At 69.0% G+C, this 56,998-nt stretch carries 55 protein-coding genes (1 of these 55 only partly in view); 31 read left to right on the top strand and 24 right to left on the bottom strand.

The window, feature by feature from the left end; genetic code table 11:
- Positions 1-26 precede the first annotated feature (26 nt).
- Both ACTMO_RS0119630 and ACTMO_RS0119625 read right to left on the bottom strand, forming a co-directional pair.
- A complete protein-coding gene (locus ACTMO_RS0119630) occupies positions 27-803 on the bottom strand; it encodes a helix-turn-helix domain-containing protein (RefSeq protein ID WP_245556271.1) in 777 nt (258 codons plus the stop codon).
- Between the two features lie 235 nt (positions 804-1,038).
- The gene (locus tag ACTMO_RS0119625; RefSeq protein WP_019856387.1) at positions 1,039-1,470 is read right to left on the bottom strand and encodes a PRC-barrel domain-containing protein; all 432 of its coding nucleotides are present in this window, start codon (positions 1,468-1,470) and stop codon (positions 1,039-1,041) included.
- A gap of 246 nt (positions 1,471-1,716) precedes the next feature.
- Here ACTMO_RS0119625 and ACTMO_RS0119620 point away from each other — a divergent pair, with 246 nt between their 5' ends.
- The 4 genes from ACTMO_RS0119620 to ACTMO_RS0119605 all read left to right on the top strand — a co-directional run bounded on the left by ACTMO_RS0119620 (position 1,717) and on the right by ACTMO_RS0119605 (position 6,083).
- Complete coding sequence (locus tag ACTMO_RS0119620; RefSeq protein ID WP_019856386.1) at positions 1,717-2,289, top strand: type VII secretion system-associated protein; 573 nt, start codon at positions 1,717-1,719, stop codon at positions 2,287-2,289.
- A 52-nt stretch (positions 2,290-2,341) separates the two neighbouring features.
- Positions 2,342-4,222 carry a glycoside hydrolase family 15 protein gene (locus ACTMO_RS0119615; protein WP_019856385.1) on the top strand — a complete coding sequence of 627 codons (1,881 nt, stop codon included), beginning with the start codon at positions 2,342-2,344 and terminating at the stop codon, positions 4,220-4,222.
- Entirely contained in the window at positions 4,219-5,262 is a 1,044-nt protein-coding gene (locus ACTMO_RS0119610) for a glucose 1-dehydrogenase (RefSeq protein WP_026449424.1), read from the top strand. The genes ACTMO_RS0119615 and ACTMO_RS0119610 overlap by 4 nt, the downstream gene beginning before the upstream one ends.
- 137 nt (positions 5,263-5,399) lie before the next feature.
- Complete coding sequence (locus ACTMO_RS0119605) at positions 5,400-6,083, top strand: DUF3558 family protein (RefSeq protein WP_019856383.1); 684 nt, start codon at positions 5,400-5,402, stop codon at positions 6,081-6,083.
- A 64-nt stretch (positions 6,084-6,147) separates the two neighbouring features.
- On the opposite strand, the gene ACTMO_RS0119600 is transcribed toward ACTMO_RS0119605, so the two are convergent.
- Positions 6,148-6,711: a hypothetical protein gene (locus tag ACTMO_RS0119600; RefSeq protein ID WP_019856382.1), complete on the bottom strand. Its 564-nt coding sequence runs from the start codon at positions 6,709-6,711 to the stop codon at positions 6,148-6,150.
- Between the two features lie 108 nt (positions 6,712-6,819).
- Here ACTMO_RS0119600 and ACTMO_RS0119595 point away from each other — a divergent pair, with 108 nt between their 5' ends.
- Genes ACTMO_RS0119595 through ACTMO_RS0119585 form a run of 3 tightly spaced genes read left to right on the top strand, consistent with a single transcriptional unit; the run spans position 6,820 to position 8,251 of the window.
- Positions 6,820-7,122 carry a type VII secretion target gene (locus ACTMO_RS0119595; RefSeq protein ID WP_211212997.1) on the top strand — a complete coding sequence of 101 codons (303 nt, stop codon included), beginning with the start codon at positions 6,820-6,822 and terminating at the stop codon, positions 7,120-7,122.
- Positions 7,123-7,131: 9 nt separating this feature from the next.
- Positions 7,132-7,851 (top strand): hypothetical protein, encoded by a 720-nt coding sequence (locus ACTMO_RS0119590; RefSeq protein WP_033401585.1) that lies wholly within the window; start codon positions 7,132-7,134, stop codon positions 7,849-7,851.
- Between the two features lies 1 nt (position 7,852).
- Positions 7,853-8,251: a hypothetical protein gene (locus tag ACTMO_RS0119585; RefSeq protein WP_019856379.1), complete on the top strand. Its 399-nt coding sequence runs from the start codon at positions 7,853-7,855 to the stop codon at positions 8,249-8,251.
- A gap of 81 nt (positions 8,252-8,332) precedes the next feature.
- On the opposite strand, the gene ACTMO_RS0119580 is transcribed toward ACTMO_RS0119585, so the two are convergent.
- Positions 8,333-9,436, bottom strand: coding sequence for an inositol-3-phosphate synthase (locus ACTMO_RS0119580; RefSeq protein ID WP_026449423.1), 1,104 nt, complete (start codon positions 9,434-9,436; stop codon positions 8,333-8,335).
- A gap of 69 nt (positions 9,437-9,505) precedes the next feature.
- A complete protein-coding gene (locus tag ACTMO_RS0119575; protein WP_019856377.1) occupies positions 9,506-10,039 on the bottom strand; it encodes a PadR family transcriptional regulator in 534 nt (177 codons plus the stop codon).
- Between the two features lie 230 nt (positions 10,040-10,269).
- On the opposite strand from ACTMO_RS0119575, the gene ACTMO_RS0119570 reads away from it, so the two are divergent.
- From ACTMO_RS0119570 to ACTMO_RS0119535, 6 genes are all read left to right on the top strand, one after another.
- On the top strand, positions 10,270-10,680 hold the full coding sequence (locus ACTMO_RS0119570) for a DUF5318 family protein (protein ID WP_019856376.1): 411 nt from the start codon (positions 10,270-10,272) through the stop codon (positions 10,678-10,680).
- 816 nt (positions 10,681-11,496) lie between these two features.
- Positions 11,497-14,292 (top strand): transglycosylase domain-containing protein, encoded by a 2,796-nt coding sequence (locus tag ACTMO_RS21570; protein WP_019856373.1) that lies wholly within the window; start codon positions 11,497-11,499, stop codon positions 14,290-14,292.
- Positions 14,293-15,017: 725 nt separating this feature from the next.
- On the top strand, positions 15,018-17,354 hold the full coding sequence (locus ACTMO_RS0119550; RefSeq protein WP_026449422.1) for a glycoside hydrolase domain-containing protein: 2,337 nt from the start codon (positions 15,018-15,020) through the stop codon (positions 17,352-17,354).
- A 35-nt stretch (positions 17,355-17,389) separates the two neighbouring features.
- Entirely contained in the window at positions 17,390-17,839 is a 450-nt protein-coding gene (locus ACTMO_RS0119545) for a hypothetical protein (RefSeq protein WP_019856371.1), read from the top strand.
- Positions 17,826-18,464 (top strand): M15 family metallopeptidase domain-containing protein, encoded by a 639-nt coding sequence (locus ACTMO_RS0119540; protein ID WP_019856370.1) that lies wholly within the window; start codon positions 17,826-17,828, stop codon positions 18,462-18,464. The genes ACTMO_RS0119545 and ACTMO_RS0119540 overlap by 14 nt, the downstream gene beginning before the upstream one ends.
- Before the next feature lie 85 nt (positions 18,465-18,549).
- Complete coding sequence (locus ACTMO_RS0119535) at positions 18,550-20,265, top strand: glycosyltransferase family 87 protein (protein WP_019856369.1); 1,716 nt, start codon at positions 18,550-18,552, stop codon at positions 20,263-20,265.
- A 58-nt stretch (positions 20,266-20,323) separates the two neighbouring features.
- Here the strand turns inward: ACTMO_RS0119535 and ACTMO_RS0119530 are convergent, their stop codons facing one another.
- Positions 20,324-20,929 carry a TIGR03086 family metal-binding protein gene (locus ACTMO_RS0119530; RefSeq protein ID WP_019856368.1) on the bottom strand — a complete coding sequence of 202 codons (606 nt, stop codon included), beginning with the start codon at positions 20,927-20,929 and terminating at the stop codon, positions 20,324-20,326.
- A gap of 114 nt (positions 20,930-21,043) precedes the next feature.
- Here ACTMO_RS0119530 and ACTMO_RS0119525 point away from each other — a divergent pair, with 114 nt between their 5' ends.
- The 5 genes from ACTMO_RS0119525 to ACTMO_RS22675 all read left to right on the top strand — a co-directional run bounded on the left by ACTMO_RS0119525 (position 21,044) and on the right by ACTMO_RS22675 (position 23,713).
- Positions 21,044-22,003, top strand: a complete 960-nt coding sequence (locus ACTMO_RS0119525; protein WP_026449421.1) for a helix-turn-helix transcriptional regulator — start codon at positions 21,044-21,046, stop codon at positions 22,001-22,003.
- A gap of 75 nt (positions 22,004-22,078) precedes the next feature.
- Complete coding sequence (locus ACTMO_RS23185; RefSeq protein ID WP_157062965.1) at positions 22,079-22,234, top strand: hypothetical protein; 156 nt, start codon at positions 22,079-22,081, stop codon at positions 22,232-22,234.
- A gap of 87 nt (positions 22,235-22,321) precedes the next feature.
- A complete protein-coding gene (locus tag ACTMO_RS21565) occupies positions 22,322-22,618 on the top strand; it encodes a DddA-like double-stranded DNA deaminase toxin (protein ID WP_019856366.1) in 297 nt (98 codons plus the stop codon).
- On the top strand, positions 22,615-23,064 hold the full coding sequence (locus ACTMO_RS0119515; protein ID WP_019856365.1) for an Imm1 family immunity protein: 450 nt from the start codon (positions 22,615-22,617) through the stop codon (positions 23,062-23,064). Before ACTMO_RS21565 ends, ACTMO_RS0119515 begins: the two co-directional genes overlap by 4 nt.
- Before the next feature lie 220 nt (positions 23,065-23,284).
- Positions 23,285-23,713 carry a tyrosine-type recombinase/integrase gene (locus tag ACTMO_RS22675; protein WP_425394333.1) on the top strand — a complete coding sequence of 143 codons (429 nt, stop codon included), beginning with the start codon at positions 23,285-23,287 and terminating at the stop codon, positions 23,711-23,713.
- Positions 23,714-23,783: 70 nt separating this feature from the next.
- On the opposite strand, the gene ACTMO_RS0119505 is transcribed toward ACTMO_RS22675, so the two are convergent.
- Together ACTMO_RS0119505 and ACTMO_RS0119500 are read right to left on the bottom strand one after the other, a co-directional pair.
- On the bottom strand, positions 23,784-25,100 hold the full coding sequence (locus ACTMO_RS0119505; protein WP_051099399.1) for a hypothetical protein: 1,317 nt from the start codon (positions 25,098-25,100) through the stop codon (positions 23,784-23,786).
- Positions 25,101-25,289: 189 nt separating this feature from the next.
- Positions 25,290-26,048, bottom strand: a complete 759-nt coding sequence (locus ACTMO_RS0119500) for a deoxyribonuclease IV (protein WP_019856363.1) — start codon at positions 26,046-26,048, stop codon at positions 25,290-25,292.
- A 203-nt stretch (positions 26,049-26,251) separates the two neighbouring features.
- On the opposite strand from ACTMO_RS0119500, the gene ACTMO_RS0119495 reads away from it, so the two are divergent.
- The 6 genes from ACTMO_RS0119495 to dnaB all read left to right on the top strand — a co-directional run bounded on the left by ACTMO_RS0119495 (position 26,252) and on the right by dnaB (position 32,160).
- On the top strand, positions 26,252-27,235 hold the full coding sequence (locus tag ACTMO_RS0119495; RefSeq protein WP_019856362.1) for a hypothetical protein: 984 nt from the start codon (positions 26,252-26,254) through the stop codon (positions 27,233-27,235).
- A 159-nt stretch (positions 27,236-27,394) separates the two neighbouring features.
- Positions 27,395-27,772: a 30S ribosomal protein S6 gene (gene rpsF, locus ACTMO_RS0119490; RefSeq protein ID WP_051099397.1), complete on the top strand. Its 378-nt coding sequence runs from the start codon at positions 27,395-27,397 to the stop codon at positions 27,770-27,772.
- A 63-nt stretch (positions 27,773-27,835) separates the two neighbouring features.
- Positions 27,836-28,306, top strand: a complete 471-nt coding sequence (locus ACTMO_RS0119485) for a single-stranded DNA-binding protein (RefSeq protein ID WP_019856360.1) — start codon at positions 27,836-27,838, stop codon at positions 28,304-28,306.
- Positions 28,307-28,462: 156 nt separating this feature from the next.
- Complete coding sequence (gene rpsR, locus ACTMO_RS0119480) at positions 28,463-28,702, top strand: 30S ribosomal protein S18 (RefSeq protein WP_019856359.1); 240 nt, start codon at positions 28,463-28,465, stop codon at positions 28,700-28,702.
- Between the two features lie 200 nt (positions 28,703-28,902).
- A complete protein-coding gene (gene rplI, locus ACTMO_RS0119475; RefSeq protein ID WP_019856358.1) occupies positions 28,903-29,355 on the top strand; it encodes a 50S ribosomal protein L9 in 453 nt (150 codons plus the stop codon).
- A gap of 510 nt (positions 29,356-29,865) precedes the next feature.
- Positions 29,866-32,160, top strand: coding sequence for a replicative DNA helicase (gene dnaB / locus ACTMO_RS0119470; RefSeq protein WP_019856357.1), 2,295 nt, complete (start codon positions 29,866-29,868; stop codon positions 32,158-32,160).
- An 82-nt stretch (positions 32,161-32,242) separates the two neighbouring features.
- Here the strand turns inward: dnaB and ACTMO_RS0119465 are convergent, their stop codons facing one another.
- Together ACTMO_RS0119465 and ACTMO_RS0119460 are read right to left on the bottom strand one after the other, a co-directional pair.
- Positions 32,243-32,731, bottom strand: a complete 489-nt coding sequence (locus tag ACTMO_RS0119465; RefSeq protein ID WP_026449420.1) for a GNAT family N-acetyltransferase — start codon at positions 32,729-32,731, stop codon at positions 32,243-32,245.
- Positions 32,732-32,844: 113 nt separating this feature from the next.
- Entirely contained in the window at positions 32,845-33,510 is a 666-nt protein-coding gene (locus ACTMO_RS0119460) for an HAD family hydrolase (RefSeq protein WP_019856355.1), read from the bottom strand.
- A gap of 141 nt (positions 33,511-33,651) precedes the next feature.
- Between ACTMO_RS0119460 and ACTMO_RS0119455 the strand changes: the two genes are divergently transcribed.
- The 3 genes from ACTMO_RS0119455 to ACTMO_RS0119440 all read left to right on the top strand — a co-directional run bounded on the left by ACTMO_RS0119455 (position 33,652) and on the right by ACTMO_RS0119440 (position 38,015).
- A complete protein-coding gene (locus tag ACTMO_RS0119455) occupies positions 33,652-34,878 on the top strand; it encodes an MFS transporter (RefSeq protein WP_019856354.1) in 1,227 nt (408 codons plus the stop codon).
- A gap of 261 nt (positions 34,879-35,139) precedes the next feature.
- On the top strand, positions 35,140-37,215 hold the full coding sequence (locus ACTMO_RS0119445; RefSeq protein ID WP_019856352.1) for a PhoX family protein: 2,076 nt from the start codon (positions 35,140-35,142) through the stop codon (positions 37,213-37,215).
- A 113-nt stretch (positions 37,216-37,328) separates the two neighbouring features.
- On the top strand, positions 37,329-38,015 hold the full coding sequence (locus ACTMO_RS0119440) for an SDR family oxidoreductase (RefSeq protein ID WP_026449419.1): 687 nt from the start codon (positions 37,329-37,331) through the stop codon (positions 38,013-38,015).
- Between the two features lie 82 nt (positions 38,016-38,097).
- Here the strand turns inward: ACTMO_RS0119440 and ACTMO_RS0119435 are convergent, their stop codons facing one another.
- The 12 genes from ACTMO_RS0119435 to ACTMO_RS21555 form a co-directional block, all read right to left on the bottom strand.
- Positions 38,098-39,429, bottom strand: a complete 1,332-nt coding sequence (locus tag ACTMO_RS0119435; protein ID WP_019856350.1) for an amidohydrolase family protein — start codon at positions 39,427-39,429, stop codon at positions 38,098-38,100.
- Between the two features lie 14 nt (positions 39,430-39,443).
- Positions 39,444-39,668: a hypothetical protein gene (locus tag ACTMO_RS0119430; protein WP_019856349.1), complete on the bottom strand. Its 225-nt coding sequence runs from the start codon at positions 39,666-39,668 to the stop codon at positions 39,444-39,446.
- 132 nt (positions 39,669-39,800) lie between these two features.
- Entirely contained in the window at positions 39,801-40,460 is a 660-nt protein-coding gene (locus ACTMO_RS0119425; protein ID WP_019856348.1) for a response regulator, read from the bottom strand.
- A complete protein-coding gene (locus ACTMO_RS0119420; protein WP_033402100.1) occupies positions 40,457-42,229 on the bottom strand; it encodes a sensor histidine kinase in 1,773 nt (590 codons plus the stop codon). Before ACTMO_RS0119420 ends, ACTMO_RS0119425 begins: the two co-directional genes overlap by 4 nt.
- Before the next feature lie 491 nt (positions 42,230-42,720).
- Positions 42,721-43,434 carry a tRNA (guanosine(46)-N7)-methyltransferase TrmB gene (gene trmB / locus ACTMO_RS0119410; RefSeq protein ID WP_019856345.1) on the bottom strand — a complete coding sequence of 238 codons (714 nt, stop codon included), beginning with the start codon at positions 43,432-43,434 and terminating at the stop codon, positions 42,721-42,723.
- A 104-nt stretch (positions 43,435-43,538) separates the two neighbouring features.
- Positions 43,539-44,042, bottom strand: coding sequence for a hypothetical protein (locus tag ACTMO_RS0119405; protein ID WP_019856344.1), 504 nt, complete (start codon positions 44,040-44,042; stop codon positions 43,539-43,541).
- 804 nt (positions 44,043-44,846) lie between these two features.
- Positions 44,847-45,596 (bottom strand): ABC transporter permease, encoded by a 750-nt coding sequence (locus ACTMO_RS0119400; protein WP_019856343.1) that lies wholly within the window; start codon positions 45,594-45,596, stop codon positions 44,847-44,849.
- 131 nt (positions 45,597-45,727) lie between these two features.
- Positions 45,728-46,684 (bottom strand): ABC transporter ATP-binding protein, encoded by a 957-nt coding sequence (locus ACTMO_RS0119395; protein WP_019856342.1) that lies wholly within the window; start codon positions 46,682-46,684, stop codon positions 45,728-45,730.
- A 285-nt stretch (positions 46,685-46,969) separates the two neighbouring features.
- Positions 46,970-47,782, bottom strand: a complete 813-nt coding sequence (locus tag ACTMO_RS0119390) for an HAD family hydrolase (protein ID WP_019856341.1) — start codon at positions 47,780-47,782, stop codon at positions 46,970-46,972.
- Positions 47,783-47,834: 52 nt separating this feature from the next.
- A complete protein-coding gene (locus ACTMO_RS0119385) occupies positions 47,835-49,085 on the bottom strand; it encodes an NAD(P)/FAD-dependent oxidoreductase (protein ID WP_019856340.1) in 1,251 nt (416 codons plus the stop codon).
- A 132-nt stretch (positions 49,086-49,217) separates the two neighbouring features.
- Positions 49,218-49,871, bottom strand: a complete 654-nt coding sequence (locus ACTMO_RS0119380; protein WP_019856339.1) for a response regulator — start codon at positions 49,869-49,871, stop codon at positions 49,218-49,220.
- 66 nt (positions 49,872-49,937) lie between these two features.
- Complete coding sequence (locus ACTMO_RS21555) at positions 49,938-51,143, bottom strand: sensor histidine kinase (protein ID WP_245556264.1); 1,206 nt, start codon at positions 51,141-51,143, stop codon at positions 49,938-49,940.
- Positions 51,144-51,492: 349 nt separating this feature from the next.
- Here ACTMO_RS21555 and ACTMO_RS0119370 point away from each other — a divergent pair, with 349 nt between their 5' ends.
- Positions 51,493-52,575, top strand: coding sequence for an aldose 1-epimerase family protein (locus ACTMO_RS0119370; protein WP_019856337.1), 1,083 nt, complete (start codon positions 51,493-51,495; stop codon positions 52,573-52,575).
- A gap of 1,123 nt (positions 52,576-53,698) precedes the next feature.
- Here ACTMO_RS0119370 and ACTMO_RS0119365 read toward each other — a convergent pair.
- Together ACTMO_RS0119365 and ACTMO_RS0119360 are read right to left on the bottom strand one after the other, a co-directional pair.
- On the bottom strand, positions 53,699-53,878 hold the full coding sequence (locus ACTMO_RS0119365) for a DUF397 domain-containing protein (RefSeq protein WP_019856336.1): 180 nt from the start codon (positions 53,876-53,878) through the stop codon (positions 53,699-53,701).
- A gap of 457 nt (positions 53,879-54,335) precedes the next feature.
- Entirely contained in the window at positions 54,336-54,773 is a 438-nt protein-coding gene (locus ACTMO_RS0119360; protein ID WP_026449417.1) for an NUDIX domain-containing protein, read from the bottom strand.
- Positions 54,774-54,838: 65 nt separating this feature from the next.
- On the opposite strand from ACTMO_RS0119360, the gene ACTMO_RS0119355 reads away from it, so the two are divergent.
- From ACTMO_RS0119355 to ACTMO_RS23830, 3 genes are all read left to right on the top strand, one after another.
- Positions 54,839-55,615, top strand: a complete 777-nt coding sequence (locus ACTMO_RS0119355) for a GntR family transcriptional regulator (protein WP_019856334.1) — start codon at positions 54,839-54,841, stop codon at positions 55,613-55,615.
- Positions 55,616-56,050: 435 nt separating this feature from the next.
- On the top strand, positions 56,051-56,392 hold the full coding sequence (locus ACTMO_RS0119350) for a hypothetical protein (protein ID WP_245556262.1): 342 nt from the start codon (positions 56,051-56,053) through the stop codon (positions 56,390-56,392).
- On the top strand, positions 56,376-56,998 hold the 5' portion of the coding sequence (locus tag ACTMO_RS23830; protein WP_245556261.1) for a hypothetical protein. 214 nt of this gene lie beyond the right edge of the window; the window shows 623 of its 837 coding nt (coding positions 1-623); its start codon is at positions 56,376-56,378; the stop codon falls past the right edge of the window. The genes ACTMO_RS0119350 and ACTMO_RS23830 overlap by 17 nt, the downstream gene beginning before the upstream one ends.

Below are 56,998 nucleotides of genomic sequence, written 5' to 3'. Positions count from 1 at the left end.
CGGAAAACTTGTCCGACCGTCCCCGGTCACAGCCAGCCGAGCTTCACGGCCCGCACCCCCGCCTGGAAACGGGTCTGCACCCCCAGCCGCCAGATCAGCTCGCGGACCCGCCGGTGCGCGGTGCGGGAACTGAACCCCATGTGTCGCCCGATGGCCTCGTCGGTGGCTCCCGAGGCCAGCAACGAGAGGATCCAGCGCTCCTCCTCGGAGGGCTCCTCCCCGGGTTCCCGCCCCCCGTGCTCGGCGGTCTCGCAGCCCAGCGGGGCGGACAGCCGCCACAGTTCCTCGAACATCCCGACCATCGAGGTGAGCAGGGTGGAGCCGCGCAGCAGCACCGCGCTCTCCAGGGTGTCGCCGGAGGAGGTCAGCGGCAACAGGCCGATCTCCTCGTCCGCCAGCAGCAGCTTCATCGGGGCCAGATGCACCACACGTGCCTGACCGCCCGGTTCGGGCGGGGTCACGGGGCCGTCCTGCCGCTGTCGTCGGCACAGCGCGGACCGCTCGTAGACCACGCGGTACTCCACCCCCTCGGAGAGGCCGGGGCGCTCCGGGGTGTCGGGAGCCTCGGTGGCCGCGTAGGGCGGTTTGACCACCTCGCTGACGGTACGGGTCGCGTTGCGTCGCAGTCTGTGGGCGATGCTGCCGACGCGTTCGGCCCCGTGCACGACGCGGAGCACGCCGTCCGCGGTGCGCTGTGTCGTCCTGACCACGGACTCAGCCGCGCGCCGTGTCCTGGTGTGCGGTTCGCGCTCGTCCCGGGGCTGTCCGGCGGGTCGCAGCATGTCGGCTTGAGTGCTCGGCACGGTGGCCCCTCTCGGTGGATGCACGGCCCGATCGGGTGTCCGGGTGGTTACCCGTTCCCGAACAGCAACGTATCCGAACCGAACACGTTCAGGAACCCACTTTTGGCGGAGACCCCCCACCCCCAAGGCTGAGGCTCGCGGGGGAGCGAGTACCTCCCCTGCGGGACACCGCCGCGGAGGGGCCGAACCGGTGGGTCCGACCACACCGACGGCGGCACACACGCGGCACGTGGTTTCAGGTGACGACCACCAACCGACGCAGCCGCGAGCGAACGGCCCGTACGTAGCTCAACGCGGTCTCGGAGGAGTAGGGAGCCTGGCGACCGGAGAGTTCCTCCTCCGGCCACACCCCGTACTCCATGCCGTAGTGCAGGTAGAGTTCCATCTCCTGCTCCGGATCGAGATCGCCCTCCCGCAGCGGAACGCACGGGGCGGTCCGCACGGACTCCCTGTCCACGGCCACGGTCAACGTGTCCCCGTCGAACGCGGCCCCCTCCAGGGGAACGTAACTCTCGTTGGTCCCGAACAGCCCGGTCTGCACGGTGATCCACACCGGTTGTTCGGTGTCGACGTCCACGAACATCCGCCCGACGACGCCGAGACGGTGACCTTTCGGATCGAACGCGTCACACCCGGTCAGCCGTAGTGCCTCCCGTTGTCCGATCATGATCCAACCACCTCCCGCCCACCTGCTCGCCCCGACACGAGCATCGCCTGTCAGTCTGCCCGCTCGACCGCGTCGAGGCATCCCGCCGAAAGCGGAAGTCCCCTCTTCCGTTGTGACATCGAGACCGACGGCGGCAACCGACGGCACGTCTGACACCGTCTGGGTGGTCGGGACGAACCCCGGGTACTTCCGTGTGGAAGGCTCCGGGCGAGCACGACGAACACCCCCGGACGAAAGCGAGAACACATGAGTGAGGACTCCGTTCCCTCCTACGCCCCGCAGATCACCGACGAGATGCGGGAACAGGCGAAGCGGACCCCGGACAGCTGGCTCTACATCGTCGACCCGGCCTACGAGGCTGCGGGCGAGAACGTCCCCCCGGAAGGGGTGGTCGGCGCCTTCCGAATCGATGCGAACGGGGAGATCGACGAGGACTTTCACCCCAACGAGGAGTACGAGCCGAAGGCTCCGACGATCGACCCGGTGAACGAACTCGAACGGGTCCTCGAACGGATCTCCACGGGCAACGCCCCGGAGACGGAGCTGCCCACGGCAGTGCTGGCCGGCGAGGTGGTGCTCTACGCCGAGCACGACGGTGACGAGGACCTCTACGAAGCCGAGCTGGACGACGGCAGCAGGCTCGTGCCCGCCTGCACCTCGGAGCAACGGGTTCCCGAGGACTGGCCGAGCCACCGCACCGTCCCCGGCGACCAACTGCCCCGACTGCTGGGCGGTATCGACCTGGGACTCAACCTCGACGACCCGATACGCGCGGTGATCCCCTACGACATGCTGGTCGACGCGGCCACGGAGCAGTGAGCCCCGCCCGCACGAGGGCTCCGGCCCGCCAGGAACCCGTAGTCTCGGGCGTGTGACAGAGGATCTACGGGGAACCGGCCCAGGCCCGATAGAGCACTACGCGCTGCTCTCCGACCTCCGCACCTCCGCGCTCGTCGGCAGGGACGGCTCGATCGACTGGCTCTGTCTGCCCCGTTTCGACTCACCCTCGTGCTTCACGCGGCTGCTGGGTGACGAGCGACACGGACACTGGCGGATCACCCCGACCTGCCCGGTGCTGCGGGTGCAGCGACGTTACCGCGACCACTCGCTGGTGCTGGAGACCGACTTCCACACCGAGTACGGCACCGTGCGACTGGTCGACACCATGCCCCCGCACGACGGAAGCCAGCACGACCAGCCCTGCGTGGTCCGAACCGTCGAGGGCGTCACGGGAGAGGTCGAGATCCGGGTGCGCTGGGTGGTGCGTTTCGCCTACGGCCACTCGAAGCCGTGGGTGCGCACGGTCCGCGAGCGCGAACCGGTGCCGGACGAGTACCTGTTCGCGCTCGCGGGCCCGCACACCGTGGTGCTGCGCGGGGACCGGCTTCCCCGCCGCAAGGAGGACGAGCGGGCCCACGAGACCACGTTCACCGTGCGCGCCGGAGAGCGGTACTCCTGGGTGATGCAGTGGGCCCAGAACCCGGATGCTCTCCCGCCTCCCAAGGACCCGGTCCAGCAGGTGCGGCAGAGCGAGGCGTTCTGGCGGGACTGGTCGAGGCGGATCACCTACAACGGACCCCACCGGGAGGCCGTCCACCGCTCACTGGCCACCCTCAAGGCACTGACCTACTCCCCCACCGGGGGGATCATCGCGGCCCCGACCGCCTCACTGCCGGAGGCCCTCGAGGGCAACCGCAACTGGGACTACCGCTACTGCTGGTTGCGGGACGCCACACTGGTGCTGCTGGCCCTGGACAACTACGGCTGCTCCGCCGAGGCCGCCGCGTGGCGACGCTGGCTGCTGCGCAGCGTGGCCGGGGACCCGGCGGACCTGCAGATCATGTACGGGGTGGGTGGGGAACGCCATCTGCTGGAGTGGCAGCCCGACTGGCTGCCCGGCTACGAGGGCAACACCCCGGTGCGCATCGGCAACGCCGCCTACGGGCAACTACAGCTGGACGTGTTCGGCGAGGTGATGGACGCGCTGCACCTGGCCCGGGAACGCGGGGTCACCGAGACTCCGGACTCCTGGGCGTTGCAGCGGGGAATGCTCAAACACCTGGAGACGATCTGGGACCGCCCGGACAAGGGGCTGTGGGAGGTGCGCGGTCCGGAGCGGTACTTCACCCACTCCCGGGTGATGATCTGGGTGGCCTTCGACCGCGCCGTGCGTGCCGTGGAGGAGGACGGTCTTCCCGGTCCCGTCGAACGGTGGCGCGGGATCCGGGACACCGTGCGCGAGGAGGTGCTGCGGCACGGTTACGATCCGGAGCTGGGCGCGTTCACCCAGTACTACGGGGGTAAGACGCTGGACGCGGCCACCCTGCTGATTCCCGCGCTCGGGTTCCTGCCCGGCGACGACGAACGGGTCCGCGGCACGGTGTACGCGGTGGAGCAGCAGCTCCGCCACGGGGTGCTGGTCGACCGCTACAGCACCCACGAGGGAACCAGCTCGGTGGACGGACTCACCGGACGCGAGGGGTCCTTTTTGGCCTGTTCGTTCTGGCTGGTCGACGCGCTGGCGTTGTGCGGACGCCGCCCGGAGGCCGAGCGCATGTTCGAGGAACTGGTGGGCATGGCCAACGACGTTGGGTTGCTCTCCGAGGAGTACGACGTGCACTCGGGACGGTTCACCGGCAACTTCCCGCAGGCCTTCAGTCATCTGGCCCTGGTCAACTCGGCGGCCGTGCTCTACGGGGGGCACACTCGCAACGAGACCAGTCGGCGCGACGGACGAAGGAGCGAGCGTTGAAGGCTGCGACCGTGGTTCCGGGCAAAGCGGACTCCCCCGCTGTCGAGGAGCTCGCCGACCCGACTCCGGAACCAGGGGAACTGCTGGTCGAGGGACTGCTGGCCGGGGTGTGCGGCACCGACGAGGAGGTGGTCGGCTCCAGGCACGGATCCGCACCCCCCGGCAGCGACCGGTTGGTGCTGTTCCACGAGTCGCTCGGGCGGGTGCTCTACGCCCCGGCCATCAGCGGTTTCCGCGAGGGCGACCACCTGGTGGGGGTGGTGCGCAGACCCGATCCGCAGCCGTGCGCGGCGTGCGCGGCGGGTCAGTGGGACTTCTGCCGCAACAACGACTACACCGAGTGCGGTATCAAGGGACGTCACGGTTTCGGCGCCCAACGGTGGACGGTGGAACCGCGCTTCGCGGTTCCGGTGACGCACCGACTCGGAGAGCTGGGTGTGCTCACCGAGCCCGGCTCGGTGGTGGCCAAGGCCTGGGAACAGGCCGAGAACGTCGGCACACGCACGTACTTCTCGCCCCGCCGCGTGCTGGTCACCGGCGCGGGACCCGTGGGGCTGCTGGCCGCGCTGATGGGGGTGCAGCGGGGGCTGGAGGTGCACGTGCTCGACCGGGTGACCGAGGGGGTCAAACCCGGGCTGGTGCGGGACCTGGGGGCCACCTACCACACCTGCCTGGACGAGCTGGGCTTCGAGCCGGAGCTGGTGTTCGAGGCGACCGGTTCGGGGGAGGTCGTGTTCGACGTGCTGCGCCGCACCGCGCGCAACGCGATCACCGTGCTGCTCGGGCTTTCCGGCAGTGACCGGACCGTGCGGGTGCCCGCCGGAGCCGTCAACGACGAACTCGTGATGGACAACGACGTGGTGATCGGCAGCGTGAGCGCCAACCTGCGGCACTACCGCCACGCGGTGCAGGCACTGGAGCAGGCCGACCCACGGTGGCTGGGCAGGTTGATCTCGCGCCGGGTTCCGCTCGACAGCTGGCCGGAGGCGCTGCGCCCCGGTGACGACGACGTGAAGGTGGTCGTGGACCTGCGGCGGTGAGCCCGACGAACACACCCGGGTTCTTCCGTGCTCGCGGGGACTCCGGGACCGCCCGTGGGCCCCTTTCCCTCCACACGGGACCGTCGGGTGGCGGGAGAGTTCAGTCCCGGCCCTGTTGTGTATACAGTGACGGAACCATGACCCGACGTCGGTTACCCCTCCGCGCGGCCCGGCGGGCCGCCCCGCTCGTGGCCCTGGCACTGCTCACCCTCACCGCCTGCGGCGGTGGGGACGACTCCGCAAACCCGCCTCCCTCCCCGGAAGGCGTCTCCACGACCGACGGGACGAGCCCGCCCCGCCCACCCTCACCCTCCGTCTCCGCGACCGACTCCCCGACCTCCTCCACCGGGACAGAGCCGTCGAACAGCCGGCGTCCCCTTCCCCCCAGCGAGGAGTCGATCTCCGAGAGTGCTCCTCCGAACAGCCACTCCCTGGCCGATGTGGACCCCTGTCGACTGCTCACCGAGAGGCAGCGGACCGAGGTGGGGCTGCCGCGCGTCTCCCCCGACGACGGGAAGCAGCGCGGCTGCGAGTTCTCCCCTCCCGAGGGGGACGGCCCGAGCACCAACGCCTCGCTGACCGTGCACGAGAACAGCGGCCTGGACGAGTTCACCGGCATCACCGGCGGTCCCGAGGAGACCACCGTCGCCGGACATCCGGCCCGGATCCAGTGCGAGTACGGGAACTGCCTGATCGGCATCGCGGTGACCGAGAACTCCCGGGTGGATGTTCAGTCCACGGTGCTCGGTGACGACGCGGCCACCGAGGAACTGGGGCGCCGGATCGCGCGCATGGTGATCGGCAACCTCTCCGCCGTGTGACTGCCGAGCCTCACTCTCCCCGGAGTCGGGACTTCCGCCGGACCGAGCGGAGGCCGGGCCGCGGTCACCGTGGCTCCGTGCCTCCCTGCCGGCTCAGCCGTGTGGCGAACTCCGGGTGCGGGCGGTCGACGAGTACCCGCGTGCCGTCCCCCGCCGCGCGGGCCCGCACCACACGCGGAACACCGCCCAGGCTGAAGGGGACCGCGGCCAGCAGCATCGCGGCGAAACCGGCCAGCAGGGACACTCCGAACGCGGCGGCCGTCTGCCCGGTGACCACCCTGCCCAGCACACCCCCGAGCACCGCGAGCAGACCTCCCCAGAACAGCACCTGCGCCGCCCCGAACCACCGCAGGCGCATCGCGCGGCACCGGCGGCACAGCGGCCACCCGCGCACTCCGACGACGGCCACCCTGCGCGCCCGCTCACCGAACCGGCCGAACAGCCCGAGAACATTGCCCCCGCCGAGCACACGGCTTCCGGAAACCTCCACCCGGGACTGCAACGCGAAGTCGATCCTGCGGACGCACGGCGCGCCGTGCCGCACACAGACCCCGGGAAGACGCTGCGGGGTGCACGCCTCGGCGGGGAACTCCAACGTCGCCTCCGGAGTGCCGGACGCCTCGTCCACCGCCCCTCCCTCCCGTCCCGGAACGCACCGGGACGAATCGTATTGATGGCCGACAATACCGTAGGGTAGGGTTCCTCGGAAACGGGAATCACCACAGGGGGGACGGGAGTGTCTTTCAAGGCGAACCCAGATAGCATAGAATCCTTCGGAACGAAGCTGGGCGAGCTGGCGAACGATTCCAACAAAGCGGCCTCCTATGTCGAGGAATGGTTGGAAATCAGCGGTTCCGACTCTCGGATGTACGTCACCGCCGCCTCCGCCGCGGAAAACGCCAGAACGGCACTGGTCGACAACTACGAGAAACTGAAGAAACTGCAGAACGAGGCCGCCACCGAAATCGACAAGGCGGCTGCCCTGTATGAGCGCCTGGACCGGGAAGAAGCCAGCAGGCTGGACCGAAGCTACGAATGAGACACGACGATGAGTAACTCACCGGCTGCCCGGCTCGTGGAGCCGACCTCGACGGATCCCATTCCCGACCTGGCGGAGAACGTCATCGGGGTTTCCCAGTACATCAGTCTCTCCTATTGGGTCGGTTGGGCCGCCGAACAGGTGTGCGGAACAAACCCCTGGTTGTGGATCGGTGAACAGATCGGTGGCGACTGGGAGAAGGTCCAGAAAGCGGGAGTGGCGCTGGAGAATCTGAAGGATTTCAACGCCGACTTCGCCGGCGAACTGAGATCCGCTTTCGACGAGGTCTCCCACGACTGGTCGGGAGTCGCCGCCGACAACGCCGAGACGTACTTCACGTCACTGGCCGAGTCGATACGGCAGCAGCAGGACACCCTCGACGACCTGGCCAACCAGTTCAAGGACATGGCCGTCGGCATGTACGAGACGGCCAACGCCATCAAGGGCTTCCTGGAGATGCTGCTCGACCTGCTGATCGCCATCGCCCTGGAGGCCGCCGCGGCGGCGGCGAGCAGCTACACCGTGATCGGGCCCGTCCTCTCCGGAGCCGCCATGGTCGCCACCATCAGCAAGGCGATGGGCGTCTGGGGCCAGGCCCTCGAAGCGCACACGATCGCTTGGAACTCCGTGCAGGCCACCACCGGACTCGTGGCCGGTTACGCCTCGGCGTTGCAGGACATAGACAGGCACAGCCTTCCCGAAGGCGACTACGACCACCCCGGAGTCTGATGTGGCTGGTTCCGAGGAAGAACCCACCCTGGACGTGGCGCGCGGCGACCGGGCGCTCTCCGAACACCTGAAGAACTCGCTGCGGCTGCTGCGCGGCAAAACGGACGACACCGAGTTCAGGAACATGGTGGACGACATCCTCGCGGGGCGCTCCAGCCTGCGCGAGGCCGTCTCCGCCCCGGCCTTCGACAGGGTGCTGAGCCCGTTCGTCTCCCAGGCCGCCGAGAAGTTCGAGAACCTCTCCGAGCAGGAGTGGCAGCAGCTGGAGGAGACCGGCGAACGGCAGTTCGCCGAGTTCCGCGAGGAGCTCTCCCGGCGGGAGCGGCAGGCCCGCACCGCCGAGACCGAGACCGAGGAAGCCGAGGAGGAGGACTTCAGCCAACGGAGCTGGCTGGAGTGACCGGGCGCCCGCCCACGACACGGGTGTGCCCCGCTCGCCACGAGGCGGCGGGGCACAACACCCGGATCGACGGGGACGGGGTCAGACCTCCCCGGCGATGAACGCCTCCACGGCCTGGTAGGCCTCCGAGTCGGAGTACTGCTCCGGCGGGGACTTCATGAAGTAGGAGGACGCCGACAGCACCGGCCCGCCGATCCCCCGGTCCGCGGCGATCTTGGCCGCTCGGATCGCGTCGATGACGATGCCCGCCGAGTTCGGCGAGTCCCACACCTCCAGCTTGTACTCCAGGTTCACCGGAGCGTCCCCGAAGGCACGGCCCTCCAGTCGGATGTAGGCCCACTTGCGGTCGTCCAGCCACGGCACGTAGTCCGACGGGCCGATGTGCACGTTGCGCTCGCCCAGGTCACGCTGGACCTGCGAGGTGACCGAGTTGGTCTTCGAGGTCTTCTTGGACTCCAGCCGACCGAGCTCCTTCATGTTCAGGAAGTCCATGTTGCCGCCGACGTTGAGCTGCATCGTGCGGTCCACGTGCACCCCGCGGTCCTCGAACAGCTTCGTCAGCACCCGGTGGGTGATCGTCGCCCCCACCTGGGACTTGATGTCGTCGCCGACGATCGGCACGCCCGCCTCGGTGAACCTGCGCGCCCACTCCGGGTCGGAGGCGATGAACACCGGCAGCGCGTTGACGAAGGCGACCCCGGCCTCCAGGGCGCATCGGGCGTAGAACTTGTCCGCCTCCTCCGAACCGACGGGCAGGTAGGAAACCAGCACGTCGGCGCCGGACTCGGAGAGCGCCCGCACGACGTCGACCGGCCGCTCCTCCGACTCGGAGATGGTCTCGGAGTAGAACTGCCCCAGCCCGTCCAGCGTGTGGCCACGCTGGACCGTGACACCGAGCGGCGGGACGTCGGCGATCTTCATCGTGTTGTTCTCGCTGGCCACGATGGCTTCGGACAGGTCGCGTCCGACCTTCTTCGCGTCCACGTCGAACGCCGCGACGAACTCGAGATCACCGACGTGGTACCCGCCGAAGTCCACGTGCATCAGCCCCGGCACGCGCCCCGCCGGGTCCATCTCCGCGTAGTAATGCACGCCCTGCACCAGCGACGCGGCACAGTTGCCCGCACCGACGATCGCCACCCGGACCTTGTTCCCCGTTGCCTCGCCGTGACGATCTCCGCCCATGGTCGCCGGCCTCCTTCTCGGTCGTGTCCCGTTCGTCTCCTGTCCAAGCTTCCACCCGACGGGTCCCGATCACTTCGAGTCGGCCTGCTGCGCGGCCCGCTCGTGGGCGATCAGTTCGTCGAGCCAGCGAACCTCCAGCTCGCTGTGGTCCAGCCCCAGGCGGTGCAGCTGCGCCGTGTACCGGTCACACTGCTCGTCGGCTCTGGCCAGGATGGCGCGCTGGCCCTCCCGACGCTGTTCGAGGCGTCGGCGACGGTTCTCCAGAATCCGCATCCGGACCGGCGCGGGGGTGCGCGCGAAGAACGCCAGCCGCACGTCGAACGTCTCGTCCTGACACGCGCGCGGCCCGCAGTCCTCGACCAGCTCCACGAAACGGTCCCGCCCCGCCCCGGTCAACCGGTACACGCGTCGGGCCCGTCGCGACCACTGCTGTGCGCCCTGCTCGTCGGGCTCCTCCTCGATCAGCCCGGCACGCCGCATCCGGCGCAACGTCGGGTAGATCGTTCCGCAGGAAAACGCGCGGATCTCCTGGAGCCGCTTGCGCAGCTCGTACCCGTGCATCGGCGTCTCGTGCAGCAGACCGAGCACGGCGAACTCGAGCATCCTCACCCCTCCTGCGGATGAAGCCCCACGAGCAACACCCCGATCGGATTATATCGCCCCGATATATCGGCACGGAAACCCAGCACACCGTGCGGCCCGTCCGAGAACTCCGCGGACCGCTCCTGCCTCCCGAACGGAGGTCGAGCGGACACGTGGAGGTGTTCCACACCACTCCGTCGGTGGCTGTGCCCTGAACGGCCCATGGAGATCGAGCGCACGGCACGTACGCTGTGGGCGTGCGGACCCAACGGCAAGTGGTGGATTACGCGTTGCGGCGACGGTCGCTGCTCGCGCAGCTCCATGCTGGCCGCGTCGGGGTGACGGAGGTCTGTGACGCGGGCCCGTACCTGTTGCAGGCCGCCAGATTCCATGGTGAGTCCAGCGACGTGGTCTGCCCGGTCTGCCGCAAGGAACGGCTGACCTACGTATCGTGGGTCTTCGGCGAGGAGCTCAAGCACGCCGACAACTCGGCGCGCAGCAACGCCGAACTGGCCCGCATGGCCACCATGTTCGAAGAGTTCAACGTGTTCGTCGTCGAGGTTTGTCGTACATGTAACTGGAACCACCTGGTGCAGTCGTACGTCCTGGGGACCGGGGGCCGACACGGCCGTGGCCGGGGACGGAGAACTGCCGCAGAGTGAGCACGCATCCTCTCCCGGCAGCACCCCGACTGCCGGTCGACGTGAACGCATCGAACGGCGTCTGTCGACGCCTGTCCCGGAGGACGACTACTCGTGAGTGACGAGCGTGAGGACCGCCCCGAGGGCCGCCGTCCGGAACGGCCCTCCGAGGGGCGGGAGCCGGAACGCGGGCAGCATCCTGCCCGACCCCCGTATGCGCGGGATCCGAGGAACCCGAACGGGCAGGCGAACACGCCCCCCGGCGCCGTGGGCAACGATCAGCAACGGCCTCCGGAGCAGGGCGAACCCCAGGGCGCCCCGCCGCCACCGGCCCAGCCTCCGCAGGGCCAACACCCTCCTCGGCCCGGGCCTCCCACCACCCAGGGCCCCGGCCCGCACCCCGGCCACGGCTCGGCCGACAACCAGCCGTTACCCGGGCCACCACCCGCCGCAGGGCCACCGCAGCGGCCCCCGCAGCCTCCTCCGGGCGGTCAGCCCGGCCCGTCCGCGCCACCGCCCGGCGCGCCCCGTCCCGGACAGCCGAGCGGTGAGCCCGCCTGGCCGCAGGAGGACTCCCGTCCGCGGTGGCCCGGTGAGGCTCCACGAAACGGCGGAACCGGCCCCTCACCGGAGGACCCGGAGGCCACCGTCCGGCAGCCGGCCGTGCCACCGCACCCCGAACGGCCCGGCACCGCCGCCGGGCCGCAGCCGCCACGTCCCGAACACGGCCGTGCGGGCGCGGTGGGTCACGGCGCCCCGCCGCCCTCCCCGGACGAGACGCCCACCACGACGACGCCCGCCGTGCCGCCGGGTGCACAGCAACCTCCAACCACACGCGTGCCCCACCATCCCGGCCAGGGGGATCCCGGGGAGCGGCCGACCGAGCACATCGCCTCGGTCCCCCCAGCACCCGGGGCCGACGAGCACACCCGTCAACACCCCGCGATCGGTGGGGACCGGAACGTGGCCGCCGCGTTGAACGGCGAAGCCTCCGCGGACAACTCCGCGGAACGAACCAGGATCACCGGCCCACCGGCGGCAGGTGCTGCCGGTGCGGCCGGTGCTGGGGCCGCCGGAGCCGCCGCGGCGGGCTCCGGGAACGCGGCCGGGGGCAACCAGACGGACCCGCCCACCGAGGTGTCGCGGGAACCGACCGAGGCCGAGTCCACCCGGGTGGCCGCCTCCTCCCCCGAACAGGGGGAGGATCCCGGTCTGCTCACCCACCGTTCCGAACACGGCGGGTACAACTACTACGCGCGGGAACACGAACCCGACCCCTACGAGGACGAGTTCGAGGCGGGTCACCGCTCGTCCGGTGCCCGGGAAGGTGGTCTCGGCCGCGACGAGCACGACGACTTCGACCTCGACGACTTCTCCCCTCCAGAGGACCCGGATGACGAGATGAGCGCCGCCCGGAAGAAACACGGACGCAGAAAGGTCTGGCGCGGCATCCGCCGCACCTGCTACGTGGCCGCCGCGCTGATGATCGTGGCTCCGGCCGCGGCGTTCGCCTGGTGCTACTTCACCTTCGACATCGCCTCCCCCCAGGAGACCGCCGCGAACTACAACACCAGTCTGGTGGTCAACTACTCGAACGGGGAACTGCTGAACAAGTTCTCCCCCTCCGAGGGGGAGAGCCGGGTGCTGATCGACAGCCTCGACGAGGTCTCCCCCGACATGCTGCACGCCACCATGGCGGCCGAGGACGCGGACTTCTACAGCAACCCGGGCTTCTCGGTCAGCGGCATAGGCCGGGCGGTGTACAACCAGCTCACCGGCGGGCAGGGCGGTGGTTCGACCATCACCCAGCAGTACGTCAAGCTCAGCACCGGCAAGGACGACCACTCGCTGACCCGTAAGTTCACCGAGATCGTCCGGGCGTTCAAGCTGACCAACCAGTACGACAAGAACACGATCCTGAAGGCCTACCTCAACACCGCCTACTACGGCAGGGGCGCCTACGGGATCGTCAACGCCGCCGACGCCTACTTCGACAAGAAACCCAGCGAGCTCAACGCCTCCGAGTCGGCCGTGCTCGCCGGGATGGTGCAGCTGCCCCGGGACAACGACCCCAGGGTGAACCAGGAACGGGCCCAGCAGCGCTGGGACTACGTCACCGGCGAGATGGTCGACAACGGCTGGCTCGATCCACAGCGGCTGGAGGAGATGAGCCTGCCCGAGACCGAGCCCCGCATGGACTGGACCGGCTCCACCACGGCCGTGCAGCTGCACATCAAGCAACGCATCCTGGAGGAGCTGGAGGAGCACGGCTACACCCAGGGCGAGATGACCAGCCAGGGGTTGCAGGTGGTGACCACCCTGGACCAGCAGGCCCAGCAGGCGGCGGTGCGGGCCGTGAACCAGGTCATGCAGGGACAGCCGGACAAGCTGACCCCCGCCCTCTCGGCGGTCGACCCCGAGACCGGCGCGGTGCGGGCCTACTACGGTGGCGGCGCGGTCGGCAGGGACTGGGCGGACTATCCGCAGCCGCCGGGTTCCTCGTTCAAACCGTTCGTCACCCTGGCCGGGTTGGAGCAGGGCTACGGCATCGGCGAGGTCTACGACGGCTCCTCCCCGCAGACGATCCGGGGCACCGAGTACGCCAACGCCGCCGGGGTGCGGTGCGACAACCCCGAGCGCTGCGGTGTGCGCGAGGCCACCAAGAAGTCGGTGAACACGGTCTTCGTGAACATGGCCAAGGAGTTCGGGGCGGACAACGTGGCCGAGGCCGCCCACGAGGCCGGGATCCCGCACGAACGCACGGTGAACGGGGAGAAGACCAAGACGCTGGTCGACCCCGACAGCGGCGCGACCGGTCTCGGCATCGCCCTCGGGGCCTACGGGGTGTCCACCACGAACATGGCCAACGCCTACGGCAGCCTGGCCGACGGGCAGCGGGCCGAGCCGAACTTCGTGCAGAAGGTCGTCACCAGTGACGGGGAACTGGTGGAGGAGTTCGGCAACGATCCGGAGCCGGCCTTCTCCGCCAGCAAGTCCAAGAGCCGCAACCTCGCGGCCAACGTGACCGAGACCATGCGCGACGTGGCCGACTACTCGCACCTCTCGCTGGACGGCAACCGCCCGGTCGCCTCCAAGAGCGGGACACACCAGCTGGGCGACACCGGGCACAACGCACGTGCCTGGTACGTGGGCTACACCCCGCAGATCTCCACGGCGGTGTCCCTGAACGCCGAAACGAAAACCGGTCCTGATCCCCTGCTGGACAAGAACGGGTCCGACATCTACGGGGCCAACCTGCCGGGGGACATCTGGCAGACGTTCATGGACGCCTACCTGGAGGGCAAGCCGGTGGAGAAGCTGCCCGAACCGGACTCGAGGATCGGGCAGTACTCCGTGCCCCCGCCTCCCGCGCCGGAGACCTCGGAGGAGGAGGCCCCGGAGAGCAGCGAGCCCCCCACGTCGAGCAGCGAACCGCCCACCAGCTCGTCGACTCCCACGTCGAGCGACACACCGACGAGTTCCCCCACCGAACCGCCGGAGACCACCGAATGCAGCCCGTACTGGGATCCGGACTGCGAGCCCGATGGGGACAACGGCGAGGAACCGCCCCCGCCGGGCGAGCGGCCCCGCGCGCAGGGGGCGCCGGAAGGCCGCGAGCCGGACTACGGCTAGCCCGTGGACTTGAGCGGACACGGACGCGTCGTGCCTTCCGGAGTCCGCACACCCGAACAGAGTGTGGAACGAAGAGCGCGGCCGGTCGCGACCGGCCGCGCTCTTTCATACGTGAAGGCAGATTCCTCCCCGCGACTTCCTTCGAGACGGGCGCTCGTGCTACGGGGCGAGCCGTTCGGACAGTCCCTGTTTGGTCTACTCCATCCGGAAAACCAGCGTCCCCATACTCGTCACAACCAGAGCAGCAGTCGCCATAAAACAACTTGACCCTCAGTGCTCCCATCCATCGCTTGAACCACTCAAAACAAATCGATTTCACCGCAACCAAAAACACCCAAATGAGCCAATGACGACAAGTCGGACAAAGAATCCATTTACACACCACTAAAACCCGAAAGACAGTAAAACGATATCGAAATATAACGAATATCCAATATGCCCGCAACATCAGATTCACCGCGAGGCACTCAGAGCAAAAATCTAATCCATTCGCACCAGAAATAAATATGCCTCAATTCATACTGGCCAACTGATCCACATCCATGAGAGGCTGCATATCGCCGGACAGGACACAAAACGCAGCACAGGGCGGAGTCGATCTCATCACTGGAGGACCGAAAGGCGCCTCATCCCAAACTTTCCCTCCAAACATATTCGTAAAAATGATTCCAAAACAAAAATCCGCTCCAGAAGGCACTTTCAACGACTCAAGAAGGAGAAGACAATTGGACGAGAAGGTCCTCGCGGCTCAAAAGTGGGTCAATTCGACCTATGGAGATGTTCCCGGATACAAGAAATGCCCTGAAGACGGTAAGACCGGATGGAGTGTCATGTACTCGTTGACTCGTGCGTTGCAGCACGAGTTGGGGATCACGGCGCTATCCGACAACTTCGGCCCTTCCACGCTGAGTCATCTGAGACAACACGGCCCCATAGGTCCCGGCGAGTCGAACAAGAACATCGTGAAGATCGTCCAGCACGCCTGCTTCTGTAAAGGCTACTGGGGCGGACCTGTCAATGGGGAGTATCATGGTAACACGATCAGTGCGATCGTAAAGATGAAAGAGGACGCCGGATTAGAAGCACTGGATGGACAGGTCCATCCCAAACTGTTCAAGGCATTGCTGAGCATGGACGCCTACGTGTTGCTCAGCGGTGGTTCCGATAAGGTTCGTGAGATCCAGCAGTGGCTCAATGGGCGCTACATCGACCGGGAGAACTTTTTTGTCAGCCCCTGCGACGGTCACTATTCTCGGGGCGTGCAGAAAGCTCTGATGAAGGCACTCCAATACGAATTCGGCATCCCCGATTCGCAAGTTAACGGACATTTCGGACCTCAGACGAAAGAAGGGTTGCGTACTCACCCCCTTAAACAGGGGGACTCAGGGGTGTTCGTGCGATTGTTCAGCGCCGCCTGCGTGTTCAACGGTGCCGTTGACGACGGCGATGGGGAAACTTCCACCACGTTCAAGAAGACATTCGACGCGGCTCTGGCTGAGTACGTACGGGTATTCCAACGGTTCTCCGTGCTCGAGGATACCGGCAGGGGTGACTACAACACCTGGTGCCAGCTTCTGGTATCGACCGGGAACCCGGACCGCCCGGGCACAGCCGCCGACTGCGTCACCACCATCACCCCTGCCCGTGCCCAGGCACTGTACGAGGCGGGATACCGGGTGATCGGCCGGTACCTGGACGAACCCGAGGACGGGACGCATAACAAGGAGATCCAACCCGGCGAGCTGCAGAACATCTTCGACGGTGGGCTGCGGGTGTTCCCGATCTGGCAGTACCACGGCAGAGAGGTCACCTACTTCACCTACAGCCGCGGATACCAACACGGTCTCAAGGCCCATGAACGAGCCGAGCACTACGGGTTCAACAACGGCACGGTCATCTACTTCGCCGTGGACTACGACGCCACCGACGCCCAGATCGACCAGTACATCCGCCCGTACTTCTTCGGCGTACAAGCTGCGCTGTCTTCCAACGGCAAGAAGTACATCGCCGGGGTGTACGGCTCCCGCAACGTGTGCTCGCGCATCTCCGACGAGGCCTACGCGCGCTATTCCTTCGTATCCGGCATGTCCTATGGCTTCTCCGGCAACCTCGGTTTTCCGCTGCCCGCGAACTGGAGTTTCAACCAGATCCAGACTCTCACCGTCGGTTCCGGCAGCGGAGAAATCCAGATCGACAAGAACATCCACCGCCCCGGCACCGACCCGGGAGCAGGATCCGTCGGTGGGGAGAACTCCCCGGTTGACGCCTTCCTCCAATACATCCAGGATCTCTACGACACCGCAGTCGCCTACGGCAGCGACGACCCCGATCTCCGCGTCATGGAATATCTACGATATCCGAAGTATAATGGCCTCAAAAGCGGCTGGAAACTATTGATCGGAAATGTAGAAGACGCATGGATCGAGTACGCCGAAAAAAACGGACCACAGCGAGTGAAAAGATTCACTGACCCTTCATACGGCGTTACCATAAATGTCGACCACTTTGGTGCCACCGCAAACGCTACCTATCTCAAGGGACTAGGAGAAGGAAACGCTGCTAACCGAGGAGACTTCGGCGGATGGGGCGGCGACCTATGCACCTTCTACGGGGACTGGTACTCCAAAATCGAAGAATATGCTTCCGGGTATAAGTTCTGCATGGACCGTCTCGCTAAAATCAACACCACTTCCTCCTTCTCTTTTGGGGATCTCATCGAAGATGTCGACGGGTATCATATAGGAATCTCCACAAGAAACGGGAATAGCATTGTCAATGCCATCCAATACCAAATCGGCGGAAACGGGCATGTCAGCAGATTCAAACGATTCTATGAGGAACGCTACGGCGGAACCATAGAAAACACGATAGAAACTGCTACCAACATGCTCTTAGGGAATGTTGACATCACCCTGGAGCAGTTGAGGTTCGCAGCCTATCAAAAATCCGGAGGAGGGGAAGTGATGCTTCCAAGAGACATGCCACCATACAAACTAAATCCTTTTTTGGAGGGGTATGCCGACACTATTCAAAAAATAGTCGGAAAGGAGAATTCCCGGTAACACAACCGAATATCGGAGTAATGTAAACTGAAGGCATGATTCTCCTGGCGTTCCTACTGTTGCCGTTGCTCGTGTTCGGACTACTAGCGGCAACGGTAAAGCTGATTATTTCCATTGACCGGAGAAGTTCCGTCGGAGTCTGGCTGTACACCGCTACGTTTTTTCTTTTCCTCGCAGCTCTGGATTATGCATGGGGATATCTGCATAAATTCACTGTCCCTGACGTGGCGGAGACGTGCTTGTCCTCCCCCCGGGAAGGTCCCCGTGGGGGTGGCTTCGAGCGGATCGATTACGGAATCTTCCCGCCGAGCGCCGAATGCGTGTGGGCGAACGGCAACACCTCAGACCTGGTTCCGGGCTACGTAGCGCCGTTGCTCTACGTCTTCCTCGGTGGGGCACTGCTCTGCCTGGTCACAGCGGCCTGGTTCCGCCTACGAGACACACCGACCCCGATGCGAGAAACGAGGAACCATGAGGACGGATAATTCGGACTTCGACAATGCGCTGACCCGCAGAACCCTGCTGGCGGCGGGAGCGGGCTTGGCCGCGATGTGGACAGGCGGACTGGAGCCCGCGGCCAGGGCGGCTGAGGCCGACACCGGGGTGTGGAACGGTGGAAGAAGCGCCAACGGCTGGCCCGTACTCGATGACACGGTCCGGATGCGCTCGGCACCCACCCACCTCATCGAGGGCAGCGATGCCTCGGTAGCCCTGCTGGCCGGGGATGTGGCCGTGGTGCTGCTGCACGCGGCACGTCGTTTCCACTACGAGGTTGAGGAACTCGAGCCCGATGACGTCATTGGGCACACCGCATCCAGGAAAGTGACCGCACCGTACGAGAGCAACCACCTGTCCGGCACTGCCCTGGCCATCAAACCCGAGCGGTTCCCCACCGGATCCGGGAACGGCCTGTTCCCCGCACAGGTAGCCGTCGTACGTGACATCCTCGCCGACTGCGGCGACGTTCTCCGTTGGGGCGGGGACGAGAAAACACCCAAGCAGGGACATTTCCAGATCAACGTCGGTCCCGGTGACGAACGGCTGCGGAAACTCGCCGCCAGGATCCGCACCTGGAACGACACACCGGGTCGCGGAGCAGGCACCGGTTGAGGTCCTCGCGAACACGACCGAACGGAAGTCCGGCCCCGCCAGGCGAGTACGGCCGCGCCCACCGTCCCGACGGTGTCGCCGTACCATGCGGGCCGTGCCCGAGCAGGAGCGACCCGAGTCAGCCACGCACGATCAGTCCACCACGAGCCCGAAGACGCGGCGTCGGTGGGCGGAGCGGGAGGCGGACGACAGCACCGCCGCCTCGGCCCCGGTGGACGGTGTCTCGCTCGGCCCGGCCCAGCGCGTGTTCCCCACCTGGACGGAGCCGGTCGCGGCCTACCTCAGCACTCCGTTCGGCGGCAGACTCGGCAGACACGCCCAGGTGGGCCGCCAGTGGTTCTGGACACCGCTGCGGGTGATCCTGCTGTTGGCGGTGCTGACGCTGGCGGCGGGGTGGCTGTTCAAGGCCCCCTGCGCCCAGACCTACGACACCGCGCAGGGACCGTCGATCGACTGGCGCGACCACCGGCAGTACCGGGCACTGTGCTACACCGACATCATCCCCCGCTACGGATCCGGCGACCTCGCTCCGGAGGGGGCCTTCCCCTACAAGACGTTCTGGGTGGAGAACGCGGGCACCCCTCAGGAGCAGGTCCGCTACATGGAGTACCCGGTGTTGACCGGGCTGTTCCAGTGGGTCAACGCCGAGATCACCGACGGGTGGATGGCCCTGGCCGAGCACGGCCTGCTGCCCGCCTCGGTGCCGGGGGTCGTCTACTTCGAGATCAGCGCGTTCTGGCTGTCCGCGGCCTGGCTGGCCACCGTGTGGGCGCTGACCCGGCTGTGTCGCTTCCGGGTCTGGGACGCGGCCCTGGCCGCCACCTCACCGCTGGTGTTCGTGCACGCCTTCACCAATTTCGACGCCCTGGCCACCGTCCTGGCCACCACCGGACTGCTCGCCTGGGCCCGCCGCCGCCCCGGCACCGCCGGGGTGCTGCTCGGGCTCGGCGCGGCCACCAAGCTCTACCCGCTGCTGCTGCTCGGCCCGCTGCTGGTGCTGTGTCTGCGCACCGGGCGACTCTCGGAGGGAACACGCTGCCTGGTCTCGGCCCTCGGCGCCTGGCTGGCGGTGAACCTGCCGATCATGGTGCTGTTCCCCCGGGGCTGGTGGGAGTTCTTCCGGCTCAACAGCACCCGCCCGGCCGATCCGGACTCGCTGTACAACGCGTTGATGTACTACACCGGCTGGTCCGGCTTCGACGGTCCGCTCTCGCACGGCGAGGTGCCCTCGGTGCTGAACGCGGTCAGTTTCGCGCTGCTGATGACCGGCTGCCTGCTGATCGCGTGGCTGGCGCTGGCCGCGCCGGTGCGGCCCAGGCTGGCCCAGCTGTGTTTCCTGGTGGTGGCGGTGTTCCTGCTGACCAACAAGGTGTGGAGCCCACAGTACTCGCTGTGGCTGGTACCGCTGGCCGTGCTGGCCATCCCCCGGTGGCGGCTGCTGATCACCTGGATGCTCGTCGACGCGGCCGTGTGGGGCCCCCGGATGTACTACTTCCTGGGGACGGCGAACAAGGGGCTGCCCGAGGGGTGGTTCCTCGGCGCTGTGCTGGTGCGTGACGCGATGGTGGTGCTGATCTGCGCGCTCATCGTCCGCGAGATCCTGCGTCCCGGCGAGGACCGGGTGCGCCGCACCCTGACCGCCGACCCGCACGGCGGTTTCCTGGACGGGGCGCGGGACCGGTTCGTGCTGCCGGACCTGCTGCGCCCACGCGGGTTCCGCTCGACGGCCCCGTTTGTCGTGGGAGGTCGCGAACGCCTTCGTCCGCGGGGGGATCGGGTGAGACAGACCGCTCCCGGGTGACGGCCCCACTCCGAAGCGGGGCGGGGCCGCCCCGAGCGGAAACGAGCCCCCGCGGCTCTCAGCCGGTGCGATCCGGAGTCCACTCCGGATCGCGCCCCAGCCAGGCCGCCAGTCGCGTGGAGGCCGGTGCGTCCTCGGCGACCGGCCGCACCGGCGCGAAGGGCGTCGCCCCGCCCCTGCGTTCGGCGGGCATGATCCGTCTGGCCACTTCCAGCGTCGTGGCGGCCAGCTCCTCGTCCGGTCCCGCCGTGGTGTCCAGCGCCCGCGCCAGGTCCCAGGAGTGGGTGACGGTGTCCAGCAGACACCCGAGCAGGGCTCCACGCCCGTCCACCGCGCCCCAGGGCATGGACATGCTCCGGTCCAGCGTCGCCGAATCGGCCCAGGCCTTGTCCAGCCGTTCGGCCGCCTCGCGGTAGGCGGTGGGCCACTGCCGGTCGTCCACGCGCACGGGGCCGGGTTCGGCGTTGTCCGAGTCCGTCGCCCCCTCGCCCAGGTGCACATAGGACAGGGTCATGGTGAGCACGTGCTCCAGCAGGGCACGCACGTCGAACTCGGTGCAGGGGGTGGGGGCCTCAAGCAGCTCCGGCGTGACCCGCTCCACCAGTGCCGACATCCCGTCCGTGCCGCGCCGTAGCAGGGGGCGCGGGTCCTCGATACCGCTCATCGGGTTCCTCCTTCGTCCGTCGTCGGCGTCATACTCGCCCCGAAACCGGACAGGAAGTGTCGTGTTTCTGCGCCATTCTGGGGGAGAGCCCGGAAACCGTGGGAGGTGCGGACCGTGAAGGCGGACCGGATGTTGGCCGTTCTGCTGCTGTTGCGGGTGCGCGAGCGCGTGCGTATCGCCGAGCTGGCCGAACGGCTCGAAGTCTCGGAACGCACCGTCCAGCGCGACGTGGATGCCCTGTCCACGGCCGGGGTTCCGGTCTACACCGAACGCGGCCGAGCCGGCGGCGTCCGGATGTTGCCGGGATTTCGCACCGACGTCAGCGGCCTGACCGCCGACGAGGCGCGTGCCCTGTTCGTCCCCGTGGCGGGAAACGCGCACGGGGAACTGGGCCTGGACAAGGCCCTGGACTCGGCGCTGCGCAAGGTACTCAGCGCCCTTCCCGAAACCCACCGTCCCGCCGCCGAGCACACCGGCAGCCGGGTGCTGGTGGACCCGGACCGGTGGATGAGCGAGGCCGAGGACGTCCCGGAGCTGGAGAGGCTGCGCGCGGCCGTGTTCGCCGAGCGCAAGCTGCGAATCTCCTACCGGCACAGCGGACGCCCGTACCCGGAGGAGTACACGGTGGACCCGTACGGGCTGGTCTCCAAAGCCGGGGTCTGGTACCTGGTCGCCGACCACGAGGCCGCACCGGTGCTGCTGCGGGCCGAGCGGATCCGGGCCGTCGAGGTCACCGAACGTCCGGTGTGCCGCAGGAACGTCGAGCTGGGCGAGGTCTGGGAAACGCTGCGCCGCCGGGTGCAGCACCAACCGGAGCGACTCCGGGTGCGTGCCCGGATGCGGGCGGGCAGGCTGGACATGGCCCGCCGGATCGTGGGCTCGCGGCTGAGCGTGCCGCACCCTCCGCCCCCCGAGCGGGAGTGGGTGGAGGTGGAGCTGAGCTGCACCGCGCTCGGGGCGGTGCGCCAGCTCCTCCAGTTCGGCGGCGACGTGGAGGTGCTCGCCCCCGCCGAGGCCAGGGCCGAGATGGCCCGCGCGGCGCGCGAACTCACCGCGCTGTACGAGGTGGACTGAACGTATCCCGGCTCGGGTCACCTCCGCCCGAGCGGCTGCCGGGACGGGTCGTGGTCAGCACACGGAGATCCAGGCGTGAGCGCGCCGAGTGCGGCGGCCGGGTTGGGTCTGGCCGGGTTGTGCTGGCCCCGCCGGGTGTCCTGGTCGGTCACCCTGCCGTTGGCGGCCGTGGCCAGACGTCGACCGGGTGCTCGCCTGGCACCGGGAAAACGGGGCGAGCCCGTCGAGTGAGACACCAGACCCACCAGGAGACAGCCATGCTGGAGCAGCTGCGGACTGGTCTCCGACCGGGGCGGCACCGAACTCACCGACACCAGTGTGCGCGACGACGTCTCCGAACGCGCCCGACTCACCCTGCACAACTCCACCATGTTCCCGGCCGACGACCGTGGTGCTCCCGCCGTGTACACCCACGTGGAAACGAAATACGCCCAACGGATGAAGGAACGCGGACAGACCTACGGCGTCGTGGTACTCAACAAGGACATGTGCAGCGGACAGCGCGGGAACTGCTACCAAGCAGTGCGCGCCATCCTGCCCCACGGGTCCACACTGGTCGTCTGGGAACCCGGAAAACAGCAGCCCGTCACCATCCACGGAGGGGCCCGACCATGACCACGATCTCCACCGCAACAGTCGTCACCGCTGTGCTCGACAGGACGTTCCACTACGCCTACGACCCCACGGAGCTCGATCAGCTCATCACGCGAGTGATCGAGGCACCAACACACGAAGTCGGTCTGTGCTACTCCTGGGACCGCCCGTGCCGATCATGGCGCGCCCCCGAAGGAGAGGCCTTCCCCGAACACTCCCTTCGTGTCGCGACCGACCCCGACCGCGAGATCGGCGCGCTCAGCTATCACCACTACCAGCACGAGCTCCTCGACTCCCACAACCCCGCAGCCGGCGAGGAGACACCCCCGCTGCTGTTCGACCCCGAAGGTGACCTGTGGTTCCCCGCCTCAGCCTCGATCCCCCTGGAGCAAGCACGCCAAGCCATCACCGAATACTGCCGCACCGGAACCCGCCCCACCAGCGTCGAATGGCAACCCGGCCAGTAGTACTGACCACGCCCTGCCCCGAACCAACAGTGATTCCCACAGCGGGAAAGTATTGTTAAGATCGCAGGTCACCAAGAGTGCTCCCCGCAGGCGCGGGGATGGTCCCCGGCTCATAGCCGAACTGCGGGTCACCCTCCCGTGCTCCCCGCAGGCGCGGGGATGGTCCCAGGCGGGCTGCGCGCTCGTCTACGGAGCTACAGTGCTCCCCGCAGGCGCGGGGATGGTCCCACGAACCTCGCGGGCATTCGTCGAACACCCAAGTGCTCCCCGCAGGCGCGGGGATGGATCTCTCCGAAGGGACCGGTGGAACCCGGTGGTTCAGGAGGCCGGACTCGACGGCCTGACTCCGCATGACCTCCGCCACACCTACGCCTCGTGGCTGCTCCGGCGGGGTGTGACGGTCGAGCAGGTCTCGGAGCTGCTCGGGCACTCGACGATCACGATGACCCAGCGGTACGCCCACCTCGCCGACACCCAGTGGGAGGCCGTGCGGGCAGCGCTCGATGGCAACGAGGACAACGTGCGTGGCGAGGCTGCCACGCACGGACACCGATCCCGACCAAGCCTCGGTGATCGACCTGGCCTCCCGTCGCGGGTCAACGGGACGATGACGGTGGCTTCCCCGGCAGGACTCGAACCTGCGACCTAGAGATCAGAAGTCCACCATGCCGCCGATTGCTCCCGGCCGTTTCCTCCTGAACGACCGAGGACCCACCCGTTCAGGAGGTCCTCCGGGTGACCGGGGCGGCGAGCTGTTCACCGGCGACCTCGCGATGGCCACGCGGCGCCTCCGTCTGCCGGGGTGTCTCGGGGGCCCGGAGGAAGGCCACGAACAGCCCGACCAGCAGCGCCGCGCGCCCCCACACCCCGACGACCACGGCCTGGGCGGCCAGCGACTGGTAGATGGTGTAGGGCTGCTCGGCGTTGATCAGGTACATCCAACGGAAGAAACCGATCCCCATGGCGGCGTCGGCCAGCAGGTAGGCCACCACCCACCCGGCCGGCACCCGCAGCAGCACGAAGAACGGCAGCAGCCAGAGCACGAACTGCGGCGAGTGCACCTTGTGGAACAGCAGGAAACCGCACAGCATCGCCGCCGACACCGCGATCCAGGGGAAGGTTCCCGTCGCCGCCCGGCGGCGTGTCCCCAGCAGGCAGGCCACGGCGAAGGACAGCAGGACCAGCACCGGAGACAGCACGCTCACCAGGGACTCGAACCGCTCCTGCTCCACGAGCGGACGCAGTCCCCAGTACCAGATCGAGTTGGTGCTGATGTCGACCGCGCGGTCGAACTGGAACCGGAAGGAGGCCAGCCAGCCCCGGAAACCGGCCAGCGCGAAGGGCAGGTTGACCAGCACGGCGGTGCCGAGGGCCACGGCGAGCACCCGCAACGCGCCGCGCACGTCGTAGCGGCGCACCCGCGCGGGCAGCAGGACCCCGCCGGGGCCGCCGGTGAGCACGTACAGGGCCAGCGGCAGCACGAACATCCCCGGATACAGCTTGACCGAGGCGCCGATCCCGAGCAGCACCGCCGCGATCGTCGAACCCCTCCGCAGTGTTCCCGCGCGCCGGCGGTGCAGCGCGTAGACGGCGGCCACCGAGCACGCCACGGCGGCGAGGTCCCAGTTGTGGAAGGAGTACAGCACCAGCGGCGGGCCCAGCGCCCAGATCAGGGCGCGCCACCGGCTCAACCTGCCCAGCCACCAGGCGGTGAGCAGCCCGAAGGGAGCCAGCAGCAGGGCCGAGGCGGCGAGGAAGCCGGCGTCGGTGGACACGAACAGCGTGCCGAGCCAGATCAGCACCCCGATGAGCACCGGGTACTCGACGACCCCGCCGTAGAGCCGCCCGCTGTCGGTGATCCCGCCGTCCACATAGGGCAGGACGAGTTCGTCGAGGTCCCGGACCTCCCACAGGTGCTGGAGATCCGTGTAGCAGGCCACCCCGTAGGAGCGCTGCCACAACGGCGACTCCGGTGCCCCTGCCTCACCGAAGGGCAGCCCGGTGCACCGGGCCTTGTGGAGGTAGCCGAGCAGCATGACCAGCCCGGCCAGCAGGCACAGCACCGCCAGTCCCCAAGGGGGCAGTCCACGACGCGCCGTGGCGAACCGCCGTGGTGTCCTCGTGTTCTCGATACGCTCCACCCTCGTCCTCGTCGCCACGGCGGAGAGCGTGTCCCCGACGGTCGCGGCGGTCCTCGTCCGAAGCGCCCCGGATCCGGTCCGTTCCTATCCGCGCAGGTAGGCGATGTCCTCGGCCTGGCCCTCGGGCGGGGTCTCCAGGACCACGGGCGCGTTCGCCGTGGCGCACACCTCGCGCAGCACCTCGGGGTCGATACTGCCGGATCCGATGTTGGCGTGGCGGTCCCGGCGGGAGCCGAAACCGTCGCGGGAGTTGTTCAGGTGCACCAGGTCCAGCCGCCCGGTGATCGACCGCACCCGCTCCACGATCCCGACCAGGTCCTCGCCCGCGGAGTGCGCGTGGCAGGTGTCCAGGCAGAAGCCGGCCCCGAACTCGCCGACGGCGTCCCACAGCCGCGCCAGGTCGTCGAAACCGCGCGCCATGGCGTTGGCCCCGCCCGCGGTGTTCTCGATCAGCACCGGCACCTCGAATCCGCCCTCCTGCTGCTGGCGCTCGAAGAGTTTGCGCCAGTTGGCGACTCCCTCGGCCGGGTCGTCGTTCTTGGTGACGTGCCCGCCGTGCACCACCACTCCCTCGGCACCGACCTCGGCGGCGGCGGCGACCTGCTGGAGCACCGCCTTACGGGAGGGAATGCGGATACGGTTGTTCAGCGAGGCCACGTTGATCACGTACGGCGAGTGCACGAAGACCCGCACCTCGGAGTCCTTCAGCTCCGCCGCGCGCGGGTGTGGCTGCGGGGCCTTCCAACCCTGTGGGTCGGACAGGAAGAACTGCACCACCTCGGCGTCGAGTTCGGCCGCCGCCGCCAGTGGGTCGTCGTCACGCACATGGGCCCCGATCTGCATGGCTCCGAGTCTAGAGACCACGATGGGCTCCGCTCGCCCGGTCGTCCCCGCCCCAAGGAGTTACCGATTGGTATCGAAACGCCCGATTCGCGTCACCGCGACGACACCCACGCGTTGACCCGGACAACGAGTCCGTTTCCCGGATGACCGAGTGCGGCACACGCCCTCGCTCGGAGAACACACGCGACTGTAGGGGTACGTGTATGCGCAGGAAACCCGATTCCGGGCCCGTCACCGCACCGACGAACCGTTCCCTGCGCCGGGCGCTGGGGCGCGCGGCGGCCACGTCCACGGCCGGGGCGGTACTCGCGGTGGGCGGGCTCGTCGGCGGCGGTGTGGCCGCCGCCTCCGAGCCGGTGGTGATCGGGACCTGCACGGAGGACGTGAACAGCGACTCCTTCGGGCAGCGCATCGTGGCGGCCCCGAACGCGCTCGACGCGAAGGTGGAGCAGGCGGCGATGCTGGTGTTCCCCTTCCAGTCCGATCGCATCAAGCGGATCAGGCAGCAGTTCCTGGAGTCGGCCCCCGTGGAGCTGGGGACCGTGACCGAGCGGGACCAGAACTTCTCCGGTTCCCGGCTGGCCGAGGCCCTGGCCCCCAGGATCGCCGCGATCCCCGAGGTCGGGGACAAGGGCGATGCCATGAACTTCCACGTGGGCAACCTGGCCCTGCTGACCTGTTTCGGCGGGGTCACCGTGCCGGGCCAGCAGAAGCCGGAGCCCTCCGAAACCCCCACCTCCACCGAGCCGCCCCCGCCCGAGCCGGAACCCTCGGAGTCCCCGTCGCCCGAGCAACCCCCCTCCGAGACCCCCAACGACGAGAACGGGCCTCCCCCACCCGAGAACACCGAGGAACCGGGAGGGAACGACCCCACCGAGACCACCCCCGATCACGCCCCGGCCCCCGCCGAGCGGGTGGATCCCTCGGACTACGCTTACGTCCCGGGGTCGTTACCACCGTGGTCGGACACCCGGTTCGGAGCGGCGCCCGGTGACAGGGCCGAGACCGGTGACCTGCTGAGCGAACAGAGGCACGATCAGCAGAACCGGGTGCGCGAGGCGGGCAGCGCCGAGGCGTTGCCGTCCGAGACCGGCGACCGGGTGGCTCTGCCGGTACTGCTGGCCGCGATCTCTCTGGCCGGGGTGACCTCCGCGCTCATCCGAACCTGGGTGCTGCGGCGCGGCTGAGTTGTCTCCGGGCGTGGCCGGGGCCGGAAACGCCCGAAACAACACCCCAGGTCACCGGACCTGCCGACGGGTTGCTACTCTGGTCCGGCTCGCCCACGGGGCGACCCTCCTGCCACGGAGAGTCCGTGGCCGTGAGTCCACAGGAGGTGAGTGGTCTTCATGCGTCATTACGAGGTCATGGTCATTCTTGACCCGAGCCTGGACGAACGGAACGTGGCCTCCTCTCTGGAGAGCTACCTCAAGCCCATCCGCGAGGGGGGCGGTAGCGTCGAGAAGGTCGACGTCTGGGGCCGCCGCAGGCTCGCCTACGAGATCGACAAGCGCTCCGAGGGCATCTACGTGGTGCTGGAGCTGAACTGCGAGTCGGACGCCGTCAACGAGCTCGACCGCCAGCTCAACATCAACGAGAACGTGCTGCGCACCAAGGTGCTGCGCAAGATCGTCCAGCCGCGTAAGGAAGCCCGTATCGCCAGGGCCAGCGCCAAGGCGGCCAAGGCCGCCCAGCAGTCCCAGAGCGCGGTCGGCACCTCCGCCTGATCCCGCACTCCCGGCGAACGGCACCGATGCCCGACCGCAGCACAGAGACGGAGCCCACAGGCGATGGCCGGTGAAACGGTAACCACGGTGGTCGGCAATCTGACGGCCGACCCGGAACTGCGCTTCACACCCTCCGGTGCGGCGGTGGCCAACTTCACCGTCGCCTCCACGCCGCGCTACTACGACCGCCAGGCGGGCGAGTGGAAGGACGGCGAGGCGCTGTTCCTGCGCTGCAACATCTGGCGTCAGGCCGCGGAGAACGTGGCCGAGACGCTGGCCCGCGGCATGCGAGTGGTGGTGCAGGGGCGGCTGCGTCAGCGTTCCTTCGAGACGAAGGAAGGCGAGAAGCGCACCGTCATCGAGATGGAGGTCGACGAGGTCGGCCCCTCGCTGCGCTACGCCACGGCGAAGGTCAACAAGATCAGTCGCGGCGGCTCGGGAGGCGGTTCCGGGGGGTTCGGCGGGGACGACCCCTGGAGTTCCGCTCCGCCGGCCGGCTCGGGCGGCGGGTTCAGCGACGAACCGCCTTTCTAGCCAGGGTGGAACACCACGGTCCGGGGTCGGCCCCGGAGTGTGGCAGGCCGTTCCGCGAATGCCCGGTCGCGACCGGTGCCGACGACGGGCACCGGTTTCCGCGGTCCCACGAAAGTCCTCTACGGAGTTCTCGCTCTCTTCCGAAGGAGCAAGCACATGGCCAAGGCGCCCGTGCGCAAACCGAAGAAGAAGGTCTGCGTTTTCTGCGACGACCAGAACGTCCTCAACATCGACTACAAGGACACCACGCTGCTGCGCAAGTACATCTCCGACCGCGGTAAGATCCGCGCGCGCCGGGTGACGGGCAACTGCAGTCAGCACCAGCGTGATGTCGCCATCGCGGTCAAGAACGCCCGCGAGATGGCGTTGCTGCCGTACACCTCGACCGCCCGCTGAACCGACCGAGCCTTCGACCGCGGCCCCGTCCTCCCGCGCGACGACACAGCGCCGGGTTCCGGTGTCCGACCCGGACCCGCCCGGCCCGCCACCGCGTGACCGCCGCGCGGGCCGGTGTCGGCCGTCCGCGCGGCCAGGCCGTTTCGGTCGACCACGGGGCCGGGGGTTGACCTCGGTTCGGCTTTGAAAGGAGACACGCCGTGAAGATCATCCTGACCTCGGACGTGAGCGGTCTCGGCGCCTCGGGTGACATCGTCGAGGTACGTGACGGCTACGCCCGGAACTACCTGCTGCCCAAGGGCTTCGCCATCGTCGCCACCAAGGGTGCGCAGAAGCAGGTCGAGACGATTCGGCGCGCCCGGGAGAACCGGCGCGTCCGCGACCTGGAACACGCCAGGGAACTTCAGGAGCAGCTGCAGAACCTGGGCATGGTCCAGCTGTCCAAGAAGGTTTCCAAGAAGGGCAAGCTGTTCGGCTCCATCACCGAGTCCGATGTGGCTTCGGCCGTCCGCGAGGCCGGCGGACCGAACCTGGACAAGCGGCTGATCGAGCTGAAGGGCAACACCAAGTCGCTCGGCAAGATGGCCGTCGGGGTGCGGCTGCACCCGGACGTCTACGCCTCGATGCACGTCGAGGTCACGCCCGCGGGCTGACTCGCCGGGAGACGGGTTCCGCGCGGTTTTCCGTGAGCCGTGCGGGGCCCGTTCCGACGCCGTCCTCCGCCGGTCTCCTCTCCGGTGCGGCGGGACGGTTCCGCGGTTTCGTCGCCCGGTCCACGGATCGGGCGTCCGGTGGGCACAGTTGTCCCCAGAAGCTGTCCACAAGCTGTCCACAGGTGCTACCTGCGGATATGCCTCGTGGCAGGGGGATTGTCCCCAGTTTGTCCACAGCGCGCGTCCACGGGCGGGCCGACGGCTTCCACAGGGGACGGAAGTTGTCCACAGACGGGGTGCGGAGTGTCCTCCCACTGCCGAGGCGGTCCCGCACGAGCCGTGAGAACGGGTCGGCGGGCCCGTACCTCACCCGGACAGCCGAATCCGGTGACCTCGCCGGCCCGGATTGCCCGAACGAGTCCGATGTCGGTCGTTGCCTCGGCGGGCGCGGGTGGCGAGTATGACCCGACCACAGCTCGCAACTCTGCGCCCAGGAGGTGGCAGTAGCCCGTGTCGCTGCCCGACGAACGCGCGACGGGACCGTCCTCCAACGGCAAGGGCCACGCGGACGGCTTCCTCGACCACCAGCCCCCGCAGGACGTGGCCGCCGAACAGTCCGTGCTCGGGGGAATGCTGCTGAGCAAGGACGCCATCGCCAACGTCGTCGAGATCCTGCGTCCCCAGGACTTCTACCGTCCCGCGCACCACACGATCTACGACTGCATCATCGACCTCTACGGGCGGGGCGAACCCGCCGACCCCATCATGGTCTCCGCCGAGCTGGAACGACGCGGCGAGCTGAACCGGGTCGGCGGCGGCGCCTACATACACACGCTCATCGAAACGGTCCCCACCGCCGCCAACGCCAACTACTACGCCGAGATCGTCTCCGAGAAGGCGGTGCTGCGCAGGCTCGTCGAGGCGGGCACCCGGATCGTGCAGTACGGCTACAACGGCGCGGACGGCGCCGCGATCGAGGAGGTCGTCGACCGGGCCCAGGCCGCCGTCTACGACGTGACCGAACGGCGCACCTCCGAGGACTACGCGGCGCTGGAGGACCTGCTCCAGCCCACGATGGACGAGATCGACGCCATCGCCTCGCGGGGCGGGGAGTCCCAGGGGCTGCCGACCGGCTTCGTCGACCTGGACAACGTCACCAACGGGTTGCACCCGGGGCAGATGGTGATCGTGGCGGCCCGGCCCGGTGTCGGCAAGGCGCTCGCGCTGGACACCCCACTGCCCACTCCGGACGGTTGGACCACGATGGGGCGCGTCTCCGTCGGGGACCGGCTGCTGGGCGCCGACGGCACCCCGACGCGGGTCCTCGCCGCCACGGAGGTCATGCACCGGCGCACCTGCTACCAGGTCGAGTTCTCCGACGGCACTCTGGTCGTGGCCGACGCCCAGCACCAGTGGACGCTGCGGGACGGCACCGTGTGCACCACGGCCGAGCTGTACGACCGGCAACACGCGGAACTGCCGGAGCACGGCGCGCTGCGGCTGGAAGCCCGCGAGCTGCCGCTGTCCCCGTACACGCTCGGTGTGTGGCTGGCCGCCGGGGACCCGGACAGCGGCGAGATCCGGGGAGTCCCGGCGGAGGTGTTGGCCGAGCTCGGCCAACACGTCGTCGAAGGCGAGGACGGAGCGACCCGCCCGGACGAGACCACCGTCGAGAAACTCGTCGAGCTGGGAGCCTGGCACCGCCGCGAGGTTCCGGTCGAGTACCTGCGCGGCAGTGAACAGCAGCGTCGGGCCCTGCTGGCCGGGCTCGCCGACGCCGCCGGGAACGTGACCGAGGACGGCCGGGTGGCACTGTCCCTGCGGGACAGTCTGTCGGTGCGGGTGCGTGAGCTGGTGCTCACCCTGGGACACCCGTGCACCGCCACGGTGGGCGGGACCGCGCAGTCCCCCACCACCCCGCTCGTCTTCGACAGCGGCCAGGACCAGGTGTTCCGGGTCTCCGAGCTGGTCGAGGAGCACAAACGCCTCCGCGCCGACGGGCCGAGGAACCGACGTGTCGTCGCCGTGCGCGCCACCGACAGCGTTCCGGTGCGCTGCGTGGAGGTCGACTCCTCCGACCACACCTACCTGGCCACCCGCTCGCTGTTGCCCACCCACAACTCCACCCTCGGGCTGGACTTCGCCCGCGCGGCCTCCATCAAACACGGCACGGGCAGCGTCATCTTCTCCCTGGAGATGGGACGCACCGAGATCGTGATGCGGATGCTCTCGGCCGAGGCACGGATCAGGCTCGGTGACATGCGCGGTGGTCGGATGACCGACGAGGACTGGACCCGGCTGGCGCGTCGCATGAGCGAGATCAACGAGGCGCCGCTGTTCATCGACGACTCGCCGAACCTGACCATGATGGAGATCCGCGCCAAGGCGCGTCGTCTCAAGCAGCGCAACGACATCGGTCTGGTGGTCGTCGACTACATGCAGCTGATGACCTCGGGCAAGCGGGTCGAGTCGCGGCAGCAGGAGGTCTCCGAGTTCTCCAGGAGTCTCAAGCTGCTGGCCAAGGAACTCGAAATCCCCGTGGTGGCGATCTCCCAGCTCAACCGGGGTCCCGAGCAGCGCAACGACCGGAAGCCGCAGCTGTCGGACCTGCGTGAGTCGGGCAGCCTGGAGCAGGACGCCGACGTGGTGCTGCTGATCCACCGCCCGGACGCCTTCGAACGGGACGATCCCCGCATGGGCGAGGCCGACCTGATCCTGGCCAAGCACCGCGCGGGTCCCACCGAGACGGTCACCGTGGCCCACCAGCTGCACTACAGCCGGTTCGTGGACATGGCCCAGGAGTGAGCCGCGAGCGGGGTCCTGGCCTCCGACGGCGCGGTCGCGGGAGCCGGGGGCGCCTCGCGGCTCCCGCCGGAGTTCCCGGTACTCAGAGTCGGCGGTGCATGACGTGCAGCCCGACCAGCCCTTCCTTCGGGTGTTCGAAGGCCTCGGGAACGGTCGTCAGGATCTCGAAGCCGAGCGAGCGCCACAGCGCGACCGCGCCGGTGTTGGTCTCCACCACCGCGTTGAACTGCATGGCGCGGTAGCCGTCCGCCCGCGCCCACTCCAGCACGCGCTCGCCGAGCAGCCGCCCCACTCCCCGGCCCGCGTGCCGCGGGTCGACCATGAATCCGGCGTTGGCCACGTGCGCTCCCGGTCCGCCCTGGTTCGGGTGGATCTCGGCCGTGCCCAGCACCAGCCCGTTCTCGTCGACGGCCACGAGGGTCCGCCCCGGCGGTTGGTGCATCCAGGCCGCGCGGGCGGCCGCCTCCGTGACGTCCCGGGACCAGCAGAAGGTCTCACCGGCGGAGACGATGTCCCGCAGGAACGTCCAGATCGTCGGCCAGTCGTCGGCCACCGCTTCCCTGACACGCACCACCCCAGGATGCGACACCGGGGTGAGGTCTCCCTCCGACGGGGTGGTCGGTCTCCGTCACGGGAACAGGACGGACCACCCGGCCTCACCCCCGCGGACCGGGTTCCGGTGGCTCAGCCCGATCCGTCGAGCAGCTCGGGCAGTCGCGTGATGGCCTCCAGCCGGTGACTCGCCAGGGCCAGCGCCTCCGGCGCGGGTGGGAAGTGGGGGTTCGGCACGGCGACCACGGTCGTCCCGGCGGCAGCGGCGGCGCGCAGACCGTTGCCCGAGTCCTCCACGGCCAGGCAGCTTTCGGCGGGCACACCCAGCCCCTCGGCGGCCCTCAGGTACACGTCGGGGGCGGGTTTGCCCGCGCCGACCTCCTCGCTGGAGACGGTGTGGCCCACCACCTCGTCCAGCCCGGTGACCTCCAGGAAGGCCCGGATGATGCGGGGTGGCGCCGAACTGGCGATCGCCGTGGGGAACCGGCGCCCGACCCACCGGACGGTCTCCACCGCTCCCGGCAGCACCGGAGGGTCCGTCCGGTAGTACTCGGCCATCCGTTCGACGACCGTCTCGGCCGCCCGCTGCGCCGGCAGCCGCACCCCGAGTTCGGTGACCAGGTAGTTCGACCACTCGGGGGTGCTCATCCCCATCATCGCCTCGGTGGCCCCCTCGGCCCACCGTCCGCCGAACTCGGCGGTGACCTCCCGCCGAACGCGGTCCCAGAGGTGTTCGGAGTCCGCGAGCACTCCGTCCAGGTCGAACAGTACGGCTCGGGGGATCTCAGCGCCGCTCACGGAGCCGATGCTAGTGCGCGTCAGCCGGGGCGGGCCAGCCGAGTGCCCGGGGGGTGAGCTGGCTCAAACCGGCTGGCTCCACCCCCACAAAAAAGTTAGCATTGCAAACGAAATGTTTCGCCGAGCCGAGGAGCGGAGCCGATGAGCGCGTCGTCGGACGTGCGGTTGCTCGACGTGTTCAGGGGGCAGCCCAAAGCCGTGTGGATCACCGCGTTCGCCGCCGTGATCGCCTTCATGGGCATCGGACTGGTCGACCCCATACTGCGGTCCATCGCCGAGTCCCTCGACGCCGGGCCCGAACAGGTGACGCTGCTGTTCTCCTCCTACCTCGGCGTACAGGTGGTGGCCATGCTGGTCACCGGCGCCTTCAGCGCCCGCTTCGGAGCCAAGCGCACCGTGGTCACCGGACTGGCCCTGATCGTGCTCGCCACCCTGGCCTGTGCCCTGGCGAACTCCGTGGTCCAGCTCGTGGCCCTGCGCGCCGTCTGGGGCCTGGGCAACGCGCTGTTCATCGCCACGGCCCTGTCGGTGATCGTCGGAGCCGCCAGCGGCGGACAACAGGCCGCGATCCTGCTCTACGAGGCGGCGCTGGGCATCGGACTCTCCACCGGTCCCCTGCTCGGGGCGCTGCTGGGCCACCTCTCCTGGCGCGGTCCCTTCGCCGGGACCGCCGTGCTGATGGCCGCCGCCCTCGTGCTGGCCGTGGGCTTCCTGCCCGCCGACGAGGGCACCGGCAACCGCCACAAGGTCACCCTGCTGGATCCACTGCGCGCCCTGCGCCACGGGGCACTGCTGCGCACCTCCATCGGATCCGCGCTGTACACCGCCGCGTTCTTCACGGTGCTGGCCTGGTCCCCCTTCGTGCTGGAGTACGGGGCCATCGCGGTCGGGCTGGTGTTCTTCGGCTGGGGCCTCTGCGTGGCCGTGGCCGGGGTGACCCTGGCTCCCCGGCTGGCCAACCGGATGGGTGAACTCGGCGGAACCGTGCTGGCCGTGCTCCTGTACGCAGCCCTGCTGGCTGTCATGACCATCGACAACAAGACCGTGCTCATCGTGGCCATCGTGGTGAGCGGACTGGCCTCGGGGCTGCTCAACACCCTGTTCACCGGAAGCGCCATGAGCGTGAGCCCGGTACCGCGTCCGGTCGCCAGCGCGGGCTACAACTTCTGCCGCTGGCTCGGAGGGGCCCTGGCCGCCACCCTGGTCAGCCACGTCGCCACCTGGTTCGGCTCCCCGCAGGCCCCCTTCGCCGTGGGCGCGGTGGCCTGCCTGGTCTCGGCGGCCCTGCTGGCCGTCGGGCTGCGTTCCCGGGGCGAGGACCCCCACCGGGTTCCCGACGAGGCCGCCGTGGTGGGCGAGGAGTTCTGACCCCCACGCGCCGACGTGAAACCGCCCGAACGGCGGAGTCGGTCACGGCTCCGCCGGGGCGAACTTCCACAGCGACCACACTCGGTGAACACATCTGTCGCCGTTGTCCCTGGAAAGGATCACGGTCGACACCTCGGAAACCGCCATCCCCGAACCCCGCGTGACGAATTTGCCCGCCGTTCACGCGCTCGCAGCCACGACATCGCCTGACTCACATAGTGTTCGGCCACGTTCCCGACCGATGCTGTGGAAAGGCAGGAGATGTCCACCAACCCGGCCGAGGCGCACGTGGTCTCCTTACCGCTGCTGACCCACCACACGGCGAGCCGCTCCGCGGTCACCTGCGAGTACCGCTGCGGAAACGCCTGCGCCCACGAGGCACCGAACCCCTCCGCCAACACCTACTTCGGTGACGTCGTCCGACGCGTGCTGAACCGACGCGGACTCCTGCGCGCCGGAGCCGTACTCTCCCTGGCCACCGGCGTGACGGCCGCCGCGGGGACCACCGCCGCCGCACACCCCGGCCCCGGCGGGCACCACCCCGCCGCGCCGGGCACGGACTTCGACCCGGTGGCCCCGAACACACGGGACAGCGTCGTCATCCCCGAGGGCTACGAACAGCAGGTCGTCATCCGCTGGGGCGACCCGGTGCTGCCCGGCGCGCCCGAGTTCGACTTCGACAACCAGAGCGCGCGCGCCCAACAGCTCCAGTTCGGCTACAACAACGACTTCGCCGGACTGGTCCCCCTGGACGGCGCCGGTGTCCACAACCTGCTGGTGGTCAACCACGAGTACACCACCGAAAGCCACATGTTCCGCGACTACGACCCGGACAACCCCACGGCCGAACAGGTCCGCACGGCCTGGGCCGCCCACGGGCAGTCGATCCTGCTCGTGCGCCGGGACCCGGCACGCGGTCGGCTGGACGTGCTGCCCAGCCACTACAGCAGACGCATCACACTGGACACCGAGTTCGCCGTGCACGGCCCGGCCGCAGGCAGCGAACTGCTCCGCACCTCGGCCGACCCGCGCGGCGGGAGCGTGCGGGGGACACTGAACAACTGCGCGGGCGGGGTCACACCGTGGGGGACCATCCTCTCCGGCGAGGAGAACTTCCACCAGTACTTCGCCCACGCCGACAGGGTCGAGGACCCCACCACCCGGCGGCGGATGGAGCGCTACGGGATCAACAGCGGAGCCAGCACCCGCAAGTGGGAACGGTTCGACGACCGTTGGGACGCCTCCCGGGAACCCAACGAGACGAACCGCTTCGGCTGGATCGTCGAGATCGACCCGCACGACCCCCACTCCACCCCCGTCAAGCACACCGCCCTCGGACGGTTCAAGCACGAGGGCGCCACCGTCCGCACCACCGAGGACGGCCGGATCGCGGTCTACATGGGCGACGACGAGCGGTTCGAGTACGTCTACAAGTTCGTCTCCAGCGGCCGGATGAAACCCGGACGCAGCGCCCACGCCCGGCGCCACAACCAGGCGCTGCTGGACGAGGGCACGCTCTACGTCGCCCGGTTCACCGGGGACAGCCCCGCCTCCGAGATCGACGGCAGCGGCAGGCTGCCCTCCGACGGCGAGTTCGACGGTTCCGGGCAGTGGCTGCCGCTGGCCACCGGCGACACCTCGCACGTGCCCGGTTTCACCGCCGAGGAGGTCTACGTGTTCACCAGGCTCGCGGCCGACCGGGCCGGAGCCACCAAGATGGACCGCCCCGAGGACGTCGAACCCAACCCGGTCAACGGGCGGGTCTACTGCGCCCTGACCAACAACTCCAACCGGGGCGCCGCCGAACACGCCCCCGTCGACGAGGCCAACCCCCGCGTCGGCAACCGCCACGGCCACGTGCTCGAAATCACCGAACGGGACGGAGACCCCACCTCCACGGAGATGTCCTGGGGGCTGCTGCTGGTCTGCGGTGACCCCCAGCGGGCCGACACCTACTTCGGCGGTTTCGACAAGGACCGGGTCAGCCCCATCTCCTGCCCGGACAACGTGGCCTTCGACCGGCACGGCAACCTGTGGATCGCCACCGACGGCAACGAACTCGGCTCCAACGACGGACTGTTCGCTGTGCCCGTGGAAGGGCCCGAGCGCGGTCACGTCAAGCAGTTCCTCACCGTCCCCAAGGGAGCCGAGACCTGCGGGCCGGTGGTCACCGACGAGCTGGTCACCGTCTGCGTCCAGCACCCGGGGGAGAACGGCTCCGGCCCGGAGAACCCCGGCTCGCACTGGCCGGACGGCGGGGACTCCCAGCCCAGGCCCGCGCTGGTGGCGGTGTGGCGCGATCTCGGCCACCGTGTGGGCGAGATCGGCCGACGCTGAGCCCTCCCGGCCCGGTCCGCCCCGGCGGGCCGGGCCCGCCGGGGCGGCGACACGCCCGCACTCGCGTGACCGGGTGCCCTGCTCCGGTGAGGTGAAGCGCTACTGTATCGATGATGACTTCACGACCGATCGCACTGGTCACGGGCGCTTCACGCGGTATCGGCGCGGCCGTGGCACGTTCACTGTCCGAGACCCACGACGTACTGCTCGGCGGGCGGGACGAACAGGCCCTGCGGCAGACGGCGCAACAGCTTCCCGGAGCCCAGCCCTGGCCCGCCGAACTCACCGACTACGACGGCATCGCCGAGGCCGCCGCCGGCATCGAACACCTCGACGTCCTGGTGCACAGCGCGGGCATGGTCGAGATCGGTTCCGTCTCCGAGACCGACGTGGACTCCTGGCGCCGGACCTTCGAGCTGAACCTCTTCGCGGTCACCGAGCTGACCCGGACCCTGCTGCCCGCGCTGCGGGCCGCCTCCGGCCACGTCGTGCTGATCAACTCGGGGGCCGGGCTGTCGGCGAAACCCAACTGGGGGTCCTACGCGGCCAGCAAGTTCGCCCTGCGGGCCTACGCCGACGTGCTGCGCGCCGAGGAGGCCGCCAACGGCATCCGGGTCACCTCCGTCTTCCCCGGTCGTGTGGCCACCGACATGCAGCGCGCGGTGCGCGAGTCCGAAGGCGGCGAGTTCCAGCCGGAGAACTACCTCAGCCCGGAGTCCGTGGCCGAGCCCGTGGTCACCACGGTCCGCTCCGGATCGGACGCCCACATGACGGAGATCGTGCTGCGTCCGAACAGCTGAGCGGCGAGCACGGCCCTCGCCCCTCCCCATTCGGCATCGGAAGGGCCCCGGGGTTTTCCGCGATCCGCCGATGGGGTGGGTTTCAGGGTTCGATCCGTGCCGCGGCGGCCCGCGCCGCCTTCCGCACCTCCGGGGGATCGACCCGGGTCGGTTCGGCCTCGCGCAGCACCTCGGTGCCCGCCACCCAGACGTCGCGGACACACTCCGCCCCCGCCGCCCAGACGAGGTTCGCCAGGATCCGTTCGTCCGAGGTCTCCACCCCGCGCACGAACGCCGGGGTGTCGGTGTCCACGTGCACGACGTCGGCCCAGCACCCGGCCTCCAGGGATCCGATGTCGTCCCGGTGCAGGGCGCGGGCACCGCCTCGGGTGGCGGCCAGCAGCGCGACGGCCGAGTCGAAGGTCGTGGCGTCCCCGCTCCGCGTGCGGGCGAACATCGCCGCGAGTTGGATCTCCTCCCACAGGTCGAGGTCGTCGTTGCTGGAGGGCCCGTCCGTGCCGAGTCCGACGGGCAGCCCGGCGTCGAGCATCTCGGACAGTCGTGCCGTTCCGGAGGCCAGTTTCGCGTTGGATCCTGGGCAGTGCGCCACCCCCACCCCGTGTTCGGCGAACAGTCCGATGTCGGTGTCGTCGAGGTGCACCCCGTGGGCGGCCAGCACCCTGCCGTCCAGCACCCCCAGCTCGGCGAGCAGACGGGGAACCGAACCGTGGGCACGGCGTTGTTCGACGTCCTCCGCGGAGGTCTCCGCCACGTGGGTGTGCACCAGGGCTCCGCGTGCCCGGGCCTCCTCCCCGATCACGCGCAGCGCCTCCGGGGGGAGGGTGTAGGCCGAATGCGGGCCGTAGGCCAGCTCGATCCGCTCGCCGGGGCCGAAACGCAGCCCGTCCGCGTCGATCCACCGGCTGATTGCCGACACCATCGAGCGCCAGCCACCGAGTTCCCCCAGGTCCGGGGTGTCGATCACCGCCGGGGCGATCACGGCACGGGTCCCCACGTCGAGCACCGCCTCGGCCACCGCCTGCCCGGAGAAGTACATCTCCCCGCTCGTGGTGACTCCGGCCCGGAGCATCTCCAGGCTTCCCAGCCTCATGCCCGCACGAACGTCCTCGGCGGAGAGCCTGGCCTCGGCCGGCCAGATCACCTCCCGCAGCCAGTCCAGCAGCGGAAGGCCGCCTCCCAGCCCGCGCAGCAGGGTCATGGGGGTGTGGGCGTGCGCGTTGACCAGGCCGGGCATCAGCAGTCCGGAGCAGTCCCGGACCACCGTGTCCGGATCCGACTCCGGAGCCTCGACCCGGGGGCCGCAGTGGGTTATCCGGCCGTCGGCGCCGATGTCCACCACGGCGTCACGCAACACCGAACACCGGCGGTCACAGGGCAGAACCACGGGGGCACGCAGCCGTCGAGCGATGGGCATGAGCGCATTGTCCCTCAGCCCGCCGGACCGATCGTGACCATAGCCCGAAACATCACCAGGCCCGCCCCGAGCATTCCGGAGCACAGCGTCACACAGATCAGGGTGTCCGCCCGGGCCCGTAACCACGGCCGCACGCGACCGAGGATCCGGGGACGCGCCGCCCTCAACCGCGCGGCGACGTCCGGACTCCGCAGCGGAACACCCGGGTAGGTGGGATGCATCGACAGTTGGCGCGTCATACCACCATCATGCGCCCGCACACACCGGCCGACCTCGGCTCTTCGGCCGGAATCACCTCGTACTATCGGCCGGTTCGCCACGAGCGGCGGGCCGTAGCAACCGGAGGCCGTCCGCCCCGGGCCGGAAACGCCTCAGTCGTCCATCAGTCCGGTCCGCCACGCCCACGCGGCGATCTCGACCCTGTTGCGTGCTCCCACTTTGCCCTGCACGGAGGCCAGATGGGACTTGACCGTGGACAACGACATGTACAACCGGGAACTCACCTCGGTGTTGGTCAGCCCCCGCGCCACCTCGCGGACCACGTCCCGTTCCCGCGCGGTGAGTTCCTCGCTGGGACGGTCCCGCTCGCGGAGCGCCCGCGAGGAGCCCCCGTGGAAGTGTCGCAGCAGCCGGACCGTGATCTGCGGGGAAACCAGCGCGTCACCACGGTGGGCGGCCTGGACGGCCTCCACGAGCAGGGCGGGTCCGGCGTCCTTGAGCAGGAAACCGCTGGCCCCGTTGGCCAGGGCCGTGGCCACGTACTCGTCGAGGTCGAAGGTGGTCACCACGACCACCCTGACCGGGTCCTCCACCTCCGGTCCCGCCAGTCTGCGGGTGGCCTCCAGGCCGTCGAGACCGGGCATCCTGATGTCCATCAGGCAGACGTCCGGACGCAGTTCGTGCGCGAGTCGGAGTGCCTGACGGCCGTCCCCGACGTCGCCCACCACCTCGATGTCGTCCTCACTGTCCAGGATCATCCGGAAACCGGCGCGGACCATCTCCTGGTCGTCGGCTATCAGCACCCGGATCACGGCAGCCCCCTCCCGGCGTCCGAAGCGGCCAGCGGCAGCCCGGCCTCGACCCGCCAGCCCCTCGGCTCCCGAGGGCCCGCCCGCAGTGTTCCGCCGAGCAGCTCGATCCGCTCCCGCATCCCCACGAGACCGTAGCCGCCGGATCCGCCCGCCACCGGAGCACCGCCCGGTACGCCGTCGTCGTCGACACGGACCAACAACTCCTCCGGGGTGCTTCGTAGCACGACGACGATCTCGGAGACACCCGAGGCGTGCTTGCCTGCGTTGGTCAACGCCTCCTGCACCAGCCGCAGCGCCGAACGCCCCACCTCCGGTGGGATGTCGTGCTCCAGCTCGGTGTGCAGCCGCACCTCGGTCCCCGAACTCGCCGTGACCCGCTCGACCAGCTTCTCCACGTCCCCCCGCAGGTCGGTGGTGGGCTGCCCGTCGACCTCGGCGTCCGCACGCGTGTCCGCCTCGCGCATGCTGCCCACCAGACGCCGCATCGCGGTGAGCGCCTCGGTGCCGCTGGCGGAGATCCGTTCCAGTGCCTGCCGGGCGGCCTGCGGGTTCTTCTCGGCCACGGTCAACGCGGCCTGGGACTGCACCACGATGCCGGTCACGTGGTGGGCGACCACGTCGTGCAGCTCCCGCGCCAGGGCCATCCGCTCGGCGTGTTGGGCCTGGGCCACGGCCGCCCGGACACCGCGACTCCGTTCCTCGTCGCGGGCCCGGAAGTACATTCCCGTGCTCACCGACAGCACCAGCAGCACGGCCCCCATGAACAGCGAGCCCAGGATCTCGGTGGACAGCTCACCGTGGACCGGACGCGGCAGCAGCACCGCTCCCGCCACCGCCGAGGCGGCCAGGGTCGTCGTGGCCACGGCGGCCCGCCGCACGGGGGCGAAACGCACGACGAACGCGACCAGCAGCATCCCCGCCGCCAGCACCGGGACCGGGATCGCCCCCACCACGTAGGAGGGAGCGCGGACGTCGAGCAGCAGGGCCAGCACCACGGTCAGCGACATGTTCAGCGCGCCGAACATCGCCGCCTGCACCGGGCCACGGGGTGCGAACACCGCCAGCACCGACATGATCGCGCTGCTCACCAGCAGCAGCGCCGCTCCCAGGGGGGTGGTGGCTGTGCCGTCGAAGGAGACCACCTGCCCGAACAGCAGCACCGACAGCGCGGCGATGACGGGCCACTGTCTGCGCAGCAGCCCGACCAGCGGTCCGTGCTCGGGGCGGGGCCTGCGGTCGCCGCGCAGGTACATTCCCGTGCCGACGGCCAGCACCAGCTGGAGGAAGCCCATCTCCAGGGTGAGCGTCAACGGCATCTCCGGCCCGGAGGGGGAACGCTCCAGCACGGCGAGCAGGCAGGCGGCCACCAGCGTCGCGGTCACCGGAACGGCCCTGGTCCAGGGGAGGCCGCGGAAGGCGTGGAGCACCAGCAGCACCCCGGCCAGGTTCTCGGCCGCTGAGACGTTGGACAGCAGGCCCGGCCCCGGTTCCACGTGCAGGAACCGGCTCAGGGCGGTGGCCAGCACCAGCAGGCTCGCGGCGAGCACCCCGCACGAGGCGGGACGGCGCGGGGCGGCCAGGGCGAGCAGCACCATGCCGGTGAGCACGGGGATCCGTGCCCAGGCCGTGCCTCCCTCGTAGGCGGCCACGGCCAGCTCACCGCTCCAGGTGATCAGCAGCAGGGCGACGAACACCCACTGCCCGCGCAGCGTCCCGCCCACCCGGCGGGTCCACGCCGACAGGGCTCCCCACAGTTCACGCGGGTTCACGAACTCGCCCTCCGTCGCGTACGTGCTGTTCCCCGGTGCCCGGTTCCGAACGAGCTGATCGGCGCTGCCTCCCCCGGCCACCGGGCGAACCCTGCCGCACGAGAGGCCGGGCGGAAACCCCTCGGGCGGGAGTGGTGGCCGATCGGCCAGCAGGAACAGCCACATGGCCGATACAACACGGGAGCTCGAACGGTCACGCTCTGTGCGGCAGAGAAAAAACCCGTTCGCCCCGGTTCGGCGCCGACCGTTCCGGGAAAGGAGTCACCCGTGCTCACAACCGTACTGGTCGTACTCGGAACCGTACCGGCGCTGACGGTGCTGGTGCTGATGGCACTCAGCTCCGTACTCCCCGACCTGTGGGAGAGCTTCCACAGCCGCTGAGCGGAACCGGGGCGGGCTCGTGTGACTCGCCCCGGAGAAAACCGGGACGGTCGGTCACGGACCGTGCCGGACCTTTCGTTCCGAATCGACCACTCGGCGGAGCCGGGAACTCACACTCGCTCGAAGATCAGGTCGTGTACCGTTCTTCCCTCGGCATGGGCCCGCTGTTCGAACTTGGTCACCGGTCTCCACTCCGGGCGGGGCGCCCATCCACCGGGGTGGTCGGCGAACCTGTTGCGCAGCTCGGCCCGCGCGGTGCAGACCGCCCGCATCTGCTCGGCGTAGTCCTCCCAGTCGGTGGCCAGGTGCAGGGTTCCGCCCCGGCGGATCCTGGAGGCGACCAGCTCGACGAACCTGTCCTGGACCAGTCGTCTCTTGTGGTGGCGTTTCTTCGGCCACGGATCGGGGAAGAAGATCCGCACCTCCTCCAGACTCCCTACGGCCAGGTGCTGCCGGAGCAACACGGTCGCGTCGCCGCGCAGCAGCCGCAGGTTGTCGATGTCGTGCTTCTCGGCCCGCAGCAGCAGTTGGGCCAACCCCGGCTTGTAGACCTCCACCGCCAGGTGGTCAAGGTCCGGTCGGGCGGCGGCCATCGTCGCGGTGGTCTCGCCCATCCCGGAACCGATCTCCAGCACGAGCGGAGCGCTGCGCCCGAACCATGCGGTGGTGTCCAGAGGGCCTTCCGGCAGTTCGGAGATGTCACGCCCGAGTTCGCCCCAGTACCGGTCCCAGGCGCGCTGCTGTCCGGCGGTCATGCGGTCGCTGCGCCGGACGTAGCTGACGACCGTCCGTTTGTGGGGAATCTGCTGGTCGGAAGCACTCACAGCGGGCCAGTATCGCAAACCGGGCGCTCGCCCCGGTCGGCACTGTCCCCGCTTCCGCCGTGGCGGGCGGCACAGCACCGACCGGAACCGGGCCCGCCCGCGGATCACCAGGACTCGATCCGGGGCAACATGGCCTCCAGTCCCTCCACTCCGGGTTCGGGGACGGCGACCCTGTTGCCGTTGTCCACCTGGGCGGGGAGGATGTCCAGCCACCCCGGGTGGCGGTCGGTCAGGGTGACCGTGGTCGGCACGGTCATCGGCGGCCGGTCGGAGGGGGTGTACTCCCAGTATCCGATCTCGCCCGCCGTGGACCAGGGAACGAAGATCCAGCCCTCCCGTCCGGTCAGCAGGGCGTGCACCTCGTCCTCGAAGGCGAATCCCTCCGCACGGGAGGCCAGTTCGCCGCGTGCCAGGGCCCGCAGCCACCAGGGCACCGGGAGTCTGCTGGCCGAGTCGTCGAGTCTGCGGAACAGGTCCAGCACGTGACGTTCGGGGGCGGTGTGTATCCATCCACAGCGCACCGCCTCGGGGGACTCGGCCTCACTGGTGGGTGGGACGGACTCCGCCGCCAGGGACCACTCCAGTCGGGGGATGGGGATCAGGTTCACGTCACCGTCGCCGTTTCCGGCCGATCCCGTCTTCTCTTCCTGCGCTGAAAATTCACTCGAAAGAACCACAGCTCACCTTCCTCCGCGAGCACCGCGAGAAGGGTCGGTGCAACTCGCGGCAAGCACCCCCAGGGGGTGCGGCCCGGAAACGGCGCTGTTCGGGATCGCACCACTCACTCGACGAGTTAACACGGACACTCCCGGTGAAAGCAACCTTTCGGAAAGTGTCCCTCCCCTCCCGCACAAGGGTCGTTGATCGTAGCGCAGCCTCACGCGCAGCGTAATCGCCCGATGGACAGAACGTCGGCGAGAGAAAAAGCACACTCCGTTGCTCCGGGGGAGGCGGAGTCGGCGGGAGGAAACACGTCCCTCCTCCGGAGGACCTCGATCCCCCGGGAGCGGACGTCCGGAGGAGGGAACCGCGCTCGACAAAAACCAGGGCCAGGGCCGTCCCCCGAATGACAGCCCTGGCCCTCCCCCGTCCCGACCGTCAGGCACCCCCGAGCGCCCGCACAGTCGGTTGATCCGGTTGTGCTCACAGGCCCCGACCCGAGCACAGCGGATCGTTACTCCTGTGTGGTGACTAACAGGTCTTTCGTCGTGATCTTAGCGGCCCGGGTGAGCGGCCTCTCCTCCGGGATGGGTAACAGCGTGCAGTCGCAGCACGACTTGTGTCCCCTTTTTCGTGATGTGTCCACCCCCGATGGAACCAACGTGCTTGCCGTTGTGCCACGAACCGCCGATGACATTCGGCGGAACCGTCGGACAACACCCTCGAAAGCAGGAGAAGCCACCCCCTGTCGGTCACGCGTCCCGCTTGTGCACCGTGACCAAGGACACCGCCAACAGCCCGAAGGCGATCGCCAGGAAGTAGACCAGCGAGGGCCACGGCCCGATCGGCATCTCGGAGAGGGGCTGACTCATCGGGGAGTCACCGCCGCCGCTCATGAAGCGGAACGCCGCGGCGAACGGCAGCCACTCGTAGATGTCGTCGCCGATGGTGGGGATCAGCTGGATCAGCGACTCGGCCAGCAGCGCCCAGATCATCACCAGCGTCACCGCTCCGGCTGTCTGGCGCACCAGAATGCCCACGGCGAGCGCGAACACGGCCGCTCCGGCGAACACCAGTCCCGGCCCGACCACCTGTCGCCACTCCGCGGCGGTGTCCAGCACCAGGCTCTGGTCGGGGGCGAACACCCATCCCATGCCCCAGGAACCGAAAGCGGCCAGTTCCCCGATGAGCAGGGCCAGCACGGCCACCACGGCCGTCTTGGCCAGCATCACGGCCACCCGGTTCGGCATGGCCTGGAAGGTGGCCCGGATCGTGCCGAAGCGGTACTCGGTGGTCACCGCCAGGGCGGCCATCACCATGACCACGATGAGCCCGAACTGGTTGCCCTGCTGGGTCATCGCCACGCTGGTGGGCATCTCACCGCCGAGCTGGGAGGTGAACAACGCGGCGAAACCGATGGTCAGCCCCAGTGCCACGACGATGCACCACCACGGTGACCGGGTGGAGAAGAGTTTCATGCGTTCGACCGAGATCAGTGTCATTGGCAGTCCCGTTGGAAGACGTGTGTGACCGTGGCCGCCCCGGCGAGGGCGCTGCCCGCCACCCGGCGACCGGAAGGGGCCGAGGGGTGGAAGGCGCGACGGCTCGGGGCCGCCACGGGACACGGGGTGGTTCAGTTGGTGGTCGCGGCGAGCGGTTCGCCGGGCTGCTCGTCGGAAGAGCCGGTGCGGAACTCCACGTCCTGGCCGGTCATCCTCATGAAGGCCTCTTCGAGCGAGCCCCGCTGGGCGGACAGCTCGTGCAGTACGAAGCCCTGTTCGGCGGCCAGCTCGCCGACCTGGTCGGTGGTGGCGTCGGACACGCTGAGGGTGTCGGGCTGGGAGGGATCCGCGGGCGCCACCGCGAAGCCGCGGGCGCCCAGCACCTCCCGCAGCCGCTCCGCCTGCGGGGTGCGCACCGTGACCGCGGCGGCGGTGGCGTTGTTCACGAACTCCTCGGTGCCGCACTGGGTGATGAGCCTGCCCCGTCCCACCACCACGAGTTCCTCGGCGGTCTGGGCCATCTCGGACAGCAGGTGGCTGGAGACCAGCACCGTGCGCCCCTCGGCGGCCAGTCGCTGCATGAAACGCCGGATCCAGTGGATCCCCTCCGGGTCCAGCCCGTTGACCGGTTCGTCGAACATGAGGATCCCCGGGTCGCCGAGCAACGCGGTGGCGATGCCGAGCCGCTGGGACATGCCCAGCGAGAACCCTCCGGCCCTGCGTTTGGCGACCGCGCTCAGTCCGACGGTCTCCAGCACCTCGTCCACCCGCTGGACGGGGATGTCGTTGGAGCGGGCCATCCACTTCAGGTGGGCGTAGGCCGAGCGGTTGGGGTGGACCCACTTGGCGTCCACCAGGGCGCCGACCGTGCGCAGGGGATGCTTGAGTTCGGTGTAGGGCTTGCCGTCGAACAGGACCTTGCCCGCCGTGGGCCGGTCCAGCCCCAGCATCATGCGCATGGTGGTGGACTTACCCGCGCCGTTCGGTCCGAGGAATCCCGTCACCCTGCCCGGTTTGACGGTGAACGACAGGTCGTTGACCGCCACCGTCGATCCGTAGCGTTTGGTGAGGCCCACAGCCTCGATCATTGGCACTCCTGTCTGGGCGAAACTCGGTGACGGCCGGAACGAGCGTCCGAGTCCCGGCCCCATGTCACCAGCCAGGTTGCCGGACGAACGGTCGAGTGCGCGTCAACCTCCGGTCTAAAAACGAATACTCTTCAAGTCGTAGGGCGCCTCCGGCGGGGATCAGGGAACCCCCGAGCCCAGCCGAGCGGTGTCCCCGAACGGCAAAGCTCCACCGGGCGCGAGGCCGCGGGTCACGGGCTCACCGCGCCGGGGCGGGCTCCCCGACGGGTCGGGGACCACCCGGAGTCAGTCCCGGGGCGGGAACCACCGCCGCAGCACCGGCACCAGCCCGTCCTCGGAGACCGTCCCCGCGACCTCGTCGGCGAACGAACGAACCACCGCCGGTCCCTGCCCCATGGCGACGCCGTGGTGGGCCCACTCCAGCATCTGGATGTCGTTGTCCCCGTCGCCCACGGCGAGGGTGTCCTCGGCGGCCACGCCGAGTTCCACCCGCAGCTTCTCCAGGGCGCTGGCCTTGCTCACTCCGTCCGGAACCACCGTCACCCAGGGTTGGTAGTGGTCGACCGTGTAGCAGCAGCCCGGCAGCACCACCCCGTCCATGCTCGCCCGCAGCCGCTCGGGGCTGTGCCCGGCCCAGTTGACGATCAAGCGGGGGACGGGGTGTTCCAGCAGCCGCTCCACCGAGCACCGCCGCTGCGGGCCGTGCAGCTCCTCGGGGTCGAACAACTCGGTGACCAGACTGGCCGTGCCCACCTGCTCGGCCGCGTACAGCGCCCCCGGCAGCAGCGGGGCCAGCCGTTCGTACACGGGCTGCGGATCGAAGGTCTCCACCGAGACGGCCTCCCGCGAGGACACCTCCACCCGCACGGCACCGTTGGAGCACAGCGCGTCCCCGTCCGAGATCCCCAGCTCGTCCAACACCGGCAACGTGCCCAACATGCTCCGCCCGGTGGACACGACCACGTGAACCCCCGCCTCCACCACACGGGTGACGGCGCGGCGCACCTCCGCGGAGATGGACTGTGTCGCCGGGTCGAGCATGGTCCCGTCGACGTCGAGCGCGACGAGTCGCGGCTTCCAGCTGGATGGTGTGGTCACGTCCGCAGCCTATCCGTGACAGCCGGTGTCCGAGCACCAGAACCGCGTCATGTCACACGGGATTCACGTTCCGCTCACGAAGTGCGGCCAGCTCCTCCAGGGGGTGGGTGGTGTCGACGAGCCGCCGGGGATCCACCGGTTGCCCGGACTCGACCAGCGCGCGCACCGGCCGGGACACGTCGAAGACGTTGACGTTCATCCCCGCCCACACCCGGTTGTCCCCGTCCAGCCAGAACGCCACGAACCTCCTGGAGGACAGGCTGCCGCGCACCACCACCCGGTCCTCGATCCCCTCGGGAACCCGCCCGTGGTACTCCATGCCCAGGTCGTACTGGTCGGTGAAGAAGTAGGGCACCTCGGTGTAGGCGGCGGCCTCCCCCAGCAGGGTCGCCGCCGCGACCCGGGGCTGTTTCAGCGCGTTGGCCCAGTGCTCCACCCGGATCCGGCCGAGCACGGGGTGTCGGATCTCGGCGATGTCGCCCACCGCGAGGATGTCCGGGTCGCTGGTGGTCAGGCTGGGCTCGACCAGCACTCCCTCCCCGATGTCCAGTCCGGCCTCGGCGGCCAGCGTGATCTCCGGCCGGGCCCCCACCGCGACCAACACCGCATCGGCCGGGATGTCCGCGCCGTCCACGGTGCGCACCCCGGTCACCCCACCCTCGGAGTGGATCTCGGCCACCCGGGTGGACAGCCGCAGGTCCACCCCGTGCTCGCGGTGCAGGTCGGCGAACACCTCACCCATGCGCGGACCCAGCGCCGCCGCCAGCGGGGTCGGGGCGTTCTCCACCACGCAGACCTCCACACCCCGCTCGCGGGCCACGGCCGCCACCTCCAGCCCGATCCAGCCCGCGCCGATCACCACCAGCCGCCGGATCCGCCCCAGCGTCTCCCGCAGCCGGTCCGCGTCCCCCAGCCTCCGCAGGCAGTGCACTCCCCGCGCCTCGGCCCCGGGCAGTGGGAGCCGACGCGGGCGGGAGCCGGTGGCCAGTACGAGCCGGTCGTAGTCGAGCACGGTGCCGTCGGCCAGTTCGAGGCGGTGGCTTGTCGGGTACACGGCACTGGCGCGGGTTCCGAGGCGCAGCCGCACCCCGTGCTCGGCGTACCACTCGCGGGGGTGCACGAGGAACTCCTCGGCCGAAACCGCCCCCGCCAGGTAGTCCTTGGACAGCGGAGGCCGCTCGTACGGCGGGATCTCCTCGGCGCAGACCAGGTCGACCTCACCGGTGAACCCCTTGCTCCGCAGTTCCCGCGCGGTTCGCGCACCGGCGAGACCACCCCCGACCACGACGAACCTCTCGGTCATGAGGGCCCCCTTCGCCGCACTCGGCCCCGGACGGCGACTACCGCCGCACGCCGGAGACGGGCTCTCCGGCGTGACACCAGCATAGGCGCGTGCGGGCCCGCGTGCCGTGCGAGAGGAGCCCCGGCGGTGGTCCTACCTGCCGGGGCGCACCAGCCCGGTCTCGTAGGCCAGTACCACGGCCTGCACCCGGTCCCGCAGTTCCAGCTTGGACAGGATCCGGCCGATGTGGGTCTTGATCGTGGCCTCGGAGAGGTACATCCGCTCGGCGATCTCGCCGTTGGACAGCCCCCGAGCCATGTGGACCAGCACCTCGCGCTCCCGGTCGGTGAGCACGTCCAGCACCGAGGCGTCCCGGAGCTCGCCGCCGGACTCCCGCAGGAAACGGTCGAGCAGCCGTTTGGTGACGCTGGGCGAGACGACCGCGTCCCCCTCGTGCACGGAGCGCACGGCCGAGACCAGGTCGTCGGGCGGGGTGTCCTTGAGCAGGAAACCGCTGGCTCCGGCGCGCAGGGCCGACAGGGCGTAGTCGTCGAGGTCGAAGGTGGTCATCACCAGCACCTTGGCCAGCCGTTCCCCCACGACGAGTTCGGTGGCCCGCACCCCGTCCATGCCCGGCATGCGCACGTCCATGAGCATCACGTCGGGCCGCTGCTCGCGGGCGGTCTCCACGGCCCCGGCGCCGTCGGCGGCCTCACCCACCACCTCCAGGTCGTCCTGCGCGTCCAGCACCATGCGCAGCCCGACCCGCATGAGCTCCTGATCGTCGACCAGCACCACCCGCACCATGTCGCTCCACCCTAGGCCACGGCGTGGAGGCCACGGCGCGCTCCCGGCACGGCGACGGGAGCTGGTTCACCCGGCCGGGGAGGAGCGTTCGGTGGCCAGGGGGAGTTCGGCGCACACCCGCCAGCCGCCCCGCTCGGTCCGCCCCGCTTCGAGGGAGCCGCCGTAGACGGTGGCGCGCTCACGCATCCCGATCACCCCGTTGCCGCCGGAGGGGGTGGGTGGGTCCAGCACGCGGGGGGAGCCGCTGTCGGTCACCTCGATGCGGATCCGGTCGCCGTCGTTGTCCAGCGCCACCGCGGCCGTGGCGTTCCAGCCCGCGTGTTTGAGTACGTTGGTCAGCGACTCCTGGACGATCCGGTACACGGCCAGGCCCTGTCCGGTGGGGATCTGGTCGAGTTCCCCGCCGATCCGCAGCTCGACCGGCAGCCCCAGCGCGCGCACGCGTTCCACCAGCTCCCGGATGCCCTCCACGCCCGGCTGGGGTGAGCGGTGCTCGGCGGGGTCCTCCTCGGGGTGACGCAGCACGTGCAGCAGGCCGCGCAGTTCGCTCAGCGCCTCGCGGCCCGTGCCCGCTATGGTCCGCAGCGCCCGTTCGGCCGTGTCGGGGTCGCGGTGGACGGCGTAGACGGCGCCGTCGGCGTGGGTGACCATCACGCTCACCGAGTGCGCGAGCACGTCGTGCAGTTCCCGGGCGATGCGGTTGCGTTCCTCGGCCACCGCGATCCGGGCCTGCTGGTCCCGTTCGAACTCCAGGCTGCGCAGTCGGCTCTCCACCGCGCGCTGGTAGGCCCGGCGGGCGCCGACGTACTCTCCCAGGGTCCAGCAGAACCCGCTGGCCAGCAGCAGTTGCGCGGCGAAGAACACCGCGTTGGCCCCGGAGAGGGCGTCGAAGACCACCAGTGGCGTCACCCAGGCCACCAGGATCCCGCAGCCGTAGAGCGCGGCCGGACGTCGCCCGGTGTAGGCGACCAGGGTGTAGAGCATGACGAACACCCCGAAGGTCCCCGGGCGGGTGACCGTGTCCGGGTAGGCGAGCAGTTGGACGAGCAGCCCGGCCAGCACCGTGTAGGCCACCGGAACCGGTGCGGTGCGCCGCAGCGCCAGCGGCGGCACCAGCAGCACTCCCGCCAGCACGTCCCAGAGGAGTCCCGGCGCCTCGCCGGGGGGTGTTCCCGTGGTGCCGCGCAGGACTTCGAGCGCCAGCATCGCCAGCATCAACAGGGTGTCCCCGGCGATGGGGTGGGCGCGCATCCACAGGCTGATCCTCCGCACGCCCACCGACCATAGCCCGCTGTGCTGCTCGGTCGCGTCGTTCCACGGTCCCGTCCTGCCTCGTACCCGGGTGGTAGTCGCCGCCGGTGCCCTCTCGGGGTTCGCCGGGCCCGTGGCCGTCGGTGGGTGGGGGCTCGCGCTGCTCGGGGCGGCGTAGTCCCCACCCGGCGGGTGGAGCAATCCCGCCGCGTCGATGTTGACAGTTGTGTGCTCCGCGGGTGTGAATGTTCGCCGATGGTGACTGGCGTTCGGTCGTGTTCGCCCGTGCTCGTGTTGTTCGTCCGGTGAGTCCGGGTTCGCGCCGAACACGGCGACGCCGTCCGCACGGTTGGACCCGAAAGGACTTCCCATGAACGACTCCGAGGCCGCCGCCGGTGGCTGGAGCAGACGGGCCGCGCTGACCACGCTCACCGCCACCACGGCGGCGACGGCACTCGGGGGCCGGGCCGCCGCCGAGGTGGGACGACACGGCCCCGGCGCCGGGCACGGCTGGCACGAGCAGACCGCCAACGGCAGGCTCTACGAGATCCGTTCGGGGCGGCACCGCGCCGTAGTGGCCGGGGTGGCCGCGACCCTGTTGTCCTGGCGGGTGGACGGCACCGAGATGCTGTTGACCCACTCCGCCGACGACCCGGGGGAGGGTTACCAGGGCAAGACCATCCTTCCCTGGCCGAACCGGATCGACCGGGGGAGCTACGAGTTCGGCGGGCGCGAGCTACAGGTCCCGATCAACGAGCCGTCCCGGCAGAGTGCCCTGCACGGGTTGATGAGCTTCGTGGAGTGGGAGCCGGTGCGCCACCGACGGGACAGTGTGCGGCTGCGTTACCGGTCGCATCCGCGGTACGGCTACCCGTTCCACATGGAGTTCACGGTGGACTACGCCGTGGACCGGCACGGGGTGCGGTGCACACTGACCGCCGAGAACGTGGGGCGGGAGGCCGCCCCGGTGGGCTGGGCCAACCACACCTACGTCGCCGCCGGGCCGGGCGGTACCGACGCGATGGAGCTGCGGCTGCCCGCCGACACCTACTACCGCACCAACGAGCGGCTCATCCCCACCGGGACCGCCTCGGTCTCCGGCACCCGCTACGACTTCCGACGGAGGCACCGCATCGGAGAGACGAAGCTGGACACCGCCTTCACCGGGCTGGAGCGTGACCACTGGGGCGAGGCGGTGGTGCGCATCGGCCTGGAGGACGGTCGGGACGTGCTGCTGCGTGTGGACGGTGCGCACGAGCATCTCCAGGTCTACACCGACGACGGCGCCAGTGAGGACCGTGCCCAACCGCCCCGCTCGGGAATCACGGTGGAACCCAGCACCTGCCCCCCGAACGCCTTCGTCACCGGCGAGGACGTGCGCGTGCTGGCCCCGGGTGAGCGCCACGGCGGAAGCTGGAGCCTCAGTCTGTCCACCAGGGACGGCGCGGAGTGACCCACCCGGCCCGGAGCACGAAGCGCCCTCGTCGTTCGGGGCGCTGTCGGGGTGCTGTCGGAGGCGTTGTGCCGCTCGGTAGGCGTTGTGCGGTGGTGTTCTCGGTCGAAGACGAACGTGCCGAGGGCAACGACAGTGCTTCCCACGGCGGGAAGCGCTGCTAAGATCGCAGGTCGCGAAGGTGTGCCCCGCGCGTGCGGGGTTGGCCGGTTCCGTCGGGAACCGGCCCGGCTCACCGGGACCCGGTGGTTGGGAAGGGGAAGTGTGTGGCCACGCGCCGGGAGGTTCCCAAGCGTGTGCTCGGCGTGTCGGTCACGGATCGGTCACAGCCGGGGGGCGGCCACTCCGGAAACCCCTGCTCACCTGCCGTGGCGCCGGCCCTCCGGGGCCGGCGAGGATCGCAACGATGGCGGTGGACTCAGCGCGCTGGGCCGCCTGCTGGGTGGCGCCGGCCCTCCGGGGCCGGCGAGGATCGCAACTTGTCGTTCTTCTTGCCGAACATCAGTCCTCCTCGGGTGGCGCTGGCCCTCCGGGGCCGGCGAGGATCGCAACGATGGCGGTGGACTCAGCGCGCTGGGCCGCCTGCTGGGTGGCGCCGGCCCTCCGGGGCCGGCGAGGATCGCAACTTGTCGTTCTTCTTGCCGAACATCAGTCCTCCTCGGGTGGCGCTGGCCCTCCGGGGCCGGCGAGGATCGCAACCACATCGAACAAGGTGCGTGGTGCGCGGACAGTCATGGTGGCGCCGGCCCTCCGGGGCCGGCGAGGATCGCAACTTGTCGTTCTTCTTGCCGAACATCAGTCCTCCTCGGGTGGCGCTGGCCCTCCGGGGCCGGCGAGGATCGCAACGATGGCGGTGGACTCAGCGCGCTGGGCCGCCTGCTGGGTGGCGCCGGCCCTCCGGGGCCGGCGAGGATCGCAACCTTCGACGTCGGCGCGCGCCCGTAGCGCTCCCGGATGTGGCGCCGGCCCTCCGGGGCCGGCGAGGGATCACGGGGGATTCCCGCACGGCGGGCATGCCTGCGCGGTAGCGGAAGCCGATTTCGCCGAAAACTGGCCTCCCTCTCAGGAGGGGACACGAAAGCAGCGCCCCCGGTCGCCCGGGGCGCTGGTGTCGGCTACCGGGTCACGCGAGATGGTCGCTTTTGACCGCGTCGAGGAACGAGGTCCAGGCGGTCCTGCTGAACGGCAACACGGGACTGTTCTGGCCGAGTTTGCTGTCCCGGACAAGCGCGGTTCCCGGCAGGTTCCGGGCAACCTCCACGCAGTTGCCGCCTTGGTTGCTGCGGCTACTCTTGCGCCACACGGCATCCGTAAGACTGTCCGAAGTATCCCTGGCTCCTTCCGAGGTCGTTCCTCAGGACGAAACTAACCGTTCGAGCAACGCGCGAGTGTCGTCTTCGGTGTAAGCCAACGCCGCAAGCTGCTCTCACACCAGGGTATGGCGCTCGATGCCCCCGGGAATTTTCCTGGTAAACCCCACCACGGTCGTTCTCCACACAGACGAAGGCAGGTGTGTCCTCGTCTGGAAACCTGACCAGAACGAACGAGCCGATCATGGCGGCGCAGACGAGCCTGGCGTTCCCGTCACAGGATTCGTTCCGCTCGTGGTCCCGTACTCCCGGGCGGAGAGCCTGCCAGACACACAAGGCCCCACAGGCAGGGGCCTTGTGCCGGATGATCAAACGAGATGGTCGAACTCGCCCGCTTTCACGCCGTCGATGTAGAGCGTGTGGTTTCCGAACCCGGCTCCGCCTCGGAGTTCATGTGGGTAGTGACCGGGTCACGGTCACGCCGTCGTGATGGCGGACTGGTGGAGTCTCGGTGAAGGCGTCCGTGACGCGTACCGCGTAGGCCTCACTCATTCTGCTCAGGGCGTCGTGGAGGTCGAACCAACCTGCGTGGGCGCTTTCGTCGGTGGGGTGAGGTGTTCCCGACAGGGGGCGACAGCGGAATACGAGAGCGATGATTCCTCGGGAAAGATTCTTGTACGTGCCGCTCAGACGTTCGACGTCGACGGAAACGCCGGTTTCTTCGAAAACTTCGCGTTTCACTCCGTCTTCCAGGGTTTCTTCGAGTTCGAGGACACCGCCCGGAGCTTCCCATCGTCCGTTGTCGCGACGTTGGATCAGAAGAACCTGGTCCTTCTCGTTGATCACGATGCCAGCCACGCTGACAGAGTGCTTTGGCATGTCCGTCATGGCGGCCTCCCGGAAAACGTTTCCGCCGTGTATAGTAGCACTTGTCTGGACGTCTGGAGGTGTACGTGCAACTGGGCGCGATTGACCGCACAAGCGATCGTTCCCCCTCCAAGCAGATCGCTGATGATCTCCGAGTTCTGATCCGGTCCGCTCGCTTGGTCGCGGGGGAGAAACTTCCCTCCGAGGCGAGGCTGATGGAACACTACGGTGTGGCCCGTATGACGGCACGCCAGGCGTTGCAGGAGCTCAAAAGCGAAGGCCTGGTTGTCTCGGAGCAGGGCCGCGGAGTTTTCGTGCGTCGTACGGTTCCCGTTCGACGCCTGGCCTCCGACCGGTTCGCTCGTCGCTATCGGGATCAGGGGAAGGCCGCCTTCCTGGCCGAGTCCGAAAAATCCGGAGCTGTCCCTTCGGTGGACAGTATTCGCGTCACCGAAGAACACCCGAGCGTCGAGATTCAACAACGCCTGCGGATTCCCGAAAACGAGATCGTTATCGTTCGTTCTCGTCGCTATTTGTCGGACGGTGTTCCGGTGGAGATCGCCGTCTCGTACATACCCGGAGATATCGGGCAAGGTACGAGAATAGCGGAAACGGACACCGGGCCGGGTGGTATCTACGCTCGTATCGAGGACGCAGGACACACTCTTGAGCATTTCACCGAGGAGGTAACCGCTCGTATGCCCACAGAGCGGGAACGTGACCTGTTGCGATTGGGAACCTCGGTGCCGGTTATGCGTGTGGTTCGTACCGCATACGACTCTCGGGGCCGCGCGGTCGAGGTGTGCGACACGGTCAAGGCGGCTCCCGCCTTCGTCCTGGAGTACGACTTCCCCGCTCGCTGAACTCTTCACCCGAACAGGGCAGTCTCGGCAGATTGAAAACTCGTCTAGAGGTGTGTATCGTACTACTTACATAGACGACTAGACATGACTGTATATGACTGTCTGGAGGTCACCGTGACTGCTGTTGTGCATGCTTCCGCTGGTGTGAGCGCGGTGTTCAACGCTCCATGGCGCCAGGTGTCCCGAAGATGCTCCAGGGCAGAAACGAACAAGGACCAGACAGCGTGCTCCGGTCGTCCGTAAGAGAAGAAAGGGGCGCCACCCTGGCCCTCACTGGGCAAAGTGGATGCACCTTCGACCGCTCGTCCGGTGGTGGCCGCCACCGGACGAGCGGGCTGGTTCCCGCGTGCAAGCCGGCAAGCATCACGCGGGGGTGCTCCGTCAGCCGTTTCTCCTGAAGGGGAGCGTTGGTCATGTTAGCGCTTGGTGTGACGCGTGTCAGGACGCGTCGTGTTCGGTGGGGCCACCACCACCCTGCGCTGGGGGTGGTGTGACATGCGGCCGTTGTCTCCGCGGAGTCCGGTGTTTCTGGTGCGGGCCCCCATCGAGGCCGACCACCGGTGGGGGCAGACACCCCGGCTGCACGCGCTCGAACACCACCCGGCCAGCTATACGAGCTCGTGGGTGCTGACGCTGTGTCTGGTGCGGCTTGAGTTGGCCACCATCACCGGCCTTGTTGAGTGTGAGGCCGAGCCCGAGGTGTGTGCCCCGTGTTGTTACACGATCGCGGTGGCCGGCCTCCGGGGGCGGGTGGTGACCCATGCCGTGGCCGAGTGAGTCCCGCTGCCGCTTCGTGGTCGCCACCGACTCCCGGATCATCCACGCCACCGGTATGCGGCGGCGCCAGGCGTGTGCTCGGGCCGGGCGCGGGCTGCTGGCCTGTTTCTGCGGGGTTCGCATCCGGCTGCCGCAGCAGCCCCCGCAACGGATCGTGCCGGGCTGGCACCACTACTGCCCGGAATGTCTGTGCTTTCTGATCGCGGCCAGTGACCGCCCCCTGGCGAGCCCGCTGAACACCTACGAACCCTGGCTGTGCGAGCTGGCCCGGCTCGACACGCGCCGTTTCCCACCGACCTCCCCCGAGGCGACCACCATGCTCACCCGCGTTCTTTCCCGCCTCACGGCCCCGTTCCGAGCAGCGACAGGAGACCGTCATGGCCGAACTGACCCAGGCGTTGGCCCTGCTGACGACCCTCACGGCGGTGCTGGCATGGCTGGCGATGCCGCCCCCACCACGGCCGAACTCCCACGCCTGCACCAGCAGCCGGACTTGGACCGCACCTGGTTCGTCGGCCGCCGGGAATCACGCTGGCACGCCAGCGAGAAATTCGTCAGCCCCCACAGCCACCGGGCCACCGGCGCCTGCGGGCACACCGTCCACAA

Source organism: Actinopolyspora mortivallis DSM 44261, from assembly GCF_000384035.1.
In the GTDB taxonomy this organism is placed as follows: domain Bacteria; phylum Actinomycetota; class Actinomycetes; order Mycobacteriales; family Pseudonocardiaceae; genus Actinopolyspora; species Actinopolyspora mortivallis.
Note: the sequence above shows the minus strand (reverse complement) of the source record. Positions and strands in the feature narration are given on the sequence as shown.

Bases quoted from the DNA above. Each gene is read 5' to 3' on its own strand.
- ACTMO_RS0119625 (WP_019856387.1), bottom strand. From the start codon at position 1,470: ATGATCGGACAACGGGAGGCACTACGGCTGACCGGGTGTGACGCGTTC.
- ACTMO_RS0119620 (WP_019856386.1), top strand. From the start codon at position 1,717: ATGAGTGAGGACTCCGTTCCCTCCTACGCCCCGCAGATCACCGACGAG.
- ACTMO_RS0119605 (WP_019856383.1), top strand. From the start codon at position 5,400: ATGACCCGACGTCGGTTACCCCTCCGCGCGGCCCGGCGGGCCGCCCCG.
- ACTMO_RS0119590 (WP_033401585.1), top strand. From the start codon at position 7,132: ATGAGTAACTCACCGGCTGCCCGGCTCGTGGAGCCGACCTCGACGGAT.
- ACTMO_RS0119580 (WP_026449423.1), bottom strand. From the start codon at position 9,436: ATGGGCGGAGATCGTCACGGCGAGGCAACGGGGAACAAGGTCCGGGTG.
- ACTMO_RS0119575 (WP_019856377.1), bottom strand. From the start codon at position 10,039: ATGCTCGAGTTCGCCGTGCTCGGTCTGCTGCACGAGACGCCGATGCAC.
- ACTMO_RS0119545 (WP_019856371.1), top strand. From the start codon at position 17,390: ATGATTCTCCTGGCGTTCCTACTGTTGCCGTTGCTCGTGTTCGGACTA.
- ACTMO_RS0119540 (WP_019856370.1), top strand. From the start codon at position 17,826: ATGAGGACGGATAATTCGGACTTCGACAATGCGCTGACCCGCAGAACC.
- ACTMO_RS0119535 (WP_019856369.1), top strand. From the start codon at position 18,550: ATGCGGGCCGTGCCCGAGCAGGAGCGACCCGAGTCAGCCACGCACGAT.
- ACTMO_RS0119530 (WP_019856368.1), bottom strand. From the start codon at position 20,929: ATGAGCGGTATCGAGGACCCGCGCCCCCTGCTACGGCGCGGCACGGAC.
- ACTMO_RS0119515 (WP_019856365.1), top strand. From the start codon at position 22,615: ATGACCACGATCTCCACCGCAACAGTCGTCACCGCTGTGCTCGACAGG.
- ACTMO_RS22675 (WP_425394333.1), top strand. From the start codon at position 23,285: ATGGTCCCACGAACCTCGCGGGCATTCGTCGAACACCCAAGTGCTCCC.
- ACTMO_RS0119505 (WP_051099399.1), bottom strand. From the start codon at position 25,100: ATGCTGCTCGGCTACCTCCACAAGGCCCGGTGCACCGGGCTGCCCTTC.
- ACTMO_RS0119500 (WP_019856363.1), bottom strand. From the start codon at position 26,048: ATGCAGATCGGGGCCCATGTGCGTGACGACGACCCACTGGCGGCGGCG.
- ACTMO_RS0119495 (WP_019856362.1), top strand. From the start codon at position 26,252: ATGCGCAGGAAACCCGATTCCGGGCCCGTCACCGCACCGACGAACCGT.
- rpsF (WP_051099397.1), top strand. From the start codon at position 27,395: ATGCGTCATTACGAGGTCATGGTCATTCTTGACCCGAGCCTGGACGAA.
- ACTMO_RS0119485 (WP_019856360.1), top strand. From the start codon at position 27,836: ATGGCCGGTGAAACGGTAACCACGGTGGTCGGCAATCTGACGGCCGAC.
- rpsR (WP_019856359.1), top strand. From the start codon at position 28,463: ATGGCCAAGGCGCCCGTGCGCAAACCGAAGAAGAAGGTCTGCGTTTTC.
- ACTMO_RS0119455 (WP_019856354.1), top strand. From the start codon at position 33,652: ATGAGCGCGTCGTCGGACGTGCGGTTGCTCGACGTGTTCAGGGGGCAG.
- ACTMO_RS0119445 (WP_019856352.1), top strand. From the start codon at position 35,140: ATGTCCACCAACCCGGCCGAGGCGCACGTGGTCTCCTTACCGCTGCTG.
- ACTMO_RS0119440 (WP_026449419.1), top strand. From the start codon at position 37,329: ATGACTTCACGACCGATCGCACTGGTCACGGGCGCTTCACGCGGTATC.
- ACTMO_RS0119435 (WP_019856350.1), bottom strand. From the start codon at position 39,429: ATGCCCATCGCTCGACGGCTGCGTGCCCCCGTGGTTCTGCCCTGTGAC.
- ACTMO_RS0119430 (WP_019856349.1), bottom strand. From the start codon at position 39,668: ATGACGCGCCAACTGTCGATGCATCCCACCTACCCGGGTGTTCCGCTG.
- ACTMO_RS0119400 (WP_019856343.1), bottom strand. From the start codon at position 45,596: ATGACACTGATCTCGGTCGAACGCATGAAACTCTTCTCCACCCGGTCA.
- ACTMO_RS0119395 (WP_019856342.1), bottom strand. From the start codon at position 46,684: ATGATCGAGGCTGTGGGCCTCACCAAACGCTACGGATCGACGGTGGCG.
- ACTMO_RS0119385 (WP_019856340.1), bottom strand. From the start codon at position 49,085: ATGACCGAGAGGTTCGTCGTGGTCGGGGGTGGTCTCGCCGGTGCGCGA.
- ACTMO_RS0119380 (WP_019856339.1), bottom strand. From the start codon at position 49,871: ATGGTGCGGGTGGTGCTGGTCGACGATCAGGAGCTCATGCGGGTCGGG.
- ACTMO_RS0119370 (WP_019856337.1), top strand. From the start codon at position 51,493: ATGAACGACTCCGAGGCCGCCGCCGGTGGCTGGAGCAGACGGGCCGCG.
- ACTMO_RS0119360 (WP_026449417.1), bottom strand. From the start codon at position 54,773: ATGACGGACATGCCAAAGCACTCTGTCAGCGTGGCTGGCATCGTGATC.